The sequence below is a fragment of the Actinoplanes sp. NPDC051513 genome (assembly GCF_044454685.1).
Taxonomy (GTDB): Bacteria; Actinomycetota; Actinomycetes; order Mycobacteriales; family Micromonosporaceae; genus Actinoplanes.
The window spans coordinates 289,246-345,617 of record NZ_JBITDW010000003.1 but is presented as its reverse complement, the minus strand read 5'-3'; the positions used below and the strand labels follow the sequence as shown (position 1 = coordinate 345,617).

53 protein-coding genes and 1 tRNA gene are annotated in these 56,372 nt (G+C 71.0%); 20 read left to right on the top strand and 34 right to left on the bottom strand.

From position 1 onward, the window contains the following. Positions 1-242 precede the first annotated feature (242 nt). Positions 243-557 carry a hypothetical protein gene (locus tag ACIA5D_RS11615; RefSeq protein WP_396029804.1) on the bottom strand — a complete coding sequence of 105 codons (315 nt, stop codon included), beginning with the start codon at positions 555-557 and terminating at the stop codon, positions 243-245. 176 nt (positions 558-733) lie between these two features. Here ACIA5D_RS11615 and ACIA5D_RS11610 point away from each other — a divergent pair, with 176 nt between their 5' ends. Then, complete coding sequence (locus ACIA5D_RS11610) at positions 734-1,678, top strand: S1C family serine protease (protein ID WP_396029803.1); 945 nt, start codon at positions 734-736, stop codon at positions 1,676-1,678. Positions 1,679-1,702: 24 nt separating this feature from the next. Here the strand turns inward: ACIA5D_RS11610 and ACIA5D_RS11605 are convergent, their stop codons facing one another. Further along, on the bottom strand, positions 1,703-3,067 hold the full coding sequence (locus ACIA5D_RS11605) for a cystathionine beta-synthase (RefSeq protein WP_396029802.1): 1,365 nt from the start codon (positions 3,065-3,067) through the stop codon (positions 1,703-1,705). A gap of 3 nt (positions 3,068-3,070) precedes the next feature. Continuing rightward, a complete protein-coding gene (locus ACIA5D_RS11600; protein WP_396030348.1) occupies positions 3,071-3,415 on the bottom strand; it encodes a YkvA family protein in 345 nt (114 codons plus the stop codon). Between the two features lie 104 nt (positions 3,416-3,519). Between ACIA5D_RS11600 and ACIA5D_RS11595 the strand changes: the two genes are divergently transcribed. The 3 genes from ACIA5D_RS11595 to ACIA5D_RS11585 all read left to right on the top strand — a co-directional run bounded on the left by ACIA5D_RS11595 (position 3,520) and on the right by ACIA5D_RS11585 (position 6,700). Next, positions 3,520-4,572, top strand: a complete 1,053-nt coding sequence (locus ACIA5D_RS11595; protein WP_396029801.1) for an SGNH/GDSL hydrolase family protein — start codon at positions 3,520-3,522, stop codon at positions 4,570-4,572. Positions 4,573-4,599: 27 nt separating this feature from the next. Continuing rightward, positions 4,600-5,388, top strand: a complete 789-nt coding sequence (locus tag ACIA5D_RS11590; RefSeq protein ID WP_396029800.1) for an SGNH/GDSL hydrolase family protein — start codon at positions 4,600-4,602, stop codon at positions 5,386-5,388. Between the two features lie 67 nt (positions 5,389-5,455). Further along, on the top strand, positions 5,456-6,700 hold the full coding sequence (locus ACIA5D_RS11585) for an acetyl-CoA C-acetyltransferase (RefSeq protein ID WP_396029799.1): 1,245 nt from the start codon (positions 5,456-5,458) through the stop codon (positions 6,698-6,700). Positions 6,701-6,761: 61 nt separating this feature from the next. On the opposite strand, the gene ACIA5D_RS11580 is transcribed toward ACIA5D_RS11585, so the two are convergent. The 5 genes from ACIA5D_RS11580 to ACIA5D_RS11560 all read right to left on the bottom strand — a co-directional run bounded on the left by ACIA5D_RS11580 (position 6,762) and on the right by ACIA5D_RS11560 (position 11,517). Then, positions 6,762-7,103, bottom strand: coding sequence for a winged helix-turn-helix domain-containing protein (locus ACIA5D_RS11580; protein ID WP_396029798.1), 342 nt, complete (start codon positions 7,101-7,103; stop codon positions 6,762-6,764). Continuing rightward, on the bottom strand, positions 7,100-7,777 hold the full coding sequence (locus ACIA5D_RS11575) for a hypothetical protein (RefSeq protein WP_396029797.1): 678 nt from the start codon (positions 7,775-7,777) through the stop codon (positions 7,100-7,102). Before ACIA5D_RS11575 ends, ACIA5D_RS11580 begins: the two co-directional genes overlap by 4 nt. Before the next feature lie 55 nt (positions 7,778-7,832). Next, complete coding sequence (locus ACIA5D_RS11570) at positions 7,833-8,123, bottom strand: hypothetical protein (protein ID WP_396029796.1); 291 nt, start codon at positions 8,121-8,123, stop codon at positions 7,833-7,835. Positions 8,124-8,203: 80 nt separating this feature from the next. After that, a complete protein-coding gene (locus tag ACIA5D_RS11565; protein WP_396029795.1) occupies positions 8,204-8,995 on the bottom strand; it encodes a Bax inhibitor-1/YccA family protein in 792 nt (263 codons plus the stop codon). Between the two features lie 110 nt (positions 8,996-9,105). Continuing rightward, entirely contained in the window at positions 9,106-11,517 is a 2,412-nt protein-coding gene (locus tag ACIA5D_RS11560; RefSeq protein WP_396030347.1) for a transglycosylase domain-containing protein, read from the bottom strand. A 150-nt stretch (positions 11,518-11,667) separates the two neighbouring features. Here ACIA5D_RS11560 and ACIA5D_RS11555 point away from each other — a divergent pair, with 150 nt between their 5' ends. From ACIA5D_RS11555 to ACIA5D_RS11540, 4 genes are read left to right on the top strand one after another with little or no spacing between them, the layout of a single operon-like run. Continuing rightward, on the top strand, positions 11,668-12,396 hold the full coding sequence (locus ACIA5D_RS11555; protein ID WP_396029794.1) for an ABC transporter ATP-binding protein: 729 nt from the start codon (positions 11,668-11,670) through the stop codon (positions 12,394-12,396). Continuing rightward, positions 12,393-14,825, top strand: coding sequence for an ABC transporter permease (locus ACIA5D_RS11550; protein WP_396029793.1), 2,433 nt, complete (start codon positions 12,393-12,395; stop codon positions 14,823-14,825). Before ACIA5D_RS11555 ends, ACIA5D_RS11550 begins: the two co-directional genes overlap by 4 nt. 10 nt (positions 14,826-14,835) lie before the next feature. Continuing rightward, entirely contained in the window at positions 14,836-16,068 is a 1,233-nt protein-coding gene (locus ACIA5D_RS11545; RefSeq protein ID WP_396029792.1) for a sensor histidine kinase, read from the top strand. Continuing rightward, positions 16,056-16,691: a response regulator gene (locus ACIA5D_RS11540; protein WP_396029791.1), complete on the top strand. Its 636-nt coding sequence runs from the start codon at positions 16,056-16,058 to the stop codon at positions 16,689-16,691. Before ACIA5D_RS11545 ends, ACIA5D_RS11540 begins: the two co-directional genes overlap by 13 nt. Here ACIA5D_RS11540 and ACIA5D_RS11535 read toward each other — a convergent pair. From ACIA5D_RS11535 to ACIA5D_RS11515, 5 genes are all read right to left on the bottom strand, one after another. Further along, complete coding sequence (locus tag ACIA5D_RS11535) at positions 16,688-18,799, bottom strand: MMPL family transporter (RefSeq protein ID WP_396029790.1); 2,112 nt, start codon at positions 18,797-18,799, stop codon at positions 16,688-16,690. The two genes, ACIA5D_RS11540 and ACIA5D_RS11535, sit on opposite strands and share 4 nt — an antisense overlap. Positions 18,800-18,876: 77 nt before the next feature. Beyond that, on the bottom strand, positions 18,877-19,638 hold the full coding sequence (locus tag ACIA5D_RS11530; RefSeq protein WP_396029789.1) for an ABC transporter permease: 762 nt from the start codon (positions 19,636-19,638) through the stop codon (positions 18,877-18,879). Further along, complete coding sequence (locus ACIA5D_RS11525) at positions 19,635-20,414, bottom strand: ABC transporter ATP-binding protein (RefSeq protein ID WP_396029788.1); 780 nt, start codon at positions 20,412-20,414, stop codon at positions 19,635-19,637. Before ACIA5D_RS11525 ends, ACIA5D_RS11530 begins: the two co-directional genes overlap by 4 nt. 23 nt (positions 20,415-20,437) lie before the next feature. Then, positions 20,438-21,277 (bottom strand): DUF4097 family beta strand repeat-containing protein, encoded by an 840-nt coding sequence (locus ACIA5D_RS11520; RefSeq protein WP_396029787.1) that lies wholly within the window; start codon positions 21,275-21,277, stop codon positions 20,438-20,440. A gap of 76 nt (positions 21,278-21,353) precedes the next feature. Then, positions 21,354-21,887 carry a ribbon-helix-helix protein, CopG family gene (locus ACIA5D_RS11515; RefSeq protein WP_396029786.1) on the bottom strand — a complete coding sequence of 178 codons (534 nt, stop codon included), beginning with the start codon at positions 21,885-21,887 and terminating at the stop codon, positions 21,354-21,356. Positions 21,888-22,001: 114 nt separating this feature from the next. Between ACIA5D_RS11515 and ACIA5D_RS11510 the strand changes: the two genes are divergently transcribed. Then, positions 22,002-22,571: a YciI family protein gene (locus ACIA5D_RS11510; protein WP_396029785.1), complete on the top strand. Its 570-nt coding sequence runs from the start codon at positions 22,002-22,004 to the stop codon at positions 22,569-22,571. Positions 22,572-22,606: 35 nt separating this feature from the next. On the opposite strand, the gene ACIA5D_RS11505 is transcribed toward ACIA5D_RS11510, so the two are convergent. The 8 genes from ACIA5D_RS11505 to ACIA5D_RS11470 form a co-directional block, all read right to left on the bottom strand. Further along, positions 22,607-22,691, bottom strand: a tRNA-Leu gene (locus ACIA5D_RS11505). 45 nt (positions 22,692-22,736) lie between these two features. Next, positions 22,737-24,092 (bottom strand): NAD(P)/FAD-dependent oxidoreductase, encoded by a 1,356-nt coding sequence (locus ACIA5D_RS11500; RefSeq protein WP_396029784.1) that lies wholly within the window; start codon positions 24,090-24,092, stop codon positions 22,737-22,739. A gap of 98 nt (positions 24,093-24,190) precedes the next feature. Continuing rightward, positions 24,191-24,748: a hypothetical protein gene (locus ACIA5D_RS11495; protein ID WP_396029783.1), complete on the bottom strand. Its 558-nt coding sequence runs from the start codon at positions 24,746-24,748 to the stop codon at positions 24,191-24,193. After that, positions 24,748-26,115, bottom strand: a complete 1,368-nt coding sequence (locus ACIA5D_RS11490; RefSeq protein ID WP_396029782.1) for a DUF58 domain-containing protein — start codon at positions 26,113-26,115, stop codon at positions 24,748-24,750. The genes ACIA5D_RS11495 and ACIA5D_RS11490 overlap by 1 nt, the downstream gene beginning before the upstream one ends. Then, on the bottom strand, positions 26,108-27,106 hold the full coding sequence (locus ACIA5D_RS11485) for an AAA family ATPase (protein ID WP_396029781.1): 999 nt from the start codon (positions 27,104-27,106) through the stop codon (positions 26,108-26,110). The genes ACIA5D_RS11490 and ACIA5D_RS11485 overlap by 8 nt, the downstream gene beginning before the upstream one ends. Before the next feature lie 7 nt (positions 27,107-27,113). Further along, the gene (locus ACIA5D_RS11480) at positions 27,114-27,689 is read right to left on the bottom strand and encodes a hypothetical protein (protein ID WP_396029780.1); all 576 of its coding nucleotides are present in this window, start codon (positions 27,687-27,689) and stop codon (positions 27,114-27,116) included. After that, a complete protein-coding gene (locus tag ACIA5D_RS11475) occupies positions 27,686-28,381 on the bottom strand; it encodes a DUF4129 domain-containing protein (RefSeq protein WP_396029779.1) in 696 nt (231 codons plus the stop codon). The genes ACIA5D_RS11480 and ACIA5D_RS11475 overlap by 4 nt, the downstream gene beginning before the upstream one ends. Positions 28,382-28,412: 31 nt before the next feature. Beyond that, complete coding sequence (locus ACIA5D_RS11470) at positions 28,413-29,150, bottom strand: uracil-DNA glycosylase (RefSeq protein WP_396030346.1); 738 nt, start codon at positions 29,148-29,150, stop codon at positions 28,413-28,415. A gap of 99 nt (positions 29,151-29,249) precedes the next feature. Between ACIA5D_RS11470 and ACIA5D_RS11465 the strand changes: the two genes are divergently transcribed. After that, complete coding sequence (locus ACIA5D_RS11465) at positions 29,250-29,897, top strand: GNAT family N-acetyltransferase (protein WP_396029778.1); 648 nt, start codon at positions 29,250-29,252, stop codon at positions 29,895-29,897. A gap of 3 nt (positions 29,898-29,900) precedes the next feature. Here ACIA5D_RS11465 and ACIA5D_RS11460 read toward each other — a convergent pair whose 3' ends face one another. Together ACIA5D_RS11460 and ACIA5D_RS11455 are read right to left on the bottom strand one after the other, a co-directional pair. Next, positions 29,901-30,854 (bottom strand): hypothetical protein, encoded by a 954-nt coding sequence (locus ACIA5D_RS11460; protein WP_396029777.1) that lies wholly within the window; start codon positions 30,852-30,854, stop codon positions 29,901-29,903. Further along, positions 30,851-31,180, bottom strand: coding sequence for a PadR family transcriptional regulator (locus ACIA5D_RS11455; RefSeq protein ID WP_396029776.1), 330 nt, complete (start codon positions 31,178-31,180; stop codon positions 30,851-30,853). The genes ACIA5D_RS11460 and ACIA5D_RS11455 overlap by 4 nt, the downstream gene beginning before the upstream one ends. A 60-nt stretch (positions 31,181-31,240) precedes the next feature. On the opposite strand from ACIA5D_RS11455, the gene ACIA5D_RS11450 reads away from it, so the two are divergent. Beyond that, the gene (locus tag ACIA5D_RS11450; protein WP_396029775.1) at positions 31,241-32,212 is read left to right on the top strand and encodes an NAD-dependent epimerase/dehydratase family protein; all 972 of its coding nucleotides are present in this window, start codon (positions 31,241-31,243) and stop codon (positions 32,210-32,212) included. Here ACIA5D_RS11450 and ACIA5D_RS11445 read toward each other — a convergent pair whose 3' ends face one another. From ACIA5D_RS11445 to eno, 5 genes are all read right to left on the bottom strand, one after another. Beyond that, on the bottom strand, positions 32,213-33,121 hold the full coding sequence (locus ACIA5D_RS11445; RefSeq protein WP_396029774.1) for an exopolyphosphatase: 909 nt from the start codon (positions 33,119-33,121) through the stop codon (positions 32,213-32,215). Next, on the bottom strand, positions 33,118-33,612 hold the full coding sequence (locus ACIA5D_RS11440; protein WP_396029773.1) for an amino-acid N-acetyltransferase: 495 nt from the start codon (positions 33,610-33,612) through the stop codon (positions 33,118-33,120). The genes ACIA5D_RS11445 and ACIA5D_RS11440 overlap by 4 nt, the downstream gene beginning before the upstream one ends. Continuing rightward, complete coding sequence (locus tag ACIA5D_RS11435) at positions 33,612-34,115, bottom strand: DUF501 domain-containing protein (RefSeq protein ID WP_396029772.1); 504 nt, start codon at positions 34,113-34,115, stop codon at positions 33,612-33,614. Before ACIA5D_RS11435 ends, ACIA5D_RS11440 begins: the two co-directional genes overlap by 1 nt. Positions 34,116-34,117: 2 nt before the next feature. Further along, positions 34,118-34,672 carry a septum formation initiator family protein gene (locus tag ACIA5D_RS11430; protein WP_396029771.1) on the bottom strand — a complete coding sequence of 185 codons (555 nt, stop codon included), beginning with the start codon at positions 34,670-34,672 and terminating at the stop codon, positions 34,118-34,120. Positions 34,673-34,762: 90 nt separating this feature from the next. Beyond that, positions 34,763-36,046, bottom strand: coding sequence for a phosphopyruvate hydratase (eno, locus tag ACIA5D_RS11425; RefSeq protein WP_396029770.1), 1,284 nt, complete (start codon positions 36,044-36,046; stop codon positions 34,763-34,765). 167 nt (positions 36,047-36,213) lie between these two features. Between eno and ACIA5D_RS11420 the strand changes: the two genes are divergently transcribed. Further along, entirely contained in the window at positions 36,214-36,837 is a 624-nt protein-coding gene (locus tag ACIA5D_RS11420; RefSeq protein ID WP_396029769.1) for a hypothetical protein, read from the top strand. A 58-nt stretch (positions 36,838-36,895) separates the two neighbouring features. Further along, a complete protein-coding gene (locus tag ACIA5D_RS11415) occupies positions 36,896-37,570 on the top strand; it encodes a hypothetical protein (RefSeq protein WP_396029768.1) in 675 nt (224 codons plus the stop codon). A 207-nt stretch (positions 37,571-37,777) separates the two neighbouring features. Here ACIA5D_RS11415 and ACIA5D_RS11410 read toward each other — a convergent pair whose 3' ends face one another. The 5 genes from ACIA5D_RS11410 to mfd all read right to left on the bottom strand — a co-directional run bounded on the left by ACIA5D_RS11410 (position 37,778) and on the right by mfd (position 46,118). Continuing rightward, positions 37,778-39,394, bottom strand: coding sequence for a DUF885 domain-containing protein (locus tag ACIA5D_RS11410; RefSeq protein WP_396029767.1), 1,617 nt, complete (start codon positions 39,392-39,394; stop codon positions 37,778-37,780). Between the two features lie 10 nt (positions 39,395-39,404). Continuing rightward, positions 39,405-40,370 (bottom strand): MazG family protein, encoded by a 966-nt coding sequence (locus ACIA5D_RS11405; RefSeq protein ID WP_396029766.1) that lies wholly within the window; start codon positions 40,368-40,370, stop codon positions 39,405-39,407. A gap of 4 nt (positions 40,371-40,374) precedes the next feature. Beyond that, positions 40,375-41,094 carry a hypothetical protein gene (locus tag ACIA5D_RS11400; protein WP_396029765.1) on the bottom strand — a complete coding sequence of 240 codons (720 nt, stop codon included), beginning with the start codon at positions 41,092-41,094 and terminating at the stop codon, positions 40,375-40,377. 57 nt (positions 41,095-41,151) lie between these two features. Further along, positions 41,152-41,958: a rhomboid family intramembrane serine protease gene (locus ACIA5D_RS11395; protein WP_396029764.1), complete on the bottom strand. Its 807-nt coding sequence runs from the start codon at positions 41,956-41,958 to the stop codon at positions 41,152-41,154. Positions 41,959-42,488: 530 nt separating this feature from the next. After that, positions 42,489-46,118, bottom strand: coding sequence for a transcription-repair coupling factor (gene mfd / locus ACIA5D_RS11390; RefSeq protein WP_396029763.1), 3,630 nt, complete (start codon positions 46,116-46,118; stop codon positions 42,489-42,491). A gap of 176 nt (positions 46,119-46,294) precedes the next feature. Here mfd and ACIA5D_RS11385 point away from each other — a divergent pair, with 176 nt between their 5' ends. The 7 genes from ACIA5D_RS11385 (at position 46,295) to ACIA5D_RS11355 (ending at position 55,861) form a co-directional block, all read left to right on the top strand. After that, positions 46,295-48,055 (top strand): hydrogenase maturation protein, encoded by a 1,761-nt coding sequence (locus tag ACIA5D_RS11385; protein ID WP_396029762.1) that lies wholly within the window; start codon positions 46,295-46,297, stop codon positions 48,053-48,055. A gap of 137 nt (positions 48,056-48,192) precedes the next feature. Further along, positions 48,193-50,988, top strand: coding sequence for a phosphoenolpyruvate carboxylase (ppc, locus tag ACIA5D_RS11380; RefSeq protein WP_396029761.1), 2,796 nt, complete (start codon positions 48,193-48,195; stop codon positions 50,986-50,988). Between the two features lie 170 nt (positions 50,989-51,158). Continuing rightward, positions 51,159-52,322, top strand: coding sequence for a glycoside hydrolase family 5 protein (locus tag ACIA5D_RS11375; protein ID WP_396029760.1), 1,164 nt, complete (start codon positions 51,159-51,161; stop codon positions 52,320-52,322). A 150-nt stretch (positions 52,323-52,472) separates the two neighbouring features. After that, entirely contained in the window at positions 52,473-53,387 is a 915-nt protein-coding gene (locus tag ACIA5D_RS11370) for an ABC transporter ATP-binding protein (RefSeq protein ID WP_396029759.1), read from the top strand. After that, entirely contained in the window at positions 53,380-54,243 is an 864-nt protein-coding gene (locus ACIA5D_RS11365) for an ABC transporter permease (RefSeq protein WP_396029758.1), read from the top strand. Before ACIA5D_RS11370 ends, ACIA5D_RS11365 begins: the two co-directional genes overlap by 8 nt. Beyond that, positions 54,240-55,151: an ABC transporter ATP-binding protein gene (locus ACIA5D_RS11360; protein ID WP_396029757.1), complete on the top strand. Its 912-nt coding sequence runs from the start codon at positions 54,240-54,242 to the stop codon at positions 55,149-55,151. The genes ACIA5D_RS11365 and ACIA5D_RS11360 overlap by 4 nt, the downstream gene beginning before the upstream one ends. Continuing rightward, on the top strand, positions 55,151-55,861 hold the full coding sequence (locus ACIA5D_RS11355; protein ID WP_396029756.1) for an ABC transporter permease: 711 nt from the start codon (positions 55,151-55,153) through the stop codon (positions 55,859-55,861). The genes ACIA5D_RS11360 and ACIA5D_RS11355 overlap by 1 nt, the downstream gene beginning before the upstream one ends. A 293-nt stretch (positions 55,862-56,154) precedes the next feature. On the opposite strand, the gene ACIA5D_RS11350 is transcribed toward ACIA5D_RS11355, so the two are convergent. After that, positions 56,155-56,372: hypothetical protein (locus ACIA5D_RS11350; RefSeq protein WP_396029755.1), on the bottom strand; the 218-nt coding region annotated here is incomplete at its 5' end.

Below are 56,372 nucleotides of genomic sequence, written 5' to 3'. Positions count from 1 at the left end.
GCGCTCCCGCCAACCGCCCCGCCCAAACCGGGGGTCGCGCCTGGCCGGAGGCGCTGGACCGGCGGAGGCGTGCCGGTCCTGACCAGTTCAAGGGCGGGTCCTGTTGCGGGATGCCGCGGCGCTGGCGGGGCGCTGCGGCTTCACCGCCGGGAGACGTCGGCCGGGCTGATGAGCCGTGGCCTGCCGGGGGAGGTCAAGCTGTCGGCGACGCCTCTTGCTTTGGCGGAGCTGCTATGGAGTTTTCAGTCGAAGTAGCCGCGGTTGCGAGCGCCGGCCTGTCCGTGCCGGCCGTGGTTGTCCTCCATGCCGGCGCGCAGCCCCGGCATGGCCCGGATGCTGTTCAGGTCGTGCCGGACGGTCCAGGCCTCCCGCCAGGGGCGCCGGGAGGCGGCGTCGGCCCGCTCGGCCAGGCGGCGCGGCGCGCACGGCCATCGCCATCCACACCAGACGCAGTTCCCGTCGTGGTCCGGCTCGGCGTGCCGCTCGAGCATCTGCTGGGCGTCGCGCCAGAGCATGCGGTCGACGATGTCGGGCGGTGCTTGGTCGGCGATGACCATCCGTCACTCTCCGTCGGAACGTGCTGCAACCTCCGGTACGACTCATACAACCGCGCCGCGCCACCCCTCCGCCGGACTTTCTGTGCGATTGCCACTGCGGACCGTGACCGTTCCCGTTTCGCCGTGGGCGGACGGGGACGCGGCATGGACCCGCGCCGGCCGTTGTTGAGGCGGTCATGGATACCGAACACACGGGTGTCGAATCTGAGGCGCTCGACGCCTACAGCCGCATCGTGACCGGTGTCGCCTCCAGCCTGCTCCCCTCGGTTGCGGCGCTCTCGGTTCGCACCAGCCGCGGGGAGGGCGCCGGTTCGGCGGTCACCTTCACCGACGACGGCTTCCTCCTCACCAACGCCCACGTCGTCGCCGGCGCCACCAGCGGCACGGCCGCGTTCGCCGACGGCACGGAAAGCAAGTTCGACGTGGTCGGCGCCGACGCGCTCTCCGACCTCGCCGTGGTCCGCGTCCAGAACTCGGGCGCCCCCGCTGCCCCGCTCGGCGACGCCGACGCGCTCAAGATCGGCCAGCTGGTCGTGGCGGTCGGCAACCCGATGGGCCTGGCCGGCTCGGTCACCGCCGGCGTGGTCTCCGGACTGGGCCGTTCGCTGCCCGCCCGCGACGGCCGGCGGATCCGCATCATCGACAGCGTCATCCAGACCGACGCGGCGCTCAACCCCGGCAACTCGGGCGGGGCGCTGGCCGACTCCACCGGCACGGTCGTCGGCATCAACACGGCGGTCGCCGGCTACGGCCTCGGCCTGGCGGTGCCGATCAACGTCACCACCCGCACCATCATCGGCGAGCTCGTCGCCACGGGCCGGGTCCGCCGGGCGTGGCTGGGCGTGGCCGGAATGCCGACCCCACTGCCCCCGGCCCTGGCCGAGCGCATGGGTCAGAAGCTCGGGCTGCGGGTGGTAGAGGTCGTCCCGGGCAGCCCGGCCGGCACAGCCGGGGTCTACCTGGGCGACGTCCTCATCTCGGCGGGCGGCCAGCCGCTGCAGACCGTCCAGGCCCTGCAGCGGCTGATGCTCGGCCCGGCGATCGGCCAGAACCTGCCGATCACCTTGCTCCGCAAGAACGCCCTCGTCGACGTGGTCGCCGTCCCGGCGGAGCTCAGCTGACCCCTGCCCGGCACCAAAGGCGGCTCAGGCGAGGTGGGCCAGAAGGTCCTGCCTGGTGAGGACGCCGGCCGGCTTGCCGTCGATGAGGACCATCGCGGCGTCGGCCTTCTCGAGCAGGGCCACTGCCTCGCCCACGGGCTGGCCGCCGCCGATCAACGGCAGGGGGTCGCCCATGTGGCGCTCTATCGTGTCGTACAGGTGGGCCTGGCCGGTGAAGAGCGCGTCGAGGAGCGCCTTCTCCGCTATCGAGCCGGCCACCTCGCCGGTCACGACCGGCGGCTCGGCCTTGAGCACCGCGAGCTGGCTCACGCCGTACTCGCGCATGTAGTCGATCGCGTCGCGCACGGTCTCGGTCGGGTGCACGTGGATCAGCGGCGGCATCCGGCCGTCCTTGCCCGCCAGGGCGTCGGCCACGGTCGGCGCGTCGCCGGCGCCGGTCCGCAGGAAGCCGTAGCGGGCCATCCAGTCATCGTTGAAGATCTTCGACAGGTAGCCGCGGCCGCCGTCGGGCAGCAGCACGACCACGACGTCGTCGGGGCCGGCCTTGCGAGCCACCTCGAGCGCGGCCACCACGGCCATCCCGCACGAGCCGCCGACCAGCAGGCCCTCCTCGCGGGCCAGGCGGCGGGTCATCTCGAACGAGTCGGAGTCGGAGACCTCGATGACCTCGTCGCAGATGTCCCGGTCGTAGGTGGCCGGCCAGAAGTCCTCGCCGACGCCCTCCACCAGGTACGGCCGGCCGCTGCCGCCGGAGTAGACGGAGCCCTCCGGGTCGGCGCCGATCACGCGTACGGCCGCGCCCTGCTCTTTGAGATATTTCCCGACGCCGGTGATCGTGCCGCCGGTGCCGACGCCGGCCACGAAGTGGGTGATCCGGCCGTCGGTCTGCTTCCACAGCTCGGGCCCGGTCTCCTCGTAGTGCGAGCGCGGGTTGGCCGGGTTGCTGTACTGGTCGGGCTTCCACGCGCCGGGGACCTCGCGGGCCAGCCGGTCGGAGACGTTGTAGTAGGAGCGCGGGTCCTCGGGGGCGACCGCTGTCGGACATACGACGACCTCGGCGCCGTACGCCCGCAGGACATTCTGCTTGTCCTCGCTGACCTTGTCGGGGCAGACGAAGATGCACTTGTAGCCGCGCCGTTGCGCGACGAGGGCCAAGCCGACACCGGTGTTTCCGCTGGTCGGCTCGACAATGGTGCCGCCCGGCCGGAGCAGCCCGGCCTTCTCGGCGTCGAGCACCATCCGCACGGCGATCCGGTCCTTGACCGAACCGCCCGGATTGAAGTACTCGACCTTTGCCAGCACCGTGGCTTCGATGCCCTCGGTGACGCTGTTCAGCTTGACCAAGGGTGTGTCACCGATTATCTCGACGACGTTGTCGTAGTAACGCACGCTTCAGACTACGACGGAGCGGTCCCGCAGCTTCTCCCACTCCAGGAAGCGCTCGGTTTCGGCCAGCACGGCGCCGGCCAGCCAGGTGATCATCACGGCGTCGTCGGCGAGGCCGACGACCAGCAGGAACGCTTCCGGGATGAGGTCGATCGGGGAGATCACGTACGCCGCGGCGGCCGCCATCACGGCCACCCGGACACCCCCGTCGTACTGCCCCTTCGCGGTCGCCTTCAGCATGCGGGGCAGGGCCGCCACCCGCTTGCTCAGCGATGGGCCGCCGCGCGCTCCGGACATCAGTTGCTTGGCCAGCGCGGTGAACGCCGCCGTACGTCTCAGCGTTTTCGCCATCATTTCCCCTCTCCGCCACTCCAGCATGACTTGAGCGCGCCATGATTGCCTCTCGCCGGGACGAGTTAGCCTCGAATCCAAGCCAGATCTGGAAAGGGGAACCCGTGAGCGGCATCGCGATCACCGCGCAGGACTGGCGCCGGATCAAGGTCGCCGGCCAGGTTCTCGGCGGGCTGACCGGCGCGGTCGCGGTCGTGACCGCCGGGTCGGCCGGGCTGCTGCTGCGGCAGGCGGCCGACGCACGCCGGATCATCCCGCTGGCCGAGGCGCCCCCGCCGCGCGGCGACGGCCTGTACGGCGCGAAGTTCGGCGGCAAGCCGATCACCATGGTGATCCTCGGCGACTCCTCGGCCGCCGGGTACGGCGTGCACCGTCCCCGCGAGACACCCGGCGCGCTGCTGGCCACCGGCGTGTCCCGCCGCCTGCGGCGCCCGGTGCGGCTGTACCGGGTGGCCGTGGTCGGCGCGATGTCGTCCGGCCTGCCGTACCAGGTGGACGCCGCCCTCGAGTACGAGCCGGACGTCGCGGTGATCCTCGTCGGCGGCAACGACGTCACCCACATCTCGGCCCGCGACCAGGCGGTGCGCTACCTCGGCGACGCGGTGCGCCGGCTGCGCGCGTCCGGCTGCAAGGTCGTGGTCGGCACGTGCCCCGACATCGGCGCGATCCAGCCGATCAAGCCGCCGTTGCGCTGGCTCGCCCGCAGGTGGAGCCGCGACCTGGCCGCCGCGCAGACGGTCGCCGTGGTCGAGGCGGGCGGCCGCACGGTGTCGCTGGGCAACCTGCTGGGCCCGATGTTCGAGGCCGATCCGGCGCGTATGTACAGCTCCGACCACTTCCACCCGTCGGCCGAGGGCTACGCCCGGGCCGCGGCCGTGGTGCTGCCGACCCTGCTGGCCTCGCTCGGCGAGGACGAGCGCCCGGCCGCCACCGTCGGGGTGAGCAACCTGGAGGTCGCGGCGCAAGAAGCGGTCCGCGCGGCCGGCACCGAGGTGAGCCCGGGCAAGGCCGGCGGCCGGCGGGTGCTGCTGCGCCGGCACCCGTGGTTCGGCGAGCCGCGTAGCTGGTTCGGGCACAAGGCACCGGTGGCGAGCGGCGCGGAGAACCCGGGCTCCCCCGGATCCGGGGCCGTAGGGTGGACCCCAGCGGATCATTGATCTGGGGGCTATGCGAGGAGGCGAGACATGGCGGGGCTGAACGCACGGATCGGCAAGGCAGCGGCCACTGGTCTGCTCGCCGGGGCGGTGGGCGGCATGGCCCTGCTCGCCGGCGAGGTGCTCGCCGCCAAGGCCCGGCGCTACGCGAAGCCGACGATGGGCCTGGCCCTGCGCACGTCGATGGGCAAGATCTCGGCGCCGACACTGCGCCTGGTGCTGCTCGGCGACTCGGCCGCGATCGGCGTGGGCGTCGAGTGGCTCTCCGAGACGGTCGGCGGCCAGCTGGCCCGGCTGCTCGCCGAGGGCACGGCCGACACCGGCGAGCGGCACGTGCTGCTCTCCAGCGTGGGCGTGGCCGGCTCGCGGGCGGCCGACCTGGCCACCCAGGTGGCTCGGGCGCTGCTGGGCGAGCGGCCCGACGTGGCCGTGGTGCTGATCGGCGCGCACGATGCGACCAGCCTGCGCAGCCCCGACGAGGCGGCCGAGCTGCTCGGCCAGGCCGTGCGCCGGCTGCGCGAAGCCGGCGTGCGCGTGGTCGTGGGAACCTGCCCCGACCTGGGCGCGCTGCGGGCGATCGCGCCGCCGCTGCGGCAGGTGGCCGGCCTGCTGGGCCGCCGGATGGCGAAGGCACAGGCCAAGGCGGTGCAGGCGGTCGGCGGCGCGGTGGTCGACCTCGGCGAGGAGACCGGCGCCGTGTTCCGGGCCGACGCGGGCACGTTCTGCTACGACGGCTTCCACCCTTCCGCGGATGGATACCGGGTGTGGGCGCACGCTCTGTACCCGGCGGTGGCAAAAGCCGCATTGACCCGGCTCTGAGAAAACCTGGCCCCCTGTGACAAAGTTGCACTCGCAGAGGTTGTTACTCACCGGTTAACGTGGGCACATGCCGGAAGCTGTCATCGTCGCCACCGCGCGCTCCCCGATCGGCCGGGCCGTCAAGGGATCGCTGAAAGATCTGCGTCCCGACGACCTCACCGCCACGATCGTCGACGCCGCGCTGAACAAGGTGCCCCAGCTCGACCGCGCCCTCATCGAGGATCTCTACCTCGGCTGTGGCCTGCCCGGTGGCGAGCAGGGCTTCAACATGGCCCGCGTGGTCGCCACCAAGCTCGGCCTCGACGGCCTGCCCGGCGCCACGATCACGCGCTACTGCTCCTCGTCGCTCCAGACCACCCGGATGGCGTTCCACGCGATCCGGGCGGGCGAGGGCGACATCTTCGTCTCGGCCGGCGTCGAGACGGTCTCCCGCTTCGCCCGGGGCAGCTCCGACGGCCTGCCGTCCGAAGCGCAGGCGCTGGTCGGCGGCAGTTGGGCAAACCCCTTCTTCGCCGGCGCGCAGGCCCGGTCGAAGTCGTTCGCCGCCGGTGGCCGCGAGTGGCATGACCCGCGCCTGGACGGCGAAGTGCCCGACGTCTACCTCGCCATGGGGCAGACGGCGGAAAACCTCGCCCAGCTCAAGGGCATCACCCGCGAGGAGATGGACGAGTTCGGCGTACGCAGCCAGAACCTCGCCGAGAAGGCGATCGCCGACGGCTTCTGGGAGCGGGAGATCACCCCCGTGACGCTGCCCGACGGCACGGTCGTCTCGAAGGACGACGGCCCCCGCCCCGGCGTGACCGTCGAGGGTGTGGCCGGCCTCAAGCCGGTGTTCCGCCCCGACGGCCGGGTCACCGCCGGCAACTGCTGCCCGCTCAACGACGGCGCCGCCGCGGTGGTCATCATGAGCGACACCAAGGCACGCGAGCTGGGTATCACACCGCTGGCCCGGATCCTCTCCACTGGTGTGACCGCCCTCTCCCCCGAGATCATGGGCCTCGGCCCGGTCGAGGCATCGAAGCAGGCGCTCAAGCGGGCCGGCATGACCATCGACGACGTCGACCTGGTCGAGATCAACGAGGCGTTCGCGGCCCAGGTGATCCCGTCGTACCAAGACTTGGGCATCCCGATCGAGAAGCTGAACGTCAACGGCGGCGCGATCGCGGTCGGCCACCCCTTCGGCATGACCGGCGCCCGCATCACCGGCACCCTGCTCAACTCGCTCGACTGGCACGACAAGACGATCGGCCTCGAGACGATGTGCGTGGGCGGCGGCCAGGGCATGGCTCTGGTGGTCGAGCGCTTGAGCTGAGCGCACCCTCCCGGGTTTCCGCCGGGCCCGGCCTGCCACGAGCGGCCGGGCTCGGCGGTTTTCATATGCCGGTGGTCTCGACCCGGGCGATGAGCGACTTCAGTCGCCCGATCTCCTCGGCGAGGGCGGCGCTGCCGGCCGGGGTGAGGGTGATCCAGGTGCGGCCGCGGCGGCCCTCATAGCCCTTCTCGACCTCGACCAGGCCGGCCGATTCCAGCACGGTCATGTGCTTGGAGAGGTTGCCGGCGGTCAGGTCGAGCTGGGTGCGCAGGTAGCCGAACTCGACCCGGCGGGCCTCGTGGGCGATGGTGAGGATGCCCAGGCGGACCCGCTGGTGCACGACGTCGTCCAGGCCGGTGACGGGGTGGGCGTACGGGTCCGGTGTGTCGATCTCGGGAGTCACCGCGGACGCCTGCGGGCCAGGGCGAAGCCGATGCCGCCGAGCAGCAGGACCGTGCCGTTGATGACCTGCTGCGGCACCCACTCCGTCCGGACGCTCGCGTGCATGCCCCAGCCGAAGTCGACGGGCACCAGGACCACGGCCAGGTAGCCGAGGGTGAACACCAGCAGGGCCACGTTGCGCTCCAGCCGGGCCAGGACCAGCAGCGCGACGCCGATCGTGCCCCAGGGCGTGATCAGGCGGTCGAAGACCAGCACCCATTCCGGGAACCGGTGCGGATGGTCGGGGAAGTACAGGCGCGCCGCCACCCAGGCGGCGGTGAACAGCACGGTCAGCGCGATGCCGGTGATCGCGTACGGCAGGACTCGGGCGCCCACCCCCCGCGACCGGGCGACCCGTGCGTAGCAGAAGGCGACCGCCGCGTACGCCAGCAGCAGCGCAGGCGGCCAGTAGATCAGCACGCCCGTGCGCGCGAACTCGCACGGGGAACCGTCGGCCGGGCAGTGCACTTCCATCCCGGCCCAGTCGATGGGGATACCCACGAACGTCACGCCGGCGAGCACCAGCAGCGCGACCCAGGTCACCCGCTGGTCACGGCGCACCCGCTGGGCGAGCGTGCGCGCGTCGGACAGCAGCCGGCGGGGATCGCCGCCGGCGGGTACCGAATCAGTGGTCATGCCGACAGGTTTCCATCGCCAACCATTTTGCGCAAGGGTCAGATTGGGACGAGCATCAGAAGGAAGCGCGGAGCGTGTTGACCGCCTCCGCGGCCTCGACCATGACCAGCGGCGACGGATCGGTGGCCAGCAGGTCGTCGGCCATCACGCGGAGCTGGTCGGGCAGGATCATGTCGTGCTCGCGCGGGACGGGCCGGCGGGGGCGGCCCTCGGCGTCGGCGGCCAGGTCGGCGAGGCGCTGGACCAACTCGTACGTCCGGTCGGCCCGGCCCTCGCGCCAGCGGGGCTGCTCCCAGTGACGCACCTGGTTGAGCAGGCGGTCGATCGCGGCGGCGAAGTCGGTCACGGGAGCGAGCGTAGTCGGGAAACGCGACGGCGCCCGGACCGTGGGAGGACGATCCGGGCGCCGCGCTGTGAAGGACTTGGTCAGTCTCTGCTGCCGCCCTGGAGGTAGCTGAGCAGCTGGAGGATCTCGAGGTACAGCCAGATCAGGCCGACCAGGATGCCGAACGCGCAGGTCCACGAGTACCGCTGCGGCAGGCCCATGCGGACGCCCTGCTCGATCTGGTCGAAGTCGAGCACGAAGCTCAGCGCCGCGACCACGATGCAGACCAGGCTGAAGCCGATGCCGATCACCCCGCCGTCACGGAGGCCGGTGTGCACGCCGAACAGCGAGAGCACGAAGTTGATCAGCATGACCATGAAGAGGCCGCCGATGGCGCCGATCATGATCTTGCGGAAGCGCGGCGACGAGCGGATCACGCGGTTGGTGTAGAGCACCGCCATCAGCCCGAAGACGCCGAAGGTCGCGACCACCGCCTGCAGGACGATGCCGTTGTAGAACGACTCGAACGTCTTGCTGACCATGCCGACGAAGACGCCCTCGATGATCGCGTAGGCCACGACCAGGGTCGGGTTGGCCATGCGCGAGAACGAGATGACGAGACCGAGGACCAGGCCGACGATCGCGGCGCCGATCCAGACGGGGCCGGTGAGCGAGTCGGGAATGAGGTTCCACGCGGCGATCGCCGAGATGGCGGTGATGCCGAGCAGGACCACCGTCTTGACGACCACGTCGTCGATCGACATGGCCCGCGCCACCGGCGGGGCGGTGTGCCCCGGGGTGGTCGGGTACGGCTCACCGTTTCCGTACCCGGCGGTCCGCTGCTGCTCGGCGGCCTGGCCGAGCCGCGAAAGTACCGGGTTCGAAGATTTCACTGTGTCCAGCCTCCCTGAGGTTGAGCACTTGTCATGTGCTGCTTTTCCAGGGTACGGGTTGGCCGTACCGGATGCCTGTGCCTAAAGCTGTGAGCAGGCTGGGAAGATGTTCATCTACGCCCTGGTGGCCTGGTCGGAGTACCCGGGAAGCCGGGAATTCCGGGAGGCGGGGTCGCACCCTTGCCGTTGCTCACCTCGATCACGACCACGCCGCCCTTGATCGTGCGTCCGCTGGGGTTGGTGCCGGCCGCCGTGCCCGCCGGGCACTTCGAGTCGACGTCCTGGCCCACCGAGACCGAGAAGCCGGCGCTCGCGAGGCGGCTGCGGGCGCTCGAGATCGAGTCGCACTCCACGTCGGGAATGCGGCGCTGATCGCCGTACGCAATCTTGGAGCTCTGGGGTTTCTTGAACTGGACCTTGGGTTTGCCCTTCATGTAATCGGCCAGGGTGTTCCACACGGCGGGATTCGAGATCTGGTGCGACATCCGGTCCGGGTGGTTCTGGTAGTCGGGGTTGACCATGTAACCCGCGACGACCAGCGACGTGGTGCCGGCGATGAGGGCGGCCGTCTTGTCGCGGTCGGTGGTGCCGGTCTTGCCGAAGACGGGGTGGCCGACGACGCCGCGGGTGGCCCGGGCAGTGGCGCCGTTGCACTGGCCCAGTTGCGACGAGTCGCCGACCGGGCAACGGGTCGCGTCGAGCGCGGCGCGGGCGACATCTTTGCTGGTGGCGCGGGTGCAGTGGGACTTGCCGACGTCGAGCTTCTCGCCGGCCTTCGTGATGATCTGCTCGATCGGGGTGGGCTCGCAGTACATGCCGTCGCCGGCCAGCGTGGCGTACGCGTTCGCCATGTCCAGCGGCGTCGTGGCCGAGACGCCGAGCGTGAAGGCGCCCCACTGGTGCGAGTTGCCCGGCTGAGCCAGCACGGCGTCGCTGGCGGCGCGGAACTGGATGCCGAAGCGCTTGGCCACGTTGACCACGTTCTCGGCGCCGACGCGCTCCTCGAGCGGGACGAAGAACGTGTTGATCGACTTACCGAAGCCGGTCCACATGTTGTAGACGCCCTCGCCGCCGCCACCGGAGTTCTGCGGGCACCAGAAGTGCGTGCCCTTACAGGCGGAATCGTTGCTGCTACTAATGATATAGCCCGATTTATATTGTTTTTCGGCTTTGATCGTGTACGCCAGCGGATAGCCCTTTTCCAGGGCGGCCACCAACGTGAACATCTTCATCGTCGAGCCGGCTTGGTACCCGGTGATGTCGCCGCCGCCCGAGAGCAGCGGGTTCGTGGTGTTCGGATAGGTGCCCCGAACGCCCTTCTTCGCCTTCTTCGGATCGGAGGATATGTAGTTCTGCGGGTGCGCCTTGTTGTCGAGCTTGTAGCGACGGTTCGCGGCGAGCAGGCGCACCTTGCCGTCGCCGGGCTCGACCGCGGCCAGCAGCATCGCGTTCTTGTTCTTGTCCGAGATCAGGTCGTTGATGTTCTTGCGGGCGTCGGACTGCGCCTTGACGTCCATCGTGGTGGTGATGCGGTAGCCGCCGCTCTTGAGGCGACGCTCCCGGTCGTACGGCGTCGCCCCGAACTCCTCGCGGCTCATCCACCACCGGTAGAAGTAGTCGCAGAAGAAGCCCCACACGTTCTTCGCCACCGAGACGCAGCCGTTGGCCACCGGCTTGATCTGCTTCGGGATCGGCTCCTTGATCGCCTTGTCGGCCTGGGCCTGGGTGATGGCGCCCATCTCGACCATGCCGGGGATCACGTAGTTGTTGCGGCGCTGGAGGATCTCTTTGTAGCCCTCGGGGGTGGCCGGGTTGTAGAACGTCGGCGCCTTCACCACGCCGGCCAGCATCGCGGCCTGCCCGATCGTGAGGTCTTTGGGCTTCTTGTTGAAGTAGACCTGGCTGGCCGCGAACACCCCGTACGCCTGGGCGCCGAACGGCGCGATGTTGAGGTACCGCTCCAGGATCTGATCCTTGGAGAGCTCCTTCTCGACCTGGAGCGCGTACTTCATCTCGGTGACCTTGCGCTTCGGCGTGTCGGTCGTCGCGTCGACCACCTCTTGCGGGTTGGTCGCCGAGTACGCCAGCGACATACGCACCCACTGCATGGTGATGGTGGAGGCGCCCTGCTTGGACTTGCCGTTGTTGTTGTTGACCAGGGCCCGCGCGACGCCCTTCAGGTCGACGCCCCGGTGGTGGTAGAACTCGCGGTCCTCGGCGGCGATCATCGCGTTCCGCATGTTCGGCGAGATGTCCTTCAGCGGCACGTCGCTGCGGAACTCGTCGTAGAACTGCGAGATCTGCGTCTTGTTGTCGGACGCGTAGATCCGGCTGATCTGCGGGGAGCTGAATGCCTTGAGCTCACCCGGCAGGTTGGCGAATGTCTCGCCGCCGGCCTTGGCGGCCAACCCGGACATGGCGGCGGCCGGGAAAACCCCGGCCGCCACGACAACACCTGCGAGCGCTCCGCAAACCAGCAGATTCGTCGCATTCAGGAATATGTTGTGATCATGTCGGCGCATCCAGGACGTCACCGCACCACCATCCGCGAATCGAGTGAGCGGAGTCAATAACAGCGCACGATGTCAAGTTGTGGGGTAGGGCCTGCCATACCCCGCAGACGGCGGCCCGCCGTGTGTTTCCGGAACGCGGTTTGCCGAAGGCTCGAGGGCATGGCAAACACGGTGGTCGACCTGGTCGGCGTGACGAAGACATACCCCGGTGGCGCCGGTGTGCGCGCCCTCGACGGGGTGTCGGTGGGATTCGAGGCGGGCACGTTCACAGCGGTGATGGGGCCGTCCGGGTCGGGCAAGTCGACGCTGCTGCACTGCGCGGCCGGCCTCGACCGGCCGGACAGCGGGCGGGTGCTGCTGGCCGGACACGAGATCGGGCGGCTGCGCGAGCCGAAGCTCACCGAGACCCGGCGCGGCCTGGTCGGGTTCGTCTTCCAGTCGTACAACCTGCTCGACTCGCTGTCGCTCTGGCACAACGTGCTGCTGCCCCAGCGCCTCGCCGGAACGCGGGCCGACAAGGCGTGGGCACGCGAGGTGATGCGCCGGGTGGGGCTGGCCGGACGGGAGAACGATCGACCGGCCCAGCTTTCGGGCGGTCAGCGGCAGCGGGTGGCGCTGGCCCGGGCGCTCGCGGCGCGCCCGCAGGTCATCTTCGCGGACGAGCCGACCGGCGCCCTCGACCTGGCCACCGGCCGCGAGGTGCTCGGACTGCTGCGCGAGGCGGTCGACGACCTGGGCACGACGGTCGTGATGGTGACCCACGATCCGGCGGCCGCCGGGTGGGCCGATCGGGCCGTCTTCCTGGCGGACGGCCGCGTGGTGACCGAACTGGACGGCCCCTCGGCGGAGAAGGTCGCGGCCCGGATGACGGCGGTGAGCGCCCGATGATGCGGCTCGCTCTCGGCACGCTGCGCAAGCACCGCGGCGCGTACGCCGGAACCCTGATCGCGGCGATGCTCGCCGTCGCCCTGCTCGCCGGCGGTGGCCTGCTGCTCTTCTCGGTGCTCACCGCGAAACCGCCGGCCGACCGGTTCGCCGCGGCCACGCTGGTCGTCTCGGGCGCCCGCGAGGTCAGCGTCACGACCGAGACGGCCAAGCACAAGAAGGAGGGCAAGACCAAGCTCAAGCGGAAGACGAAGGCCGAGCGGCTGACCGGGGCGGGCACGCTGCCGGCCGACCTCGCCGCGCGGATCGCGGCGCTGCCCGGAGTGACCCGGGTGGTGGCCGATGCGGCCTTCGCGGTCCAGGTGACGAAGGAGAGCGGCCGGCCGCTGCGCGGCGCCGACGACGCTCCGGTGGTCGGTCACGGTTGGGCGTCGGCGGTGCTCACGCCGTACGCGTTGAAGCAAGGCCAACCACCGGCCCAGGGTGAGGTCGTGATCGACGCAGACTTGGCCGCCCGCGGTCAGGTCGCGGTGGGCGACCCCCTGCGGGTGACCAGTCGGACCGGAGAGCGAGCGATGCGGGTGAGCGGGATCGCGGCGCCGGCCGGACGCGACGGGCTGCCGGGGCAGGGCGCGCTGTTCCTCGCCGACGACCAGGTCGCCGTGGTGTCCGGGCTGGCCGGTCCGACCGCGCTGGGAGTGTTCGGCAAGCCCCGGGCCGACCTGGGCGACGCCTCGGTCTACACCGGCGACGACAAGGTGCGCGCCGACCTTCCGGGGGCGCTGCCGGACTACATCGGACCGATCTCGATCTTCGGGTTCGTCATCGGCATCACGGCGTTCGCCGCGGTCTTCGTGCTCACCGGCACGGTCACCCTCGGCGTGCGGCAGCGGCTGCGCGAGCTCGCCCTGCTGCGCACCGCCGGCGCCACGCCTAGGCAGCTGCGGCGCCTGCTCGCTCTGGAGAGCGTCGTGCTGGCCGCGGTCGCCGCGCTGCCCGCCCTGCCGCTCGGCGTCGTGCTCGCCCGGCTCGTCGCGGCCCGCTTCGAGCGCCTGGGCGTCGTCCCCGCCCAGTTCGCGGTGCGGGTGAACGTGCCGGTCCTGCTGCTGGCCGCGCTCGCCGGGGTGCTGGTCACGTTCGTGGCCGCGCGGATCGCGGCGCGCCGATCTGTGCGGATCGCACCGACGCAGGCGCTCGCCGAGACCGCCGCCGCACCGGCCGGCGCGCTGCTCCCCCGCCTGCTCGTCGCGCTGGTCACCGCGGGCGGCGCGATCGCCGTGCTGACGTTCGTGCCGCTCGGCGGGCCGCTCGGGATGGGCATGAGCTTCGTGTCGTCCGCCCTGCTGCTCTGCGCGGTCGCCGCCCTCGGGCCGTGGCTGGTGCGGCCGCTCACGCTGCTGGCGCGGCCGCTCGGGCTGGCCGGGCTGCTGGCCCGGGCCGAGTTCCGCCGGGTCGCCGCGGTGGCCGTGCCACTCGTGCTGATGTTCGGGATCAACGCGACGATGCTGCTCAACAGCACACTGCTGGCCCGGCTGGCCGACCAGCAGCAGGCCGCGCGCAACGCCCCGGCGACCGCCGTCCGCGCCGGCGGCATCTCGCTGGCCGCCGCGCGCCGGATCGCCACGACACCGGGCGTGACCGGCACCGCGGCGCTGCTTCCGACCCGGGTGATCGCGGTCAAGGCCGGCAAGCCCGAGGACTATCCCGCGCAGGGGCTCCTGGCCACCGGCGAGACCACCATCGACCTGGACATCCGGTCCGGGGCCTACGCAGCCGACGGCTTCGGCGTCAGCTCGGGTCTGGCCCGCCAATACGGCTGGAAGGTCGGCGACGTGGTGCCGCTGTGGCTCGCCGACGCCACGCCGGTCTGGCTGCGGCTGACCATGGTGTACGGCCGGGACCGCGGCTTCGGCGACTTCGTGCTCCCGGCCTCGCTGGTCGCGGCGCACGACCCGAAGGGCCTGGTCAGCGCGGTCGGAGTGCGATACCGCGACGCCGCCCCGCCGCTGCCCGACGTGCCCGCGGCCCCGGCCGGCGATGCTCCCGAGCAGCAGGGCGCATGGGAGCTGCTGGTGGTGATCTCGCTGGGCTTCACCGCCATCGCCGTGGTCAACACGTCGGCGATCGCCACGGCGGGCCGCCGCCGCGAGTACGCCGACCTGCGGCTGGCCGGCGCGACGGCGGGACAGCTGCGCCGGCTCGCCGGGGCCGAGGCGCTGGTGACCGTGCTGGCCGGGCTGGTGCTCGGGGCGGCCGTGACCGGGGTGGTGGTCGGCGCGTTCAGCGCGGCCCAGGACGGCACCCTGCGGTGGCTCGTCGACCCAGCCACGTACGCGTCGATGGCAGGCGGGGTCGCCGCGCTGGACCTGATCGCCGGCGTTCTGCCCACCTGGCTGCTGGTCCGTCGCCGCACGCCGGTCTCCGCGGTCTAGGCTCGCCACGATGCGCGACGTGCTCACCCGGACCGGCCGGGCCCTGGCCTACCTGGCCACGGGACTGCCGGCCGGGGCGGTCGGGCTGGCGTGGAGCCTGGTCGCCGCCCTCGGCACCACGCTCACCTCGTTCACCCACCTCGGCGGGCACGCCTTCCTCGGCGCGGCCTGGGTCACCCGGCTGCTCGCCGGGCTCGAGCGGCGCCGGGCCGGCTGGGTGCTCGGGACGCCGATCGAAACGCCCTACCTGCCGATCACCGGCGACCGGCTGCGCGAGCGGGTCGCGTCGGCGGCCCGGCAACCGGCCTCCTGGCGCGACCTCGCCTGGCTGGTCCTGAGCTTCCCGGCCGGCCTGGTCACCGGGGTGGCCGGCATCGTGGTGGCGGTGGTCGGCCTGGGCGCGGTGGTCGCGCCGGCCTGGGCGTGGGCGGTCCCCAACCCGCACGCGCCGTGGCCGATGAAGCCGCTGCTGACCACCGTTCCGGGACGGTTCGGGCTGACCGTGCTCGGGTTGGCGCTGCTGCCGGTGACGCTCTGGCTGGTGCGTGTCCTCGCGCGCGGGCCGGCCCGGCTCTCGGCCGCGCTGCTCTCCCCCGGCGAGCACCGCCGGCTGGTCGACGAGGCCACCCGGCTTGCCGAGACCCGCCGCCGGGTGGTCGACGCGCAGGCCGCCGAGCTGCGGCGGATCGAGCGCGACCTGCACGACGGCGCTCAGGCGAGGATCGTGGCGGCCGGAATGACCCTCGCGCTGGCCGCCCGCAAACTGCGCGCCGACGGCGACGCGGCGCCGGACGTCGACCTGGCCCGGCGCCAGCTCGACGACGCGCTCGGCGAGCTGCGCCGTCTCGTCCGTGGCATCCACCCGCCGATCCTCACCGACCGTGGCCTGCACGCCGCGCTGGCCGCGCTCGCCGGGGACAGCCCGTTCCCGGTGGCGCTGCACGGCGATCCCGGGGCGCGGTGTCCGGCGGCCGTCGAGTCGGCGGCCTACTTCGTCGTCGCCGAGGGCCTCACCAACGCGGCCAAGCACGCGGGTGCGACCGCCGGGACGATCGAGATCACCCGGACCGGGAACGTCGTGCGGGTCTCGGTGGGCGACAACGGCCGGGGCGGCGCCGACCCGGCCGGCCCCGGGATCGACGGGCTGCGCCGGCGGGTGGACGCGCTCGACGGCGTCCTCACCCTGACCAGTCCGCCCGGCGGGCCAACTCTCCTGCGAGCGGAGCTGCCATGCGCATCGTGATTGCCGAGGACCTGCTGCTGCTCCGCGAGGGGATGGTACGGCTGCTCACCGAGACCGGGCACACCGTGGTGGCGGCCGTCGACAACGCCGATGACCTGGTCGCCGCCGTCGAGGAGCACCGGCCCGACCTGTCTGTGGTCGACGTGCGGCTACCGCCGGGCTTCCGCGACGAAGGGCTGCGCGCGGCGTTGCGGATACGGGCCGCCGAGCCGTCCGCCCGCATCCTCATCGTGTCGCAGTACGTCGAGCGGGCGTACGCCGCCGACCTGCTGGCGGACGGCCGCGGCGGCGTGGGCTACCTGCTCAAGGATCGGGTGACCGCGCTCGACGACTTCCTCGACGCGGTGGAGCGGGTCGCGGCCGGTGGCACCGCGATGGATCTCGAGGTCGTACGGCAGCTGTTCAACCGCACCGGTGGCCTGGACGCGCTGACCCCGCGCGAACGCGAGGTGCTGGGCCTGATGGCGCAAGGCCTGTCCAACTCGGCGATCTGTGCGGCGCTCACGATCGCTCCCGTCTCGGTGGAGAAGCACATCGGCAACATCTTCGCCAAGCTGCAGCTGCCGCCGTCGGACGACGCGCACCGGCGGGTGCACGCCGTCCTTGCCTTTCTGAACAGCTAAGAGCTGCGATCGACGTCGCCGTGTCCCGGCCACCAGGCGGCGTGTCCGATGAGGGCGGTCAGCGACGGCACCAGGAACATCGACATCACGAACGCGGACAGCAGGATGCCGGTCGCGACGGAGAATCCGATCTGTTGCAGGAAGGACACCGGGGCGAGGGCGAGCACGGCAAAGGTGCCGGCGAGGATGATCCCGGCCGCGGCGACCGACGGGCCGGCGTGGCGTACGGCGAGCGCCGCGGCCGCCCTGGGCTCGTTGCCGGCGCGGGCTTCCTCGCGCAGACGGGCGATCATCAGGATGTTGTAGTCGGTGCCGATCGCGAGGACGAACAGGTAGAGCACGATCGGCAGCTGGAACGTCACCCCGGGTTTGCCGGCCACGCCCTGGAACAGGTAGATGGCGGCGCCGAGGGTGGCGGCGAAGTTGAGCAGCACCGCGGCCACCAGGTAGATCGGGGCGACAATGCTGCGCAGCAACAGGGCGAGGATGATCGCGATGAGCAGCGCCGCCGCCGGCAGGATCACCGACAGGTCCCGGCTGTTGGCCGAGTTGATGTCCGCGTAGATCGCCGTAGTGCCACCGACCAGCACCTTCGTGCCGGGTGGCGCGAGGGCATGGAGGTCGTCGCGCAGGTGGTCGTGCACCAGGGCGATCGCCTCGTTGGACGCCGGGTTCACGGTGAGCAGCAGACCGAAGCGGGCCACCGTCGCGTCGGCCGACTTGACCGGTGGCTGCACGCCACCGACCCCGTTCACCTTCGCGGCCGCCGCGGCGAACTGGTCGAGCTGGGCGGCAGTCAACGGGCCTCCGTCGCGGGTGGTCAGGTACGCCTCGGTGGGGTCGAGAGCACCCTGCGGGAAGCCGCGCTCCAGGTCGGCGGCCGCCTTCGCGGACTCGGTGGTGGTCGGGAAGCCGGCCGCGAAGTCGTAGTCGGCCTTGAACAACAGGACCCCGCTGGCCAGGGCGAACAGCACCAGTCCGGAGGAGACGGCCGCCACCGCGGGCCGCCGGCCGAGCGCCGCGCCGATGCGGACGAACGCGGTGCCCTTCGGCTCCCGCTTCCACGACTTCGACGGCCAGAACGTCGCCGGTCCGATCAGGCCGACCAGGGCCGGGATCAGGGTCAGCGCGGTGACCAACATGACAAAGACGGCGATGGCCAGTCCCGGGCCGAGCGACCCGAACCCGCCGAAGCTGGCCAGCAGCAACGCCAGGAACGCCACGATGACCACCGCACCGGCCGACGTGATCACCTCCCCGACCCGGGCGACGGCGTACGCCATCGCGGCCTTCTTGTCGGCGCCGGCGCGCAGCCGTTCCCGGAAGCGGAACAGCAGGAACAGGATGTAATCGGTGCCGATGCCGTACAGCACGATCAGCAACAACGTCTGCAGGCTCTGGTCGACGTTGAAGCCGAACAGCTTGCCGGCCGCCGCGATCAGGTGCGACGAGACCTGCAGGACCACGCCGATGACGAGGATCGGCAACAGCGCGGCGATCGGGCTGCGGAAGATGATCAGGATCAGCACGATGATCAGCACAAAGGTGGCCGTGCCGACCACCGTGAACGCGGTGTTGAAGGTGTCGTTGTTGTCCACGACCTGAGCCACCTGCCCGGTGACCCCGGCGCTCAGGCCGGTGCCGGCCAGGTTGGCCTTGATGACGTCGCGGGTCTGTTTCACCGCGTCCAGCTGCCCCTGAGCGTCGGTCAAGGCGGCGGTGACGGGCACGCTGACCAACTGGACGAGCTTGTTGGGCGCGACGGCCTGCGGGCCGGTCAGCGGCCGGCCGATTCCGGCGATGTGCGCTCCGTCGATCGCGGTGGCCAGCGCCGCGGCCTTGGCCTGGTCGGCCTCGGTCAGCGGGCCGCCGTCGGAGCGCTTCACCACCACGATGGCGGTGGACGTCGCCTGTTCCGGGAACGCTTTCTTGGCCAGGTCGATCGCCTGCACCGACTCGTACTTGCCGGGCAGGAAGCTGCCCTGGTCGCCACTGGTGATGTCGGCGAGGCTCGGCAGCAGGCCGATGATCAGGAACGCCCCCACCAGCCAGCCGCCGATGACCCACCACGCCCGTCGTACGACGAACCTGCCCCATCTGTCGAACATGGCTCTACCTCCGGTCCTTTATGGACTCTGGTTTCGGGCATGGCGCTGCCATGGCAGCGCCATGCGGCAGGGATGTGTCAGCCGATTTTGCGCAGGTAGACGCGCATGGCGGCCGCGTAGGCGACGACCAGGATGCCGACGCACCAGCCGAGGGCGATCCAGATGTCGTTGCCGACCGGCTGCTGCTCGAACAGGGCCCTGATCGAGTTGACGATCGAGGTGACCGGCTGGTTCTCCGCGAACGCCCGCACCGGGGCCGGCATCGACTCGGTGGGCACGAACGCCGAGCTGATGAAGGGCAGGAAGATCAGGGGGTACGCGAATGCGCTCGCCCCATCGACGGTCTTGGCCGTCAGCCCGGGGATCACGGCGAGCCAGGTCAGCGTGAGCGTGAAGAGCGCCAGGATGCCGGCTACGGCCAGCCAGGCCAGCACGCCCGCCGACGAGCGGAAGCCGATGATGAGCGCCACCAGGACGATGACCACCACGGAGATGGCGTTGGACACCACCGACGTCATGACGTGTCCCCACAACACCGACGAGCGGGCGATCGGCATCGAGTGGAATCGCTCGAAGATGCCGCCCTGCATGTCGTTGAAGAGGCGGAAGGCCGTGTACGAGATGCCGCTGGCGATCGCGATGAGCAGGACGCCGGGCAGCAGATAGTTCGTGTAGTTGTCGGTGTTCGCCTGGATCGCGCCGCCGAACACGTAGCGGAACAGCAGCAGGAACGCGATCGGCATGATCGTCACCGTGATGATGGTGTCGGGGCTGCGCGTGACGTGCCGCAGGGACCGCTTGAGCATCACGTTCATGTCGCTGAGGGAATGCGTGGTCATCGCTGCGCCTCCTTGTCGCTGTCCTTGGTTCCGACTATTGCCAGGAATACCTCTTCGAGGGTGGGCTGCCGCTCCACGTACTCGACCTTCGCCGGCGGGAGCAGCTTCCTCAGCTCCGCCAAGGTGCCCGAGACGATGATCGTGCCGAGGTGCAGGATCGCGATCCGGTCGGCGAGCTTCTCGGCCTCGTCGAGGTACTGGGTGGTCAGGAGCACGGTCGTGCCGCTGTCGGCCAGTTTCTGGATCACGTTCCACACCTCGATGCGGCCCTCCGGGTCGAGGCCGGTGGTCGGCTCGTCGAGGAAGATGACCGGCGGGTCGCCGATGAGGCTCATGGCGATGTCGAGGCGGCGGCGCATGCCACCGGAGTAGGTCGCCACCCGGCGTCCGCCTGCGTCGGCCAGGGCGAAGCGTTCGAGCAGTTCGTCGGCCACCTTGCCGGCGCCCTTCACGTGCCGCAGCTCGGCAATCATGATCAGGTTCTCCCGGCCGGTGAGGATCTCGTCCACCGCCGCGAACTGCACGGTCAGGCTGATCGACTCCCGTACCCGCGCCGCCTGCGACACGACGTCGAACCCGTTGACGTGCGCCGTGCCGTCGTCCGGTTTGAGCAGGGTGCTGAGGATGCGCACGATCGTCGTCTTGCCGGCACCGTTGGAGCCGAGCAGCGCGAAGATGCTTCCGCGCGCCACCTCGAAGTCCACACCCTTGAGCACCTCCAGTTCCTTGTAGGACTTCCGCAACCCGTGTACCTGGATCGCCGCGTTCTCTTCCATGTGCCTTGCCTCCCCTTGGCGGATCAGGAACGGTGGATGGTGATGTCTCCGTACGACGTACGCGCGCGCACCTCGACGGTCTCGTCGGCCTCGTCGGGCCGGGTCGCGCTCTCCATCAGGTTGCGCACGTGCCCGAACCCGGTGTTCACCTCGAGCCAGGCGGCGGTGCCCTCGGCGATGCCGATCTCGAGATCGCCCGCGGCGGTTCCGACCACGACCGAACCGCGAACGACCTCGCCGAGCTGGATGCCGCCGTTGGACGTCTTCGCGTCGACGCCGGCGCCGGCCCGCCCGACGTAGATGGAGCCGTTGGCGTTGCGCACCCGCACATCGCCGGTGGCCGCGTCGATCGCCGTGTCGCCGTTGGAGTTCTTGACCTCCACGGCGCCCTCGACCTCGCCGACCTGGACCTTGCCGTGGCCGGTGGAGATGTCGGCGGCGCCGATGATGGCGTCGGCGGTGACGCGGCCCATGCCGGTGTGCAGGCGCAGCGGGCCGGTCCGGTCGAGCTGGATGTGACCGGTGGTCTTGATGCGGCACTCCCCGAGCCGGCCGGAGCACCGGAACTCGCCCATGAGCAGGTGCGCGGACAGCTGGGAAGCGCTGGGCAGCTCGATGGACACTTCGACCGACCGGCTCTTCTTGGAGAAGTCGAAGACCCGCTTCGGGCCGATGACCTGGAGCACGCCGTTGGCGTAATCGACACGGATCTGCTGAGCGGCCTGCACGTCGGACTCGTCGGACTCGTCGCTCGGGCGTACCTCGACGACGGTGTCGGCGCGGTCGCTCGCGGTGATCCGCACGTTGCCGACGCCGAACTCGAGGGTGGCGGAGATCGGTTCGGGGGTCTCGAAACTGGGCATGGTGGTCCCCTCGTGATGGGTCGGTGCGCCGTCTCCGCAGGTCGGGGACGGTGTAGGGAAAGACGAGCGGTGCGGTCTAGCGCACCCAGCCGGTGAAGCCCTGTTTGGCCGGTTTCGTGGTGGGGCGCGGCTCGGGACGCTGATCGCGATCGGACTGCTGCAGTCCGGCGGCGGCCGCCCGGACCAGCCAGGCGTTGACGGACCGCCCCTCGCGGGCCGCGGCCTCCTCGATCGCGCCCTTGAGCTGCTCGGGCATGCGTACGTTGATGCGCGCGGCCGGGCCGTCCTCGGCGAGCAGGAGATCGCCGGCCGGCACGTGGTCGGTCGTCGCCGGGGCCGCCAGGGCCGCGAACTCGAACGGCTCGGTGGGTGGCGGGGTCACGACGAACTGCGGATCGCGACCGCGCAGACGCAGCTCGACCGATCCGGGCGCGAGGTCCCGGGTGATCTCGTCGACGGCGGCCGACAGCGCGTCCAGCAGAGTCATGCGGATCGCCGACTCCAGCGACCCGGTCAGGCGCTCGACCAGTGCACGCGACTCCTCACCGCCGGCTTCGGCAAGCGTGGCGAACTCGCGTCCGAGGTTGCTCACATACGAGGTCAAGTCCATGACGCCATAGTGGCACACACATGGCACCACCCACAAGCACTTTGGCACACGACGGTGCCACCATGGCACCAGGCGGCCTGAGGCACGCGCCGAGGGGAATGCGATCCTCTTCGGGTGGATTACTTCTTCTACTGCCGGGACCGGGACGGCGCCGGGCAACTGCGGTGGCAGCTCGTCGAGGAACACTGGGCGTTCATGGACCGGTTCGCCGACGGGATGATCGCGCGGGGGCCCACGCTCACCGACGACCTCGAAGACGCCACCGGCAGCGTGCACATCGTCGACCTGCCCGATGCCGAGACCGCGCGGGTCTTCGCGTTCGAGGAGCCCAACTACCTCGCGGGGGTCTACCGCCACGTCATCGTCCGGCGGTTCGTCGACCTGCTGGGGCGGACGATGTGGGACTTCCCCGGCCGGCAGGAGGAGAGGGGCGGACGGTATCTGATTCTCGCGCACGCCAAGCCGCTGATGGACTGGCCCGGGGCCGAGCGGACCGAGCCGGCCCTCGAGCGTGAGCGGCTCATTGCCTTCGGGCGCCTGCTCTCCCCGGACGGCGAGGACTGGGAGGGGACAGCCGTGATCGGCGAGTTTCCCGAACCGGAGGCGGTCCGGGGCCTCTTCGCCGCGACCGGAGCCTACGACCGGATCGAGGTGCATCCCTGGACCTTCGGCGGGCGCCGGTGACGAGCTCGCCGACACCTCGGCAGATCGTTTTTGCGTGCCCGGGGCGGGTCTCGAACCCGCACGCCTTCAATGAGGCAGCCGCTTTTAAGGCGGCCGTGTCTGCCATTCCACCACCCGGGCGGGCAGGAACACCGTATCGGGTGCCGCCCGGGCAATGGAATCGGACTAGCGGGCTCCCGCGCCCACCTTTTCGCGCTCGTCGGGTAGCTCGACCCGCGGGGTCACGTGGGTGAACTCCTCACGCGGCGCGTGCAGCTGGCCGAGCGCGATCGTCTCGCGGCGCAGCACGAACGCGAGGGTCCAGTCGGCGACGACCCGGACCTTCCGGTTGAACGACGGGATACGGCTCATGTGGTACGTGCGGTGCATGAACCACGCCGGCAGTCCCTTGACCTTGATGCCGTAGACGTGCGCCACGCCCTTGTACAGGCCGAGGCCGGCGACGCTGCCGACGTACTTGTGGCGGTATTCCTTCGGCAGGCCGCCGAGGATCACCGTGCGGATGTTGTCGGCCAGCACCTTTGCCTGCCGGACGGCGTGCTGCGCGCTGGGCGAGCAGTACGCGCCGGGGTTGGTCAGGTCGGGCACCTGCGCACAATCGCCGGCGCTCCACACGCCGTCGAGCACCTGGTCGCCGTCGACCACCTGCAGCGTGGGCAGGCAGGTGACGTGACCGCGCGGGCCGCGCGGCAGGTCGGTGCGGTCGAGCATCGGCGACGGCTTCACGCCGGCCGTCCACACCAGGGTCTCGGCGTGGAACCGGTCGCCATCACTGAGCACGATCTCGCCGCCGACGCAGGACTCGAGCCGAGTGTCCAGCCGCAGCTCGATGTCGCGGGCGTCGAGCGCGCGGGCCGCGTACGCCCCCATCTTGGCGCCGACCTCGGGCAGGATCCGGTTGGTCGCCTCGACCAGCACGAACTTGACCTCGGACGGGTCGAGGTCGGGGTAGTACTTCAGCGCGTCGCGGACGACGTCCTCCATCTCGGCGAGCGCCTCGATGCCGGCGAAGCCGCCGCCGACGAACACGAAGGTGAGCGATGCCTTGCGCACTGCCGGGTCGGGGGTGACCGCCGCGACGTCGAGCCGGTCCAGGATGTGGTTGCGCAGGTAGATGGCCTCGCCGATGGTCTTGAACCCGATGCCGCGCTCCCGGAGACCGGGGATGGGCAGGGTCCGCGACACCGAGCCGGGCGCCACGATGATGTGGTCGTACGTCATCTCCGTGGACGGGCCGTCGATCGGCTGAATCGTGACCGTCTTGCGCGCGTGCTCGATCTTCGTGACCTCACCGGACACGATTCGGCACTTCTTGAGCTCGCGCCGGAGCGGAACCACCGAGTGCCGCGGGCTGATGTTGCCGGCCGCTGCCTCGGGGAGGAACGGCTGGTACGTCATGTGCGGCTGCGGGTCGATGACGACCACCTCGGCGCGGCGCCGGTTGAGCTTCCTGGACAGGCGCAGGGCCGCGTACAGCCCGACGTGACCTGCCCCTACGACAACGATGCGCTGCGGATTCACATGAATATTGTCGCGCGTGACGCGCCGTCGCGCCTTGTTCTGTGATCTATCCCAAAGCCGTTTGTCAAGTGCTCTGAGGCACATATTTCCAACAGATTTCACGCTCTCTGCAAAAGGCGTGCTATGAGTACCGTTGCGCCGACCGCGCAGGCGATTCCCACGATCGTGGCCAGCACAAACGCGCCGCCGGCAAGATCAGTGGAGAGTCCCAGCACGACCACGGTGAGTACCGCGGAGACGAGCACGACCGCGCCGGCCCGCGCGAGCCAGCCGCCGACCATGTCCAACGTCACGACGGCGTCGTACGGGAGGACGGCGGCCAGCGCGGTCAGCGAGTGTCCGAGGTAGAGCAGCGTGGCGATGGTGAGCACCCGCCACAGGGCGATGCGGGACTCGAACCCGGCCGTGTCGGCGATCCAGCCGGCCACCACGACCAGGGCCGAGAACGTCGCCCCCCGGCCCCGCGGCGCCACCGACGGATACAGCGCGACCAGCACCAGGGCCACGTTCCACTGGCTGGCCACGATCGCCGACGGCCAGGCCACGGTCATCGCGATCAGGCCGCACAGCGCGATGCCGAAGCGGACCATGAACGGGATCGCGGTGGCCCGCGACGCCACCGACCTGGCCTCGGCGATCTGCTTGTCCAGAAACATCAGTGCCCCCGGGGGGCCGAGGCGAGGCGGGCCACGTCGCGCAGCACCAGGTCGAGGCTGCCGGCGCCGGCCCACGCCACCACCGGCACGCCGTGCTCGCGCAGGCGACCCAGCACGTTCTCCCGCTCGAGCCGCCACAGGCGGGTGGCGAGCGGGGTCCACTGGTCGCGGTTGGCGGGCGCCGCGCCCGCGGGCAGCGTGTCGACCGCGACGACGTACCGGCCGGACTGGGTGAGCTGGGCGAGCATGTCCGCCGAGCGCGGATCGACCAGCGGGGTCAGGACCATCACCAGCGCGTCCGACGAGACGTGGTGCATGCCGAAGACGTTCTGGTAGTCGTCCTCGCTGACCTCGACCGGGTCGGGGCGCACGTCCAGCAGCCACTCGAGCACGGTCAGGTACTGGCGGCGGCCGGTGGCGGGACGCAGGCGGCGGGCGGTCGCGCCGTACTCGAGCAGCGACACCCGGTCGCCGCGCTGGAGGTAGTGCTCGGCGATCGCGGCCGTGGCGCGGACGGTCGTGTCGAGGACGGACGCGCCGCCGGCGACGCCGCCGGAGAGACCCACTTCGCCGAGCACGTCGAGCAGGAGCAGCACCTCGGCGTCGCGGTCGGACAGGGTGGAGGCGACGTGCAGGTCGCGCGTCCGCAGCGACACCCGCCAGTCGATGCGCCGCAGACGGTCGCCCGGCGCGAACGGCCGTACGCCCGCCAGCTCTCCGCCTTCGCCGGGACGCCGCGACCGGTGGTTGCCCACCAGGCCGGCCGCGGCCGGCATCGCCTCGGTCGCGTTGAACGGATCGGTGTTCGGGTAGACCCGGACGCCCCGGCCGGACACCACGACCGGACGGCAGGCCAGCAGCCCACCGCAGGCGGCGACGCGCGCGGCGGCGGGGCCCACGTCCTGCCGGCCCCAGCGCAGCGCGTCGCCGGGCAGGTCCACCGAGTACCAGCCATCGCGCGGCACGGTGATCGCGAACGGGCGGTCGGCCTGCTCCAGCTTGAGCCAGGGCGAGGTACGGGTCCGCAGCACCACCAGGTCGTAGGGGATAACGTCGGGGTTGCTCACGGTCACCGCGGCGTCGACGTGGCCGCCCTCGACGATGTGCTCCTCGTCGGCGGTGATCGTCAGCTCGGGCGCCGAGCGGGGCATCCGGCGAAGGCCGACCGCGGCGCCGATCGCGAACGGCGCGGCCAGCAGCACCAGGTCGACCCGGCCCAGCGCCACGCCGAGCAGCAGAAGCAGGCCGGTGAGCAGCACCGACCGGCCCAGCGCGCGGGTCGGCACCCAGGCGGGCGCCGACCACGACTCCGCCTCGGCGGTCGCCGACTGCGGAATCGCGGCTCTCAGGGTCAGGGCGTCAGTCATGCCGCGCGTAGGTCGGCAGCGCGCCGCTCGCCGGCGCCGGCACGTTGGTCAGCACCTCCTGCACCACGAAGGCCGGGTCGACGCGGCGCAGCCACATCTCGGGCCGCAGCGTGATGCGGTGGGCGAGGGCGGGTACGGCGACGTCCTTGACGTCTTCCGGCACCACGAAGTCGCGGCCGGCCATCGCGGCCCGCGCCCGGGCGAGCAGCAGCAGCGCCAGCGAGCCACGCGGCGACGAGCCGACCAGCACCGAGGCGTGCTCGCGGGTGGCCGCGGTCAGCGACACGATGTACCGGCCGATCGAGTCCTCCACCGTGATCACCTCCAGGGCGGCCTGCATCGCCTGCAGCATCCGGGCGTCGACCACCGGCTGCAGGAACGACTCCTCCTGGCGGCGGGACATGCGGCGCTGCAGCACCTCCCACTCCTCCTCGGCGTTCGGGTAGCCGAACGAGACGCGCAGCAGGAAACGGTCGAGCTGCGCCTCGGGCAGGGGGTAGGTGCCCTCGTACTCGATCGGGTTGGCCGTCGCCAGGACGTGGAACGGCGGGTCGAGGCGGTAGGTCACGCCCTCGACCGACACCTGCTTCTCCTGCATCGCCTCGAGCAGCGCGGCCTGGGTCTTCGGCGGCGTCCGGTTGATCTCGTCCGCCAGCAGCATGTTGGTGAAGACCGGGCCGGCCCGGAAGGAGAAGTCGCCCTTGCGCTGGTCGTACAGGAAGGAGCCGGTGACGTCGGCCGGGAGAAGGTCGGGCGTGAACTGCAGGCGGCGGAAGTCGAGGCCGAGAGACTGTGCGAAGCAGCGGGCCGTCAGCGTCTTGCCCAGGCCCGGCAGGTCTTCCAGCAGCACGTGCCCGCCGGCCAGGATGCCGGCCAGGACCAGCTCCAGCGAGTCACGCTTGCCCACCACGACGCTGCCGACCGAGTCCAGGACGGCACCGGCCAACCTGCCCACCTCGTACGGGGGAAGGGCGTTCTCGGTCACCGGCACACCTTTCTCACAGTCGTTCCAACGCGGTCACGTAGGTCTCGAGCTCACTCGCCTTGGCCGTGTGCCGCCCCCGGTCGTGCAGGGCCGCCCACAGCGGGTCGCCGAGCAGCTCACGGGCCCGGCGCGGATCGGCGGCCCGGGTGATCCCGTGCCGCAGCCGCAGCCGCTCGTCGGCGAGCTCCGCGAGCGCGGGCAAAACGTTACGCGCATAGAGATCCGCGTCGGAGTGGGCCCGGTCGAGGCTCCGCTCCCAGCGGCGCACGGCGGCGCGTAGCGAGTCGCCCTGGCTGCGGCCGGAGCCGGCGCCCGGCGATCGCCGCTTGGGCTGCGACGGCGGCGCCACCTCGGAGACCGCGAACAGCACGAGCCGCAGGCCGACGAAGAACGCGATGATCAAGAGCACCGAGATGTGGATGTTCGCGGCCCGCAGCGCCGCCACGGTCACCGCGGTCGCCGCCACGATCAGCAGCACGTTGCGCAGGATCCACAGGCCGGTGGAGCGCCGTTTGACGACCGGCTCGGCGGGTTCCTCGACCGGCTCGTCGCGGAAGCTGAAAAGATCGTCGAGGCCGCCGTCGCTCATGCCGAAACCCCCGCGCCGAGGTCGGCGCGCAACCGCTCGAGCGCACTGCGGGCCTGCCGGCGCATCTGGTCGTCGACCGTGTGCGTGGCGTAGCGGGCCTCGCGGTAGACCTCGAGCAGGGCGGCGAGCACCTGCCCGTCGACCTGCTGTTCCCGCAGCAGCCGGCCCACCAGGTCGGTCGGGCTGTCGCCCGGGCTGCGCGGGGTGCCGGCCGCCGCGGCGGCCTGCTCGAGGCGCACCCAGCAGGCGATGACGGCGCGGCGGGGGTCACGGTCGGTGTCGGAGAGCTCCTCCAGGCCGGCGTCGAGCGCGGCGGCGATCTCCTCGGCCGTACGCGCGCCCTGCTTGCTCTCGACGGCGCCGCTGCGGCCCTTGCGGGCGCGACGGCGGGCCTGGTCGCGCACGATCGCCCAGACCACGATGACGAGCACCACCACCGCGATCAGCAGGAGCAGATAGAGCGCGGCGGTGCCGAGCCATTCCGGCAGGCCGCGGGCGGCCTCGGGCGGCTGCTGGGCGCCGCTCGTCGCGCTCGGCTGGGTCTTGGGCAGCAGCGGCGGGGTGGTCGGCGTCGCGTCCGGCTGGATCTGGTCGAGCTGCGGGGACGACCGGGTCGCCGCGAGCGCGGTCACGAAGAGCAGCGCGAGGACGGCGGCCAGTGGCCACCAGCGGCGCAGTGCGGCGAGATCCATGTCGTGCGGTCTTCCCTTCGGCTGTGCCGAATCATGCCAGGCCCGCGAGACTCTTCGCACGGGCGAACACGTCGTCGAGCATCGCCGGGGTGAGCCGGCCCGTGAAGGTGTTCTGCTGGCTGACGTGGAAACACCCGAGCAGGCCGGGCACCCCCGGCATGCTCACGAAAGCACCGTGCCCGAACTTAGGCCGAGGCACGGGCGCTTTTGTGCCATAAACGGCGGCCATCGCCGGCCACCACGCCGCCCACGCGAACGCGCCGAGCGCCACCACCACCCGCAGCGTGGGACGAATCAGACCAATCTCCCGATGCACCCACGGCGCGCAGGTGTCGCGCTCCTCCGGCGACGGCTTGTTGTCGGGCGGCGCGCACCGGACGGCCGCGAAGATCCGCGTGTGCCGGAGCTCGAGCCCGTCGCCGGCCGACACGCTGGTGGGCTGATTGGCCAGGCCCGCCCGGTGCAGCGCCGCGAACAGCACGTCACCCGATCGGTCCCCGGTGAAGACCCGCCCGGTCCGGTTGCCGCCGTGCGCCGCCGGCGCGAGCCCCAGGATCCCGATCGCGGCATCGTCGTTGCCGAACCCCGGGACCGGCCGCGCCCAGTAGTCCCACTCCCGGAAGGAGGCCCGCTTGACCCGCGCGACCTCCTCACGCCAGCCGACCAGCCGCGGACACGCGGAACATTCCGCGATCCGCGCGTCGAGCACGCCGAGCGACGCGGCGCCGGCCGCGTGCTCGACCACGTCCTGCGGGGTACGCGACCTCAGCTCACCCAAACTCACCGAGTCAGCACAGCACCCCACCCTGCAGGCCCGTCACCCGGGTGGGCCGAAGCGGCGGGAGTCCGGTCACCGATGCTGGTCGGCATGGGACAGACACTCGCGGAGATCCTGGATGCGGCGGCCGAGGGGCGGTTCCCGCCCGATGACGGGGAGACGATCGTCGTGCCGCAGCCGAGTTGGCGGGACGCGGGGGTGGTGGCGTTCACGGGGCATTCGGTGGTGTTCGCCGACGAGGACCCGGCGTGGGTCATGAGCGCGCTGGCAGACGTTGACACCGATCCGCTCGCGGCGGCGATGAACGCCCGTTTTCTCAACGCGCTCCTGGAACGGACCGGGCGGCGGATGGACACGATCGATCTGCTCACCGTGGCCCCGCCGCTGGCCGGGCGGCCGCCGGTCGAGCTCACCGAGATCCGCGATCCGGACCATCCGCGGGTGCGGCGGGCGCTGCTGCACCGGGACGACGTACGGGTCTGGGCGGCCGACGGCGGCGTGCTGATCCTGGGGCGCGGGGTGGCCGGGCGGTGGGAGACGGCCATCGAGGTCGAGCCGGCCGTGCGTCATCACGGCCTGGGCACGGCGCTGGCGGTGGCCGCCCGGCATCTGACGCCGGGCGGCCTTCCGGTGTGGTCGCAGCAGGCGGCGGGCAACGCGCGCAGCATCCGGGCCTTCCAGGCCGCGGGGTACCGGCCGGTCGGCGGCGAGGCGTTGATGGTGCCCCGCGAGCAATAGGCCCTAACGGGACGGGCTCGGGGACACCGTGCGGCTGGGCGCCGGCTGCGCCGAGGCGGACGGGGATGGCGACGCTGATTCCGTGGGCGTGGGTGGCTGTCCCGCGAAGGGCGCGTACTGCGGGCAGTACGGGTAACCGATGTTGCGCGAGCGCGTCCCCTCGCCCGTCGTCGGGTCGGTGCAGATGTTGGTGCCCAGCTGGATCGGGGAACCGTCCTGGTCGTAGAGGCGCGCGTTCTGCACCAGGCGCCCCTGGCTGTCGTACACGTAGACGTCGTTGACGTTGCTGAACGGGCTCTGGTCGTAGTAGTCGTAGTTCGCGTCGCTGTAGCCGGGGTCGCGGGCGTCCTCGTCGGCGCCGACGAAGCCGGCCAGCGCGAAGATGACCAGCACGACGGTGGCCGAGCGCAAGGCGAGACGCGGCAGCCGGGAGAGCGACATCGAGCGCTGACCGAGGACGATCGAGACGATCACGCAACCGGCCAGCAGGACCAGGGCCACCACCTCGTTGTTGCCGATGCGCGGGAGCAGGCCGAGGCGGGTGCCGTCGGAGAGGATGTAGGCGAGCGCCATCGCGACCAGGTAGCCGCGCAGCACCCACCAGCCGGGGCGCAGCAGGACGAGAAATTGGCTGGCTTTCTCGTACCCGATGATGGGCCCGGTTTTGATGTCGACGCGATCGACGACGGCGGTGGCACGATCGCGAAGGGCCAAGAGCTGCGCCAGGCGGGCGGGCGGTGGCTCCGGGAAACCGCCGACCAGGCCGGCGGATGCCAGCAATTCCGACGCGTACGCCTCGGGAGCGCCCAATCGCTCACGCAGCGTGCCCGTTCCCTCGGCCTGGACCTCCGCCAGGTGTTCCGGGAGGTCCTCGAGGAGCTCGGAGCGGGTGGCCGGCGCGATGCCGGCCAGCGATCGCTCGACCGCCTCGACATAGGCGTTGATCTCGTCGTTCACGCCGCCCCCCGCTCGCGCAGCAGATCGTCCATCGTGGTCGCGAAGCCTTGCCAGATCTTGCCGTTGCGCTGCAACTCGGTGCGGCCGGCGGCGTTCAGGTTGTAGTACTTCCGATGTGGACCCTCGTCGCTGGGCACCACGTAGGTGTTGAGGAAGCCGGCGCTGAAGAGCCGGCGCAGCGTGCCGTAGACGGAGGCGTCGCCGACCTCGTGCAGGCCGGCCGCACGCAGGCGGCGCAGGATGTCGTAGCCGTAGCCGTCCTCGTCGCGCAGGACGGCCAGGACCGCCAGGTCCAGCACGCCCTTGAGGAGTTGGGTCGTGTCCACGCGTTGCAAGGTACTGTGCAGTGCGAAGTACCGTCAAGCGGAGAGTACTAACCTGTCCCCATGAGAATCGTGGTCATCGGTGGGAGCGGCCACGTCGGCACGTTCCTGATCCCCCGACTCGTTCGCGCCGGGCACGACGTGGTGAGCATCAGCCGCGGGCAGCGATCCAGCTATGTGGACGACCCGGCCTGGCAGCAGGTGCGCCGGGTGACCGCCGACCGGGCGGCCGAGGATCGCGAGGGCGCCTTCGGCGACCGCGTCGCCGGCCTCCGGCCCGACGTGGTCATCGATCTCATCTGCTTCACCCTCGACTCGGCCACCGCGCTGGTCGAGCGGCTGCGCGGCGAGACCGGGCATCTGCTGCACTGCGGCTCGATCTGGCGCGCCGGCCCGAGCCGGCGGGCGCCGATCACCGAGGACGACGCGACCCCGCCCGTCGGCGAGTACGGCATCGCGAAGGCCGCCATCGCCCAGATGCTGCGGGACGAGACCAGGTCGGGCGGCCTGGTCACCACGTCGCTGCACCCGGGCCACATCGTCGGCCCGGGCTGGCACCCGATCGGCCCGCTCGGCAACAACGACCCCACGGTCTGGCACAAGCTCTCGGCCGGGCAGCCGATCGACGTTCCCGGCATCGGTGCGGAGTTCATGCACCACGTCCACGCCGACGACGTGGCCCAGGCCTTCGAGGCCGCCGTCGACCACCGGGACGCCGCCGCCGCCGAGGACTTCACCGTCGTCGCGCCGTCCGCCCTCAACGTGCGCGGCTACGCCGAGATCGGCGCGTCGTGGTTCGGCCAGACCGCGGAGCTGCGCACGGTGACGTGGGACGAGTTCCGTCGCGGCACCGACGACGAGGCCGCCCAGGTCAGCTGGGAGCACCTCGTCCGCAACCACTGCTTCAGCATCGACAAGGCGCGCAGGCTGCTCGGGTACGCCCCGCGCTACCAGCCGGACGCGGCGGCGCTCGAGTCGGTGCGCTGGCTCATCGAGCACGACCAGCTCGACGTCGCCAACCCGCTGAAGGTCTAGCTAGGCCCCGATCGAGAGGGCGATTCCGTCGAGGATGTCGTGCTCGGACGCGATCACGAAGTCGTGCCCGGAACGGTCCAGGATGATCGACAGGATGAGCGCGCCGCCGCCGATCACGTCGGCCCGGCCAGGATGCATCACCGGGAGGGCCAAGCGCTCGGCCACCGTCATCCCCAGCAGGTCGGCGGTCACCTTCGCCACTGCCGCGCGGGACACCCGGGCGTGGTGGATGCGTGTGGCGTCGTACGCGTCGAGCCCCAGAGCCAGAGCCGTGACCGTCGTGACCGTCCCGGCCAGCCCGACCACCGTCGGCGCGGAGCGGCCCGGCACGGCCGCCAGCGCCGTGTCGACCGCGACGGTGATGTCGCGCGTCGCCGCCTCGATCTGGGCCGGCGTCGGCGGATCGTCGTGCAGGTGCCGCTCGGTCATCCGCACGCAGCCGATGTCCACCGAGATCGCGTGCTCGACGCCCTCGCTGCCGGTCACGAACTCGGTCGAGCCGCCGCCGATGTCGAATATCAAGTACGGCGGCTCGGCTCGCAACCCGGCGACGGCGCCGGCGAAGGAGAGCCGCGCCTCCTCGTCCCCGGTGATCACCTCGGGATCGACACCGAGCACCGCGCGGACCATCGCGCGGAAATCGGAAGCGTTCGACGCGTCCCGCGAGGCCGACGTCGCGCACATCCGCACGCGGGTGATCCCGAGTTCGGCGATCTCCGCCGCGTACCCGATCAGCGCCTTTCTCGTGCGCGCCAGCGCCGCGTCGGAAAGCCGGCCGGTGCGGTCGACGCCCTCGCCCAGCCGGACGATCTCCATGCGCCGCGACACGTCGATGACGCGGCCGTCCACCACATCGGCGATCAGCAGACGGATCGAGTTGGTCCCGCAGTCGATCGCCGCGACTCTCATAGGTGCAGCAGCATTCTCGTGTTCCCCAGGGTGTTCGGCTTGACCCGTTCCAGGTCGAGGAATTCGGCGACACCCTCGTCGTACGAGCGCAGCAGTTGCTCGTAGACGGCGTGCGGCACGGGCGCGCCGTCGATCTCGGTGAAGCCGAACGCGCCGAAGAACCGGGTCTCGAAGGTCAGGCAGAAGACGCGGGCCACGCCCAGCTCACGGGCGACATCGAGCAGGCGGGACACGATCTTGTGCCCGATCTTGCGGCCGCGGCAAGCAGGATCCACCGCAACCGTACGAATCTCCGCGAGGTCTTCCCACATCACGTGCAGCGCGCCGCACCCGAGCACGCGATCGTGCTCGTCGACGGCGACCCAGAACTCCTGCACCGCCTCGTAGAGCGTGACCGTGGCCTTGCTGAGCAGGCGGCGGTCGGCCGTGTAGGCGTCGACGAGCGCCCGGATGGCCTTGATGTCGCTGGTCCGCGCCCGCCGGATCTCCACTACTCGTCCTTCTTCGGCGACACGCACGGGCCGTCGACCCACCACGGCTCGATCGCGTCGCGCACCTCGTCGCCGAACGGGTTCACCCCGCGGCCGGCCGCGAGCGCGTGCCCGAGGTGGACATGCAGGCACTTGACCCGGTCGGGCATGCCGCCGGCCGCCACGTGCGAGATCTCCGGCACGTCCTCGATCGCCTTGCGCCAGGCCAGGTAATCTTCGGCCGCCTTCGCGTAGCGCTCGGCCAGCTCGGGATCGGTCGACAGCCGTTCCTGCATGTCGCGCATCACGCCGGCCGATTCCAGCCGGCTGCACGCGGCGGTCGCGTGCGGGCAGGTCAGGTAGAAGAGCGTGGGAAACGGGGTGCCGTCGGGCAGCCGCGGCGCCGTCTCGACCACGTCGGGGTTGCCGCAGGGGCAGCGGTGCGCGATCGAGCGGGTCGCTCGCGGGGTACGGCCCAGTTGGGCCGCCACGATCTCGAGGTCGGCGGGGGAGGGTGTTTCCATGATCAGTTCGGTGACTCCGCGTCGGCGGCTCGCACACTGTTCCACAGCGTGTCGTACCAGCGGTCGGGGGCGGCCGCCGGCTGGTTTCCGGTGGTGCTCGCGGCGGTGCCCGAGCCCGGCAGCAACACCAGCGTCTTGTCGCCCGGACGCACGTAGTTGAGCCGTTCCCGGGCCTGGGCCCGGAGGTATTCCGGGTCTTGCCACTTCTGGAGCTGCTGCTGCTTGTCGGCGATCGACTTCTTCTGAGCGGCCTGACCGGCCTCCAGCTGGGCGATCTGCGATTCCTGGGCGAGATAGACGCGCAGGGGGTACGTGTACGCCAGGGCCAGCGCCACGAACACGACGATCAGGACGGTCGCGCGGCCGGTCAGGGCGCGCGGTCTCGGCGCGGCCGTACGTTTCGCCGGGCCCGTGCCGACATTGACCGTGCGGCGGGTCGGTGCGGGGCGCGCCCGGGTGCGGGTCTGCACGCGGGTCGAGCTCGTCGTGCGGGTACGCGACGAGCTGGAGCGGCGGGACGGGCCCTGTCCGCTCGGCGCGCGTCGCTGTGTGGTCACCCCTGCTCCCCCGATCATGGGTTGTGGCACCCGATGAAACCTATGCCGGATTGCGCGGGCGCCACAACTCCATGATCTTCGCTACTGCCGTTACGCGGCGCGGTAACGCGGGAAAGCGCCCGCACCGGCGTACCGGGCCGCGCTCTCCAGCTGCTCCTCGATGCGCAGGAGCTGGTTGTACTTGGCGACGCGGTCGGACCGGGCGGGGGCGCCGGTCTTGATCTGGCCGCTGCCGACCGCGACCGCGAGGTCGGCGATCGTGGTGTCCTCGGTCTCGCCCGAGCGGTGCGACATCATCGTCTTGAAGCCGGCCCGGTGGGCCAGGTCGACGGCGTCGAGGGTCTCGGTGAGCGACCCGATCTGGTTGACCTTGACGAGTACGGCATTGGCCGCGCCCTCGGCGATGCCCCGGCCGATGCGGGTCGGGTTGGTCACGAACAGGTCGTCGCCCACGATCTGGATCTTGTTGCCGAGCTGACCGGTCATCGCGCTCCAGCCGGCCCAGTCCTCCTCGGCCAGCGGGTCCTCGATCGAGACGATCGGGTACTCGTCGGCGAGCTTCGCGTAATACGTGATCATCTCGTCGGTCGACTTCGGCGAGCCCTCGAAGACGTACGACCCGTCCTTGTAGAACTCGGTCGCCGCCACGTCCATGGCCAGCACGATGTCGGTGCCCAGGCTGAAGCCGGCGGCCTTGACGGCCTCGGCGATCAGGTCGAGCGCCGCGGCGTTGGCCGGCAGGTTGGGAGCGAAGCCGCCCTCGTCGCCCAGGCCGGTCGAGAGGCCCTTCTTCTTCAGCACCGACTTGAGCGCGTGGTAGACCTCGGCGCCGGTACGCAGCGCCTCGCGGAAGGTCGGCGCGCCGATCGGGGCGATCATGAATTCCTGGACGTCGACGTTCGAGTCGGCGTGCGCGCCACCGTTCAGGATGTTCATCATCGGGACCGGCAGGACGGCCGCGTTCGGGCCACCCACGTACCGGAACAGGGGCAGCTCGGCGCTCAGCGCCGCGGCCTTCGCCACCGCGAGGGAAACGCCCAGGATGGCGTTCGCGCCCAGCTCGGACTTGTCGGCCGTGCCGTCCAGGTCGAGCATCTTCTGGTCGATCAGGCGCTGCTCGCTCGCCTCGTAGCCGACGAGCTCGTCGGCGATCTTGTCTTCGATGTTGGCGACGGCCTTCTCGACGCCCTTGCCGAGGTACCGCCCCTTGTCGCCGTCGCGCAGCTCGAGCGCCTCGAAAGCGCCGGTCGAGGCGCCCGAGGGCACCGCGGCGCGGCCGACCGTGCCGTCGTCGAGCCCGACCTCGACCTCGACCGTCGGGTTGCCCCGGGAGTCGAGAATCTCGCGGGCGACGATTGCTTCGATGGTGGCCATGTGTCGTGTCGCTCCCTCTTCGCAAGCCTGCAGTTCTCCGACCGCGACCCTGCGGCCGACCACGACCTGAGCGTATCGGGGCCTCCTGACGGGCGTACGCGCGGCCGGTGAACTTCCGCCGCCGGACGCCTCAACCGCGCCTCGCCGATGCCGATCCTCCTGGCACTATGAGTGCTTCCATGCTCCCGCCGGACGGGTCGTTCATCGAGATGACCTCGTATGGCGAAACGCTCCCCGAGGTGCGGGTCGTGCACGCCTCAGGACCCGTGATCACTCTCTCCCTCGCCCTGGCCCAGGTGCCGCCGGCCAACTCGACGGTCGAGCTGCGCTGGGCGGCGGCGCCGCGCGGGCGGTACGCGCAGGAGGGGCACGTGGTTGCCGTCGACGGCAACCGGGTGGAGGTCCGCTTCACCGGGAAGCCGTTGGTGCTGCAGAGCCGGTCGTACGTGCGCGGCGGCGGCGGGGAGCAGATCGTGATGATCCGGCCGGACCGCGAGCCCGCCGAGGGTGTGGTGCACGACATGAGCGAGCGGGCCGTGCGGGCGCACTTCACGGACATCGTGCTCGAAAGCGGCGAGGAGATGGTGCTGCGGATCCTCCTCGGCGACGAGGAGGTCGCGTTCCCGGCCTCGGCGCTGAAGGTGAGCTCGATGCGGCAGCAGGTGCCGGTAAGCGGCCCGCTCTCGGTCGAGATGGTGGCGGTCTTCGACGACCAGAACGAGACCCAGGCCAAGATCATTCGCCGGTACATCATGCGGCACCAGCTGCTGGCGCGACAGCGCGGGAGCTAGCGTGGGCGCCTCGTTACTCGTTTGCGCCGGGTTGCGCACGTAGGCAATGGTGTCAGTCGTGCGATCCCGTCCGCGCCTTACCGTGATCAGCTTCGCCGCCGCCGCGGCGTTGCTGCTGGGTACGACGGCGTGCACGGACCTCGACACGGCCAACGCGGCCGGCATCACCCGCGACGACCTGGTCTCCGAGATGGCGATCCAGCTGGCCCGTGTGACCGGTCTCACGTATACGGCGACGTACCAGCTCACCGGCGGCGACACGGCGACCATCACCCAGGCGCAGAAGCCGACCAGAACCGCGTACGTCCATCCGGGCGGCCGCCTGCTCGAGACCGTGACCGGGACGGTCCGCTGCGACAAAGCCCTGAACTGCACCGAGACCGACCCGGCGCCGGCGACCGCCGCGCCCCTGACCGGCAGCAAACTGATCACGCCCGAGGCGGCGCTGGCGATGCTCAACGCGGCCGCGCTCGACCAGGAGCTCGACGCCGCCCAGCACGACACGACGATCGCCGGGCGGCACGCCACCTGCCTCGACCTGAGAAGGGTCGACGGGACGCCGACCTCCGAATTCAGCCTGTGCGTCACGAATGAGGGGGCGTTGGGCAGCTTCGCCGCGACGATCGCGGGCGAGCGTTTCGATCAGGCCCTGACGGCGTACGAGGAGAAGGCCGACCTCGCCGCCCTCGACCTCCCCGCCTCGGCGAAACTGACCGACAAGCGCTCGAAGTAGCGCGGTCAGACCCGTCGGTAACGGGACTGCACAACCGAGAACAGGCCATAGGCCGCCATACCCAGCGCCGTCAGCCTGAGCAGCCATAGCCGACGATGCCCAGACGGCGGCACGTGAGCCGGGCCGGCGCGGTCATCCGGCCGGTCCGCAGATGCTGTCGGCGTCGAACCCCTGCCAGACCGTCATCACCCGGCGAAACCTGCGCGGTCAGACGCCGAGGAGGGTGCGCAGGTGGCGTGGGGGCGGGGAGCCGTGGGCGAGCATCTTGTCGTGCCAGGCCTTGGGGGTGGCGCCGAACGGGCGGGCCGCGGCGATCGCGGCCACCTCGGTGTAGCCGACGAAATATGTGCTCAGCTGGGTCGACGTGAGCAGGGCGCGACGCCACTTGCCGGCCGCCTCGCCCTCTTCCTGGAAGCCGGGGCCGGTCATCAGGGACATGGCCTCGGCCTCGGGCAGATCTTCGCAGTGGACCAGCTGGTCGATGATCGCGTTCAGGCTCATGCGCAGCTGCATCTTGAGCTGCTGGAGGCGCACCGGCAGGCCGCCGAAGCCCAGGCCGGCCATCAGCTCTTCGGCGTAGACCGCCCAGCCCTCGACGAACGGGCCCGACCAGCCGAGCGCGCGCACCCGGGTCTCGGCGCGGAAACGCCGCGAGTGCGCGAGCTGGAGGAAGTGGCCGGGCATCGCCTCGTGGACCGTGAGGTCGCGGAGCATGTGGTCGTTGTACTCGCGGTAGAACGACTCGACGCGCTCGGCGGACCAGCCCGCGGGGGTCGGCGAGATGCAGTAGAAGGTGGGCACGTCGGCGGTCTCGAGCGGGCCCGGCGGGTCGCAGTAGGCCACCGCCACGCCGCGGGCGAACTCGGGCATCTCTTCGATGACGCACGGGTCGTCGAGCAGGGTGAGGATGTCGTGTTTGCGGACGAACTCGGTCGCCTCGTCCATCGTGACGCGGGCGAGGCCGACGATCGTGGCGTCGTCGGGGTGGTCGGCGGCAAGCGTGCCGAGGGCGCGGCGGACCGTCTCGTCGGTCTCGGAGCCGCCGACCAGCTCGGCCGCGGCCGCGCGCAGCTCGGCGCCGACCCGGTCGAGGCGCTCGCGGGCGCGGGACAGCACCTCGGCGGCGGGCAGCTCGGTGTCGAGCGTGTGCCACAACCGGGCTTCCCACAACCGGCGGCCCAGCCGCGGGTCGCGGCCGGGCTCGCCGCCCTCGAGCTGGGCGCGCAGCCAGCCGTCGAACTCGCCGAGCGCGGCCAGCGCCGCCGACGCGGCCGGCTCGACCGCCGCGCGCATGCCGGGCTCGTCGGCGAGCAGGGCGGGCACCTCGTCGCGGATCAGGGCGGCCGTGCCCGCGAACTGGCCGATCGCCGTCTCGGTGTGGATGCGCGGAACGTCGCGCAGCACCGCCCGGGCGGTGGCCAGCGCGTCGGGGATCGCGGCGAGCCGGCCGCCGAGGCTGGCCAGCCGTTCCTCGGCCGGCGCGAACTGGCGGGAGATCAGCGCGTGCAGGAGCGGGCCGGGGTTGTGGTTGAGCGGGTTCCACTCGTGTTCGCGTACGTCAACCAGCTCGAAAAGCCCGCGCTCGACGACGGCCGAGAGAATCGCGTGGTCGGCCTGATCTTCGGGGCCGAAGGCCTCGGGATCGATGCCGGACAGCGCGTCGGCCGCGTCGCGCAGCATGGCCACCCGCTCGGACACCGCGCCCGGGGAGAGATCGGGCATGCGGTCGTCGAAACGGTGGTCGCCCGTGAAGGTGGCAAGACCTGGATCGCTGCGCAGGATGGCGTCGACGATGCTCTCGGCGAGCGGAACGAACTCCGGCATGCCGTGGAAACTACTCGGCGGGTCCGACAATTCTCTGCTCGGCGCTCCGCACGTCTTCCGCATAGTCGAGCGTCGCCCGGCGTACCTCGGCCTCGGCGTCCGCCCCGGCGGCGCGCGCCTCGGCAACCAGCCGGAGCAGCGCCGGGCCGAGGTCGTCACCGCCAGGCAGGGGCACGTCGAGACCGGCGCGCTCCACCCGCTGGAGGATCTTGGCAGCGAGCGCCAGCGCGGGCTGACTCAGCGCGATGCCGTCGAGGACCGAGTCGCGGGACTTCTCGGCCTTCTTGATCCGCTCCCAGTTGTCGGTGATCTCCTCGAGGTCGGCCACCTCGGCGCCCGCGAACACGTGCGGGTTGCGCCGCACCATCTTCTCGACCAGGACGCCGGCCACGTCGTCGATGCCCCAGGCCGCGCCGTCCGGCAGTTCCTCGGCCAGGCGGGCGTGCAGCACGATCTGCAGCAGCACGTCGCCCAGCTCCTCGCGCAGGGCGGCCATGTCCTCGGCCTCGATCGCGTCGTAGGCCTCGTAGGCCTCCTCGAGCATGTACGGCGCGAGCGTGCGGTGGTTCTGCGCGCGTTTCCAGGGGTCGCCGCCGGGCGAGGCCAGGCGGTCCATCACCGCGACCGCGTCGAGCAGGCGGGCGCCGGGCGGGTCCCAGGAGCCGTACATCAGCTCCAGCTCGGCCAGGTCGGGCTGGCGGGTGAGGCGCAGGCCCAGCTGACGGGCGAAATCTTGATCGCCGGCCGGGCCGGCCAGCCAGACGACGGCCTCGCGACCTTCCAGCTCGGCGAGCAGCCGCTCGGGATCAGGCGAGATCACCGTGACCGGCACGCCCGACTGCCGCAGCGCCGCGGCCTGTTCCGACTCGGCGCCGGCAAGAACCGGATACGCCCGGAGCGCGTCCCACGCCGCGGCGGTGAGCAGACCGGCGGGCAGCCGCGGCGAGGTGACCAGCAGGATGATCCGCGCGATCATGGCCTCAGGAGACGGCGCTGACCGGCACGGTGTCGTCGGCGCCGAGCGGGGCCGTCACCAGCGGGCGAACCGCGCCGTTCTGCGTCTGGAACTCGAGCACCGAGATCATGGCCGGCTGGTAGCGCGGGTTGACCCGGATCTTCAGCGGGCCGGCCACCTCGTTGATCTCGTTGCGGACCGTCGCCGCGTTGGTGACCAGCTGCTTGTTCTGCGCCGGAAGCTGCGACTTGAACTGCTCGAACTGGCTCGCGTCGGCCTCGCCGTTCGCCACCAGCACGTCGAAGACCTGGCGCAGGTCGGCTTCGGTGGGCTCGCCGGTGGTCGGCGCGGCCTGCCGGAGAGCCGCCACATAGGTCTTCGCCGTCGCGTACAGGCGGACGTATTCGGTGGTGGCCGGGAGGCGCAGGTCGGAAGAGACCTGCTCGAGGCCCAGATCGGCGGGGAGCGCCACGTTGTGCGACTTGGCGACCTGGCCGAGCACGTCGGTGCTGATCAGCGTGCGGGCCACCTCGGCGCGGGTCAGCGCGGGCGCGGGCGCCTCGCCCTCCCGTGCCGGGACCGCGGCGGCCTGAGCCTCGTCGTAGACGGCGTCCACCCGGTCCTCAGTGATCTTGGTGTCGCCGACGTAGGCGGCCACCGAGGGCTCGGAACGGCAGGCCGAGAGCCCGGCCACGGCCAGGGACGCGACAACGGCGACGGATGCGAGTCGGCGGGCACGCTGCATGGCCATGACTCTCTCACGTCTGTCGTGACACACGTCGCCGACCCCCGGAATCCCGGATCAGCCGACAGCTTTCGCCACTATCGCGGCGATCAACACCAGCGTTACGAGGGCCAGGACGATCGCTTGCGTCCCGTCGCGTCCACGACGAGGCGCGTACGCGAGCCCGAGCGCGACAACCGCACCGGCGACCAGCCCCCCGAGATGCCCCTGCCAGGACGTGAATCCCGCGGCGAGCACCAGCCACAGCACGGACGTCAACAACAGGCGGTTGCGATCGATCGGATGCTCGTGCAGCTTCCGCGTGATCACGAAGTACGCCGCGGCCATGCCGAACCCCGCCCCCGACGCCCCGATCGCGCCCTGGTGCGGGTCGATGATCACGACGAACGCGGAGCTGCCGAGCGCCGAGATCAGGTAGACGGCGAGGAACCGCAGCCGGCCGAGCTGCCGCTCGAGGAACACGCCGAGCATGGCGATCCACATCAAGTTGAAGGCGATGTGGGTGAGGCCGAGCCCGCTGGCGCCCGGAAGCTTGTGCAGGAAGGCGCCCGTGAACAGCCGCCACCACTCCCCATGCAGCACGCCGATCAGCTCATAGCCGGGCGCCGGCACGCCGTCGTCGACGTAGTACCGTCCGGCCGCGTCGACCAGCCCCGTCCCGAACACGTCGAATCGGTTGATCACCGCCGGATGCGCCACCTCGATCACGTACGCGATGACGTTGAGCGCAATGATCGTGTACATGACGTAGGCGGTCGCGCCGCTGCTGACCGTGGCCCCGAAGATCGTGCGGGCTTGCCGGACGGTCTTGTTCTCGCCCTTGACGCAGTCGGGACACCGCTGCCCGACCGGCGCCTCCTGCATGCAGTCCGAGCAGATGAACCGATCACACCGGCTGCACCGGACAAACGTCTCCCGCCGCGGATGGCGATAACAGGTGGTCTCCGCACCCACGGTCTCCACGAGGCACTCCCGGGCTCAGCAATGATCAGGCCCGGAGATTCTGCATGCTCGATCCGTTCCGACGCAGCTTCTGATGCACACATGCAACAACGAGCGCGCCGCCGGGCGCTGTGTGGCACATCTGAGGATCTGTGTGGTACCGATGACCACGGCTGTGCAGGAAGTTTCGTGCCTTCCCCGACGGGCAGGGTGACGTGTCGGTCGTTGACCGTGGACTGACCGCCAATGAGATGACCATATTGACCGCACTGATGGCCAGGGCACACACGCGAGCCGAACTGGAACACGAGCCGAACTGGAAAAGGCCACGGGCCTGACCAAGGATCAGGTCCAACACGCTCTGCAGACCCTCAGGATGAAGGGCCGCATCGCCATGCTCGGCAAGCCCCGATCGCGAACGCCCAGTGGGCGTTGACTCGGCGAGATCAGACCTAGGCGGGGGTCTTGGCCGGCACCTCCCCCAGGACGTCCTTCAGGAGCTGGGCGCACCACTGCAACAGCGCCAAGTCGCGCAGTGGCTCGCCGCCCAGGCGGCGGGTGGCCGGGCGCGGGACGCTCACCTGGTCGGTGGCGTGCTTGTAGACGGCGTCGGGGTGGTAGCGCTTCAGGCGCAGCTGCTTCGAGTCGGGCAGCGGGAGCGGGGAGAAGCGGAGGTGCTTGCCCTGCATCGAGACGTCGGTCAGGCCGTAGGCGCGGGCCGTCTGGCGGAAGCGGGCCACGGCGATGAGGTTGGCGACCTGCGCGGGCGGCTCGCCGTAGCGGTCGGTCATCTCGGCGACCACCTCGTCGAGCTGCTTGTTGTCGCGGGCCTCGGCCAGCTTGCGGTACATCTCGAGCCGGAGGCGCTCGACGGCGATGTACTCGACCGGGAGGTGGGCGTCGACCGGGAGGTCGATCTTCACCTCGGGCTCCTCCTCGGGGCGCTCGCCCTTGAAGGCCTGCACGGCCTCGCCGACCATGCGGACGTACAGGTCGAAGCCGACGCCCTCGATGTGGCCGGACTGCTCGCCGCCGAGCAGGTTGCCGGCGCCCCGGATCTCGAGGTCTTTCATGGCCACGTACATGCCGGCGCCGAGCTCGGTGTGCTGCGCGATCGTGGCCAGGCGCTCGTGGGCGTGCTCGGTGAGGGGCTTCTCGCGGGGGTACAGGAAGTACGCGTACGCCCGCTCGCGGCCCCGGCCGACGCGGCCGCGGATCTGGTGCAGCTGGGCCAGGCCGAGCAGGTCGGCGCGCTCGACGATGAGGGTGTTGGCGTTCGGGATGTCGATGCCGGACTCGACGATCGTGGTGCAGACCAGGACGTCGAACTCCTTTTCCCAGAAGCCGACCATCACCTTTTCGAGCTGGTCCTCGCCCATCTGGCCGTGCGCCACCGCGACCCGGGCCTCGGGGACCAGCTCGCGCAGCTTGCGGGCCGCGCGGTCGATCGACTCGACCCGGTTGTGCAGGTAGAAGACCTGGCCGTCGCGCAGGAGCTCGCGGTGGATGGCCGCGGCCACCTGTTTGTCGTCCTGGGCGCCGACGAAAGTGAGCACCGGGTGGCGTTCTTCGGGTGGGGTGGCGATGGTGGACATCTCGCGGATACCGGTGATCGCCATCTCGAGCGTGCGCGGGATCGGCGTGGCCGACATGGTGAGCACGTCGACCGAGGCGCGCAGGGCCTTGAGCTGCTCCTTGTGCTCGACGCCGAAGCGCTGTTCCTCGTCCACGATGATCAGGCCGAGGTTCTTGAACCTCGTCGAGTTGGCCAGCAGGCGGTGGGTGCCGATCACGATGTCGGCGGTGCCGTCGGAGGCGTGCTCGAGGGTCAGCTTCGCCTCGGTCGGGGTCTGGAACCGGGACAGCTGCTTGATCTGCACCGGGAACTGGCCCATGCGGTCGGTGAACGTGTTGAAATGCTGCTGGGCGAGCAGCGTGGTGGGCACGAGCACGGCGACCTGCTTGCCGTCCTGCACGGCCTTGAAGGCGGCCCGCACGGCGATCTCGGTCTTGCCGTAGCCGACGTCGCCACAGATCAGCCTGTCCATCGGGACGGCCAGTTCCATGTCGTGCTTGACGTCGATGATCGCGGCCATCTGGTCGGGGGTTTCCGTGTACGGGAACGCGTCCTCGAGCTCGCGCTGCCACGGTGAGTCGGGCCCGAACGCGTATCCCTGGGAGGCCTGGCGAGCCGCGTACAGCTGGATGAGCTGCGCGGCGATCTCGCGCACCGCCTTGCGGGCCCGCGCCTTGCTCTTCTGCCAGTCGCTGCCGCCCATCTTGTGCAGCGTGGGCTGCTCGCCGCCGACGTAGCGGGAGAGCTGGTCGAGCTGATCGGTCGGGACGTACAGGCGGTCGCCGGGCTGGCCGCGCTTGGACGGCGCGTACTCGATGACGATGTATTCGCGGTCGGCGCCGTTGACCGTGCGTTGCACCAGCTCGACGTACTTGCCGATGCCGTGCTGCTCGTGCACCACGAAGTCGCCGGGCTTGAGCTCGAGCGGGTCGATCGTGTTGCGACGGCGGGACGGCATGCGGCGCATGTCTTTGGTGGAGGCGCCGCGGCCGCCGCTGATGTCGTTGCCGGTGATGACCGCGAGCTGGGACGCGGCGTCGACGAAGCCGTGGTTGAGCCCGCCGCAGGTGACCAGCAACTGGCCGGGCTCGATCGGCGTGGTGATCGACTCGACCGGGGTGACGCCCAGGCCGGAGTCGCGCAGCACCTCGGTGGCGCGCTCGGCGGTGCCGTGGCCCTCGAAGACCAGCGCGACCGCCCAGCCCGCGGCCGACCATTCGGAGATGTCGGAGACGAGCCGGGCGGTGTCGCCGTGGTAGAGCGCCACCGGCTGCGCGGCGAGCGCGATCGCATCGCCAAGATCGGGGGACACCGCAACCTCGGTAGGCGCCTCCAGCCACGGTTGATCTTCAGTAGAAGGAGCCGCCTCGGCCAGGCCGAAGGGAGAAACGGTCCACCACGGCTGCGACAGGGTCGCCGCGTGTGCGCGTACATCGGCAAGGGTTTTGAAAGCGGCGGCCCCGACGTCGATCGGGGCTTGACCGCCGACCGCCGCGGCCGCCCACGAGGCTTCGAGAAACTCATCAGAGGTACGGGTGAGGTCGTGCGCGCGGGTGCGGATGCGCTCGGGGTCGCAGAGCAGCACGTGCGTGCCGGCCGGCATGCAGTCGAGCAGCAGCTCCATGCTGTCGGTCCCGTGCAGCAGGGCCGGGGCCAGCGATTCCATCCCCTCGACCGGGATGCCCTCGGCCAGCTTGTCGAGGATCTCGGCCAGCTCGGGGTGGGCCTCGGACAGCGCGGCCGCACGCGCGCGGACCGACGGGGTCAGCAGCAGCTCACGGCACGGCGGCGCCCACAGCCGCGAGACCGGATCGATGGTCCGCTGGTCGGCCACGGCGAAGGTGCGGATCTCTTCGACCTCGTCGCCCCAGAACTCGACCCGGGACGGGTGCTCGTCGGTCGGCGGGAACACGTCGAGGATGCCGCCGCGCACCGCGAACTCACCGCGCTTGGTGACCAGGTCGACCCGCGCGTAGGCCATGTCGGCCAGCCGCCGGGCCACCCCCTCGAGCTCGGCCGACCCGCCGGTGACCAGCTCGACCGGCTCGAGGTCGCCCAGGCCCTTGAGCTGCGGCTGCAGCACGCTGCGCACCGGCGCCACGATCACCTGGAGCGGCTGCCCCTCGGGGTGGGCGAGCCGCCGCAGCACTGCCAGCCGCCGGCCCACCGTGTCGGAGCGCGGCGAGAGACGCTCGTGCGGCAGCGTTTCCCACGACGGGAAGACGGCCACCCGCGAGGGGTCGAGCAGGCAGCCCAGCGCCTCGGCCAGGTCGTCGGCCTCACGGCTGGTCGCGGTGACGGCGAGCACCGGCCGCGCCGCGCCGCCGAGGTCGATATCGCCCGCGACGGTGGCCACGACGAACGGGCGCAGCGAGGCGGGCGCGGTGAGATCGAGGGAGTCCGAGTCGACCCAGGGCCCATCGGGATTGGCCTTGCGAGCGAGGTCGCGGGCACGCGCGAGCCCCCGGTCGCGAAGGGCGGCGGGAATCAGGCCGGAGAGTTGCATTACACCCACATCCGTACACGTCAAACAACCCCAAGCGCCCAGACGGGCGGGGGTATGCGCTGAAGTCTAGTCCGGCCCTCCGACAATTACGGGGCGCACAACATGTCCGACATGGGAGTCGGTATCAGGAGAAAACTCGCGCTTCGTTGTCGGTGTGGCTCCCAGGGAGGGACAACGTGCGGATCCTGCTGCTCGTTACGGCGTTCAACGGTTTGAGCCAGCGGGCCTGGTGTGCCCTGCGCGAGGCCGGGCACGAGGTCGGCGTCCTCTTCGCGACGAGCGAGCGGGACATGATCGACGGGGTGAAGAGCACCGGCCCCGATCTGATCATCTGTCCGTTCCTCAAGGAGCGGGTCCCCCGCGAGGTCTGGCAGCACTGGCGCACGGTGATCATCCATCCGGGCCCGGTCGGCGACCGCGGACCGTCCTCGCTGGACTGGGCCATCGGCGACGGCGTCCGCAGCTGGGGCGTCACGGCGCTGCAGGCCGTCGAGGAGATGGACGCCGGTCCGATCTGGGCCACCCGCACGTTCGCCGTGCCGGCCGCGCCGCCGCGCAAGTCCTCGCTGTACAACGGCCCGGTCGCCGACGCCGCCATGGAGTGCATCGCCGAGGTCGTCGGCAAGGCGCAGGACCCCGGCTTCTCCCCCGCCGATGCCGCCGATGCCGCCGATGCCCCCGACGCCCCCGACGCCGCCGACGCCCGGCCGCGCCCGCTGATGCGGCAGGAGGACCGCGCCTTCGACTGGAGCGACTCGACCGAGCAGATCCTCCGGAAGATCCGGGCCGCCGACGGCGCCCCGGGAGTGCGCACCGAGGTGAGCGGGCTTCCAGTTTTCGCGTACGACGCATTGCCCGGCCTCGCCCGCGCCGGGCGCCCCGGTCAGCTGCTCAGCCGGCGGCAGGGCGCGGTGCTGATCGGCACCGGCGACGGCAGCATCTGGCTCGGCCACCTGCGGGCCGCCGAGCTCCCCCGCGCCGGCATCAAACTGCCCGCCACCACGCTGCTGAGCACCCGGCTGCGCGGCGTGCCCCACTCGCCCCTGCCGCCCGGCAGCGAGCCCGAGCACCCGGCGACCTACCGGCAGATCCGCTACCGGCGGTCCGGCGCGGCCGGCTGGCTCTCGTTCGACTTCTACAACGGCGCGATGGCGCCCGGGCACTCGCGCCGCCTGCTCGCCGCGCTGCGGCACGCGGCCGGTCAGGACACCGAGGTGCTGGTGCTGCGGGGCGGGACCGACACGTTCGGCAACGGCATCCACCTCAACGTCATCGAGGCCTCTCCCGACCCGGCCAGCGCGGCCTGGGCGAGCATCCGCGCGATCAACGAGATCTGCCGGGAGATCATCATGTGTACGCGGCAGGTGGTGATCGCCGCGTACGCGGGCAGCGCCGGCGCCGGCGGGGTGATGCTCGGCCTCGGCGCCGACATCGTGGCCGCCCGCGACGGGATCGTCCTCAACCCCTACTACGACATGGGGCTGTACGGCTCCGAGCTGCACACCTTCACGCTCCCCCGCCGGGTCGGCGCCGACCGGGCGCAGGAACTGATCGACGACAAGCTCCCGGTGAGCGCGACGCGGGCGCGATCGATCGGCCTGGTCGACGAGGTCGGGCCGCGCCATCCCGACGCCTACACGGAATGGCTCGCGGCCCTCGCCGAACGCGAGGGCGACGCCCGCCTGGCGCGCAACCGGCGCCAGGCGAAGGCCCGGCGGCTCGCCGCCGAACGGGTGCCGCTCGAGGTCTATGAGGCCCGTGAGTTGGCCGAGATGAGCCGTGACATGTACGCGGACCGGTCCGGTTTCGCGGCGGCCCGGCATGACTTCGTCCGCAAGGTCAAGCCGTCGGAGACGCCGGACCGTCTCCTGCTCGGAGGAATGAAGCCGCGCCGCCGCACCACCGTCCTTCGCCCGGCGGTGCCCCTGTCCGCATGAGTCATTCCCGCGGTCCGAGGTGAGACTTGCCTCAATTCACCCGGTCCATGAGCCGCGCCGATACCATCGGCGGAGTCGGGACAGCGCCGTCCTGGAGCACCGCAAAGCCTTCTCACGAGGGCAGAAGGAGCGCCCCGATGACCGACCAGCACGGCCACCTCGACCCCGACGGCCCCGACGCCGCCCTGCGCGCCGACATCCGGCGCATCGGCACGCTGCTCGGCCAGACTCTGGCCCGGCAGGAGGGCCGTCCCCTGCTCGACCTGGTCGAGGAGGTCCGCGCCCTGGTGCGGCAGGACGCCCCGGCCGCCGCCGAGCGACTGGCCGCCATGGACGTCACGACCGGCACCAAGCTGGCCCGCGCGTTCTCCACCTACTTCCAGCTCGCGAACATCACCGAGCAGGTGCACCGCGCCCGCGACCTGCGGCGGCGCCGCGCCCGCGACGGCGGCTGGCTCGACCAGGCCGCCAAGCGGATCGCCGAGCGCGGCGTGCCGGCCGACGAGATCGCCGCGGCCGCCCGCCGGCTCGCGGTGCGCCCGGTCTTCACCGCGCACCCCACCGAGGCCTCCCGCCGCTCGATCCTCTCCAAGCTGCGCCAGGTCGCCGACGAGCTCGACAACGAGGCCGCGGCCGCGGTCCTCTACGGCGCCTCCGACACGACCGCCTCGAGCCGGCGCTTCGCCGAGCTGATCGACCTGCTCTGGCAGACCGACGAGCTGCGCCTCGACCGGCCCGAGCCGACCGACGAGGCCCGCAACGCCGTCTACTACCTGCGCGACCTGTACGCCGAGGCCGCGCCGCAGGTGCTCACCGACCTCGCCGAGACCCTGCGCAACCTGGGCGTCGAGACCGCGCCCACCGCCCGGCCGCTGACCTTCGGCTCGTGGATCGGCGGCGACCGCGACGGCAATCCGTTCGTCACCCCGGCCGTCACCCGCGACGTCCTGATGATCCAGCACGAGCAGGGCATCCAGGCCACCGAGAAGGCCATGGACAACCTGATCGACGAACTGTCGGTCTCCCGGCGGCTGCGCGGCGTCTCGCTCGACCTGTCCGCCTCGCTCGCCCGCGACCTGGACGCCCTGCCCGAGGTCGCGCCCCGGTTCCGCAAGACCAACGCCGAGGAGCCGTACCGGCTCAAGCTGCGGGCGATCAAGGCGAAGCTCGCCAACACCCGCGAGCGGCTGCGCCAGGGCACCCCGCACGTCGCCGGCCGTGACTACCTCGGCAACGACGAGCTGATCAGCGACCTCGAGCTGATGCGCGCCTCGCTGGCCCGCAACTCCGGCCAGCTCACCGCGATCGGCGTGGTCGCCAGCGCGATCCGTACGGTCTCCGCCTTCGGCCTGCAACTGGCGACCCTCGACGTCCGCGAGCACGCCGAGAAGCACCACGAGGTGCTCCAGCAGATGTACACGCAGGTCGGCGAGGTCGACGACTACGCGGCGCTCGACCGCACCGAGCGCACCAAGCTGCTCGCCGCCGAGCTCTCCGGACGCCGGCCGCTGTCCGCCGCCGACACCCCGCTCACCGACGCGGCCCGCAAGACGTTCGACGTCTTCAACACGATCCGCGACGTGCAGAACCGGTTCGGGATGGACGTCATCGAGACGTACATCATCTCGATGACCCTGGGCGTCGACGACGTGCTCGCGGCGGCCGTGCTGGCGCGTGAGGCCGGCCTGGTCGACATCCACACCGGGCGCGCCCGGGTCAACATCGTGCCGCTGCTGGAGACTCCCGCCGAGCTGGACGCGGGCGGCGAGCTGCTCGACGAGATGCTGACGCTGCCGGCCTACCGCGAGATGGTGCGCGCCCGCGGCGACGTGCAGGAGGTCATGCTCGGCTATTCCGACTCCAACAAGGAGGCCGGGATCACGACCAGCCAGTGGCGTATCCACAAGGCACAGCGGTCGCTGCGTGACGTGGCGGCCCGGCACGGCGTACGCCTGCGGCTCTTCCACGGCCGCGGCGGCACCGTCGGCCGGGGCGGCGGCCCCACCCACGAAGCGATCCTGGCCCAGCCGTACGGCACGCTCGACGGCGCGATCAAGGTGACCGAGCAGGGCGAGGTCATCTCCGACAAGTACACGCTGCCGGCCCTGGCCCGGGAAAACCTCGAGCTCACGGTCGCGGCGGTGCTGCAGGCGACGCTGCTGCACACCTCGCCGTCGGTCGACCTCCAGCGGCTCGCGCGCTGGGACGAGACCATGGACACGGCGTCGGACGCGGCCTTCGCGACGTACCGGTCGCTGGTCGAGAACCCCGACCTGCCGGCCTACTTCTGGGCGGCCACCCCGACCGAGCTGCTCGGCCAGCTGAACATCGGCTCCCGGCCGGCGAAGCGGCCCAACGCGGACGCCGGGCTCGGCGGCCTGCGGGCGATTCCGTGGGTCTTCGGGTGGACGCAGACCCGGCAGATCGTTCCGGGCTGGTTCGGCGTCGGCTCCGGGCTCGCGGCCGCGCGGGCCGCGGGCAAGACCGAGGTCCTGCACGAGATGTACGCGGACTGGCAGTTCTTCAAGACGTTCATCTCCAACGTCGAGATGATGCTGACGAAGACCGACCTCGAGATCGCCCGGCGGTACGTGGAGACGCTGGTGCCGGCCGAGCTGCACCCGATCTTCGAGACGATCGTGGCGGAGTACGAGCTGACCGTCCGCGAGATCCTGGCCATCACCGGCGGGGACGATCTGCTGGCGTCGCAGCCGGAGCTCAAGCGGACGCTGAGCGTGCGCGACACGTACCTGCTGCCGCTGCACCACCTGCAGGTGGCGCTGCTGCGGCAGTACCGCGACCTCGGGGATTCGGACCGGCAGCCGGCGACCGCGCCGGGGGCGCGGCGCGCACCGTCGGATTCGACGGCGCTGGAGCGGGCGCTGCTGACATCGGTCAACGGCATCGCCGCCGGCATGCGCAACACCGGCTGAGATCCTTTCGCGTACGGGGGGCCGGACAGCACTCGCTGTCCGGCCCTTTTCGTTAGCCCTCGTTCGCCTTAAGTGAGTCTTTAGCCGCTCGCCTTCGCGTTTCGGGCCGCCTAGCGTCGCTGTCCCGGGAGCGCTCCCATCGCTCCTCCGACGGCGACGGAGCGGTGCTCGTGCGCAGATGGCGTCTCTTCGCGGCCGCGGGCGCCACGGTCGTGGCGGTTTCGGCGGCGACGGTCGCCGCCCTCACGACGACCACGTTCGGATCGACCGCCGTTTCCGCCATCGAAGGTCCGCCGTCGGCGCCCGCGGCCACGCCGGCTGTCTCCGGCTCCCCTTCCCGGTCCTCTTCTCCGCCGTCCGTCACGACCCGGCCGAGCGCCACCACGCGGCCACCGTCGGCCGCCTCGACGCCGCTGGCCATCAACGGGCAGCTGCACGTCTGCGGGGTCCACCTCTGCAACCAGCGCGACAAGGTCATTCAGCTGCGCGGCGTCAGCACCCACGGCCTGCAGTTCGCGCCGGACTGCTACCCCGGCGCCGCCCTCGACGCCCTTGCTCGCGACTGGCGGAGCGATCTGCTGCGGATCGCCATGTACGTGCAGGAGGGCGGCCTCGAAACCGACCCCGCCGGCTTCACCGCGAAGGTCAACACGCTGGTCGACCAGGCCGCGGCGCGCGGCATGTACGCGATCGTCGACTTCCACGTTCTCAACCCCGGCGACCCGACCGTCAACCTCGAGCGGGCCAAGACCTTCTTCGCCGCGGTGGCCAAGCGCAACGCCGCGCGGAAGAACATCATCTACGAGATCGCCAACGAGCCCAACGGCGTCCCGTGGGCGGTCGTCAAGGCGTACGCGGAAAAGGTCATCCCCGTCATCAGAGCGCAAGATCCGGACGGCGTGGTGATCGTCGGAAGCCGGGGATTCTCGTCCCTCGGCATCGCCGAGGGTTCGAGCGCCGCCGAGACCATCGCCGACCCGGTCCGGCTGCCCAACGTCATGTACGCGTTCCACTTCTACGCGGCGTCGCACAAGGGCAACTACCGCGCCGAACTCACGAAGGCCGCCGCCAAGCTCCCCATGTTCGTCACCGAGTTCGGCACCGTGACGTTCACCGGCAACGGCGCCTTCGACGCCGCGAGCACCACGACGTGGCTCGACCTGCTCGATCGACTGAAGATCAGCTACGCGAACTGGACGTTCTCCGACATCGCCGAGTCGAGCGCCGCCCTCAAACCCGGCGCCTGCGCGGGCGCCCACTTCACCGGGACGAACGTGCTCACCCCGTCGGGCGCCCTCATCCGCAGCCGCCTGCGCACTGTCGATCGGTTCTGATCGGCCGATCCCGCAACTCTTCCGGCCGGCCGAGGTCGCGCCGTGGCGCCGCCTCCCGGAAGGGAAGCTGAGAGTGGGCTGAGAGACCCCGAGAGGGTCCTCAGGGATCCTCCGGATCCGCCAGGTGCGCTCGCTTCCTAGGCTGGGCCCGTGACCATCATCGCGACTCAGGCGCTGACCAAGACCTACGGCGGCGGGGTGACGGCGCTCGCCGACCTCACCATCGAGGTCGACGCGGGCGTCATCGGGCTCGTCGGCGCCAACGGCGCGGGCAAGAGCACGTTCATCAAGATAATGCTGGGGCTCCTCGCGCCCAGCTCCGGTGGGGTCAAGGTCTTCGACCTCGACCCGGTGACCGAGACCGACAAGGTGCGCGCCCGCGTCGGCTACATGCCCGAGAACGACTGCCTCCCGCCCGATGTGTCCGCCTCCGAGTTCGTCACCCACGTCGGCCGGCTCAGCGGGCTGCCCAAGGTCGCGGCGCGCGAGCGGGCCTCCGAGGCGCTGCGCCACGTCGGCCTCTACGAGGAGCGCTACCGCCAGATCGGCGGGTACTCGACCGGCATGAAGCAGCGGGTCAAGCTGGCCCAGGCGCTCGTGCACGACCCCGACCTGCTGCTCCTCGACGAGCCGACCAACGGCCTCGACCCGGCCGGCCGCGACGCCATGCTGACGTTGATCCACCGCATCGGCAACGAGTTCGGCATCTCGGTGGTGGTCTGCTCGCACCTGCTCGGCGAGGTCGAGCGCATCTGCGACTCGCTCATCGCGATCGAGGCCGGCCGCCTGCTGCGCGCCGACCGCATCTCGTCGATGACCACGGCGTCCGACGTGCTCGCCGTCGAGGTCAGCGAGGGCACCGACGAACTCGCCTCGGCGCTGCGCGCCCTCGGCTTCGAGGTCACCCCCGAGGGCCGGTTGCTGCTGGTGCCGCTCCAGGCCGATGCCGCGTACGACCGGATCCTCCAGGCTGTCGCCGAGCTCGACCTTCCCCTGCACCGGCTCGACCAGCGACGTCACCGCGTCGCCGAGCTCTTCACCGCGAAGGAGACGGCCGATGTCTGAGGCCGGCGTCATCCATGACATCGGATACCAGCGGTATCAGGGTCCCCGGCTGGGCCGCGGCGCCCTGCTGGGGGCGCTGTACACGCACGGTCTGCGGGCTGCGTTCGGGCTCGGCCGCAGCGCCAAATCCAAGATCTTCCCGTGGGGCGTGGCCGGCATCGTCCTGCTCGTCGCGGTGATCAACGCGGGCGTCCGCTCGCAGACCGGCACCTGGCTCTTCGACTACTACCAGCTCGACGACACGATGAGCTGGCTGGTCATCTTCTTCGTCGCGGTCGTCGCGCCCGAGTTGGTCTCCCGCGACATCCGGTCCGGGGTTCTGCCGCTGTACTTCAGCCGCCCGCTGCGGGCCGCCGACTACGTGCTGGCGAAGGTGAGTGCCCTGGTCACCGCGGTGTTCCTGCTGCTCGGCGTACCGCAATTCATCATGTTCCTGACCGGCGCCTTCACCACCAAGACCGGGATGCGCGGGGTGTGGCACGAGCTCGGGCTGCTGATCCCCGGGTGGGGCTACAGCCTGCTGTGGGCGTTCGTCTTCGCGAGCATCAGCCTGCTGGTGGCCTCGCTGACCGGCAAGCGCGCGTTCGCGGCCGGCGGCATCGTCGCGGTGTTCCTGATGACGGCGCCGGTGGTCGGTGTGCTGAGCGTGCTGCCCTCGCAGACCGCGAATCACCTGGCCGGCCTGGCCAGCCCGATGTCGCTGATCAACGGCGTCGAGATCTGGCTGCGCGACCGCAACGACCTGGGCCTGGACGTCGGCGACTTCGGCCCAATCTTCGGCATCGAGGCGTTCTGCCTGATCGTCGCCTGCCTGTTGCTGTTGCTGGCCCGCTACCGGAAGGTGGCCTCGCTGTGAGCACCGTCGAACTCCAGAACGTCTCCCGCTGGTACGGCAACGTGGTGGCGGTCAACGACATCAGCATGCTCCTGCAACCCGGGGTGACCGGCCTGCTCGGCCCGAACGGCGCCGGCAAGACCACGGTGCTGCACATGATGGCCGGGTTCCTGTCCCCGTCACGCGGCGCGGTCACGATCGACGGGTCACCCACGTGGCGCAACCCGTCCATCTACCGGGAGCTCGGTCTGGTCGCCGAGCGGGAGGCGGTGCACGGCTTCCTCACCGCTCGTGAATTCGTCGTGGCCTGCGCCAAGATGCAGAAGCTGCCGGACCCGTCGGCGGCGGCGAAGCGGGCCCTCGAGTTGGTCGAGATGACCGACGCGCAGGACCGCCGGATCGAGACGTTCTCGAAGGGCATGCGGCAGCGCACCCGGGTGGCGGCCGCGCTGGTGCACGAGCCGCGGGTGCTCCTGCTCGACGAGCCGTTCAACGGCATGGACCCGCGGCAGCGGATGCACATGATGGACCTGCTGCACAAGCTCGGCGACGAGGGCCACACGATCCTGTTCAGCTCGCACATCCTCGAGGAGGTCGAGCAGCTCTCCGGCCTGGTCCAGGTGATCGTGGCGGGCCGGCTCGCCGCCTCCGGCGACTTCCGCCGCATCCGCCGCCTGATGACCAACCGTCCGCACGTCTTCGCCGTGCAGAGCTCCGACGACCGCCGCCTGGCGGTCGCCCTGATCGGCGAGAAGTCGGTGAGCGGCGTCGAGATCGAGGCCGGCGGCCTGACCGTACGCGCCTCCGACTACGGCAGCTTCACCCGCGCGCTGCCGCGCATCGCCCTCGGCGAGGGCATCCGGCTGCGGCGCCTGCTGCCGTCCGACGAGTCCCTGGAGAGCGTCTTCTCCTACCTGCTGGAGGCATGATGTCCACGGTCGCCTACATCACCGCACGCGGCCTGCTCGGCCGCCGCCGGGTGCTCCTGCTGCTGCCGTTGCCGTTGCTGCTGGTCGGGCTCGCGCTGATCTGCCGGGCCTACGACGTCGACCCCAGCCAGTGGGGCCAGGCCGTCGTGGTCGGCCTCGGGCTGGCAGTGGTCCTGCCCGTGATCAGCCTGATCGTCGGCACCGGCGTGCTGGGCTCCGAGGTCGACGACGGCACGATCGTCCACATCCTCACGAAGCCGCTCCCGCGCCGCGACATCATCCTGGCCAAGCTCCTGGTGGCCGCCGGCGTGTCGGCCGTGGCCGCCGCGGTCCCGCTGTACATCGCCGGCGTCCTGGCCGACGGCTCCCGCTTCGGCCTCGCCCTGGCGGCCGCGGCCGCGGTGGGCGCGGTCGCCTACTCGGCCCTGTTCCTGCTGCTCAGCCTGCTGACACGCCGGCCGGTCCTGCTCGGGCTGGTCTACATCCTGGTCTGGGAGGGCTTGCTGGGCCGCTTCGTGAGCGGCACCCGAGTCCTGTCGATCGAGCAGTACGTCATCACGATCGCCGACAAGATCGCCCCGACCGACATGCTCCCCGGCAAGGTCAACCTGACGGTCGCCATCATCATGAGCGCGATCTTCGCCATCGGAGGCACCCTGTACGCGATCAACCGCCTGGGCTCCTTCAGCATGGCCGGCGAAACCAGCTGACCGACCCCACCGCATTCCGGCCGAGGGCCTCCGACCGCCACGGAAGCCCTCGGCCTCACACTGTGCGGATCGTCCGTCGTGCTCCATGCGGACAGAAGGTTCCCGCATAGTCGCGTCGGCTCCCAGCTGATGGGCCTCCGTCCTGCATGCCGGCCGCGTGTCCCAGTGCCTGGATGCACCGTCTGCATAGCAGGTGACGCCGCTCCGCTATATCGTGATATTTCCGTTCTGTCGCCGAGCGCACGCGCCCCCGCGACCCGCCGTGATGACTTGGCGTTCGCCGCTAACAGCCGCTAACAGCAGATCTTCAAGATCGCGCAAACGAAGCGCGAGGCGCCGGCAGCGCGGGTGCAGTCGGGCGCGGCGCGCGGGAGCCGCCCGGCGCGCGGGGTGCAGTCGGGCGCGGCGCGCGGGAGCCGCCCGGCGCGCGGGGTGCAGTCGGGCGCGGCGCGCGGCAGCCGCCCGGCGCGCGAGGCGCAGTCGGGCGCGTGGCGTGGGTGTGGCGAGCGTG

Excerpts from the sequence above, each read along its gene's own strand:
- ppc (WP_396029761.1), top strand. The coding sequence starts at position 48,193 with ATGACCGACCAGCACGGCCACCTCGACCCCGACGGCCCCGACGCCGCC.
- ACIA5D_RS11395 (WP_396029764.1), bottom strand. The coding sequence starts at position 41,958 with ATGCAGGAGGCGCCGGTCGGGCAGCGGTGTCCCGACTGCGTCAAGGGC.
- ACIA5D_RS11365 (WP_396029758.1), top strand. The coding sequence starts at position 53,380 with ATGTCTGAGGCCGGCGTCATCCATGACATCGGATACCAGCGGTATCAG.
- ACIA5D_RS11450 (WP_396029775.1), top strand. The coding sequence starts at position 31,241 with ATGAGAATCGTGGTCATCGGTGGGAGCGGCCACGTCGGCACGTTCCTG.
- ACIA5D_RS11585 (WP_396029799.1), top strand. The coding sequence starts at position 5,456 with ATGCCGGAAGCTGTCATCGTCGCCACCGCGCGCTCCCCGATCGGCCGG.
- eno (WP_396029770.1), bottom strand. The coding sequence starts at position 36,046 with ATGGCCACCATCGAAGCAATCGTCGCCCGCGAGATTCTCGACTCCCGG.
- ACIA5D_RS11495 (WP_396029783.1), bottom strand. The coding sequence starts at position 24,748 with ATGTTTCTGGACAAGCAGATCGCCGAGGCCAGGTCGGTGGCGTCGCGG.
- ACIA5D_RS11420 (WP_396029769.1), top strand. The coding sequence starts at position 36,214 with ATGAGTGCTTCCATGCTCCCGCCGGACGGGTCGTTCATCGAGATGACC.
- ACIA5D_RS11480 (WP_396029780.1), bottom strand. The coding sequence starts at position 27,689 with ATGAGCGACGGCGGCCTCGACGATCTTTTCAGCTTCCGCGACGAGCCG.
- ACIA5D_RS11560 (WP_396030347.1), bottom strand. The coding sequence starts at position 11,517 with ATGCGCCGACATGATCACAACATATTCCTGAATGCGACGAATCTGCTG.
- ACIA5D_RS11465 (WP_396029778.1), top strand. The coding sequence starts at position 29,250 with ATGGGACAGACACTCGCGGAGATCCTGGATGCGGCGGCCGAGGGGCGG.
- ACIA5D_RS11515 (WP_396029786.1), bottom strand. The coding sequence starts at position 21,887 with ATGGACTTGACCTCGTATGTGAGCAACCTCGGACGCGAGTTCGCCACG.
- ACIA5D_RS11610 (WP_396029803.1), top strand. The coding sequence starts at position 734 with ATGGATACCGAACACACGGGTGTCGAATCTGAGGCGCTCGACGCCTAC.
- ACIA5D_RS11600 (WP_396030348.1), bottom strand. The coding sequence starts at position 3,415 with ATGGCGAAAACGCTGAGACGTACGGCGGCGTTCACCGCGCTGGCCAAG.
- ACIA5D_RS11475 (WP_396029779.1), bottom strand. The coding sequence starts at position 28,381 with ATGGATCTCGCCGCACTGCGCCGCTGGTGGCCACTGGCCGCCGTCCTC.
- ACIA5D_RS11545 (WP_396029792.1), top strand. The coding sequence starts at position 14,836 with ATGCGCGACGTGCTCACCCGGACCGGCCGGGCCCTGGCCTACCTGGCC.
- ACIA5D_RS11535 (WP_396029790.1), bottom strand. The coding sequence starts at position 18,799 with ATGTTCGACAGATGGGGCAGGTTCGTCGTACGACGGGCGTGGTGGGTC.
- ACIA5D_RS11540 (WP_396029791.1), top strand. The coding sequence starts at position 16,056 with ATGCGCATCGTGATTGCCGAGGACCTGCTGCTGCTCCGCGAGGGGATG.
- ACIA5D_RS11400 (WP_396029765.1), bottom strand. The coding sequence starts at position 41,094 with ATGCAGCGTGCCCGCCGACTCGCATCCGTCGCCGTTGTCGCGTCCCTG.
- ACIA5D_RS11550 (WP_396029793.1), top strand. The coding sequence starts at position 12,393 with ATGATGCGGCTCGCTCTCGGCACGCTGCGCAAGCACCGCGGCGCGTAC.
- ACIA5D_RS11590 (WP_396029800.1), top strand. The coding sequence starts at position 4,600 with ATGGCGGGGCTGAACGCACGGATCGGCAAGGCAGCGGCCACTGGTCTG.
- ACIA5D_RS11615 (WP_396029804.1), bottom strand. The coding sequence starts at position 557 with ATGGTCATCGCCGACCAAGCACCGCCCGACATCGTCGACCGCATGCTC.
- ACIA5D_RS11575 (WP_396029797.1), bottom strand. The coding sequence starts at position 7,777 with ATGACCACTGATTCGGTACCCGCCGGCGGCGATCCCCGCCGGCTGCTG.
- ACIA5D_RS11410 (WP_396029767.1), bottom strand. The coding sequence starts at position 39,394 with ATGCCGGAGTTCGTTCCGCTCGCCGAGAGCATCGTCGACGCCATCCTG.
- ACIA5D_RS11525 (WP_396029788.1), bottom strand. The coding sequence starts at position 20,414 with ATGGAAGAGAACGCGGCGATCCAGGTACACGGGTTGCGGAAGTCCTAC.
- ACIA5D_RS11530 (WP_396029789.1), bottom strand. The coding sequence starts at position 19,638 with ATGACCACGCATTCCCTCAGCGACATGAACGTGATGCTCAAGCGGTCC.
- ACIA5D_RS11435 (WP_396029772.1), bottom strand. The coding sequence starts at position 34,115 with ATGGAAACACCCTCCCCCGCCGACCTCGAGATCGTGGCGGCCCAACTG.
- ACIA5D_RS11405 (WP_396029766.1), bottom strand. The coding sequence starts at position 40,370 with ATGATCGCGCGGATCATCCTGCTGGTCACCTCGCCGCGGCTGCCCGCC.
- ACIA5D_RS11355 (WP_396029756.1), top strand. The coding sequence starts at position 55,151 with ATGTCCACGGTCGCCTACATCACCGCACGCGGCCTGCTCGGCCGCCGC.
- ACIA5D_RS11555 (WP_396029794.1), top strand. The coding sequence starts at position 11,668 with ATGGCAAACACGGTGGTCGACCTGGTCGGCGTGACGAAGACATACCCC.
- ACIA5D_RS11445 (WP_396029774.1), bottom strand. The coding sequence starts at position 33,121 with ATGAGAGTCGCGGCGATCGACTGCGGGACCAACTCGATCCGTCTGCTG.
- mfd (WP_396029763.1), bottom strand. The coding sequence starts at position 46,118 with ATGCAACTCTCCGGCCTGATTCCCGCCGCCCTTCGCGACCGGGGGCTC.
- ACIA5D_RS11490 (WP_396029782.1), bottom strand. The coding sequence starts at position 26,115 with ATGACTGACGCCCTGACCCTGAGAGCCGCGATTCCGCAGTCGGCGACC.
- ACIA5D_RS11520 (WP_396029787.1), bottom strand. The coding sequence starts at position 21,277 with ATGCCCAGTTTCGAGACCCCCGAACCGATCTCCGCCACCCTCGAGTTC.